Annotated in this window: 52 protein-coding genes, 2 tRNA genes and 1 riboswitch (2 of these 55 running past the window's edge); of the genes, 21 read left to right on the top strand and 33 right to left on the bottom strand. The window is 68.7% G+C overall.

Features of this window, described 5'->3' with window-relative positions:
* The 5 genes from efp to FBZ83_RS22480 all read left to right on the top strand — a co-directional run.
* Positions 1-459: the 3' portion of an elongation factor P gene (gene efp, locus FBZ83_RS22500; RefSeq protein ID WP_014240821.1), read on the top strand. It extends 108 nt beyond the left edge of the window; the window shows 459 of its 567 coding nt (coding positions 109-567); its start codon lies beyond the left edge, outside the window; it ends in the stop codon at positions 457-459.
* 91 nt (positions 460-550) lie between these two features.
* Entirely contained in the window at positions 551-1,405 is an 855-nt protein-coding gene (locus tag FBZ83_RS22495; RefSeq protein WP_014240822.1) for an inositol monophosphatase family protein, read from the top strand.
* A gap of 179 nt (positions 1,406-1,584) precedes the next feature.
* The gene (locus FBZ83_RS32390) at positions 1,585-2,355 is read left to right on the top strand and encodes an OmpA family protein (RefSeq protein WP_145688987.1); all 771 of its coding nucleotides are present in this window, start codon (positions 1,585-1,587) and stop codon (positions 2,353-2,355) included.
* Positions 2,356-2,455: 100 nt separating this feature from the next.
* On the top strand, positions 2,456-3,595 hold the full coding sequence (locus tag FBZ83_RS22485; RefSeq protein WP_432612498.1) for a flagellar motor protein MotA: 1,140 nt from the start codon (positions 2,456-2,458) through the stop codon (positions 3,593-3,595).
* Between the two features lie 59 nt (positions 3,596-3,654).
* Positions 3,655-4,974 (top strand): peptidoglycan -binding protein, encoded by a 1,320-nt coding sequence (locus FBZ83_RS22480; protein ID WP_145688985.1) that lies wholly within the window; start codon positions 3,655-3,657, stop codon positions 4,972-4,974.
* 125 nt (positions 4,975-5,099) lie between these two features.
* On the opposite strand, the gene gcvPB is transcribed toward FBZ83_RS22480, so the two are convergent.
* The 5 genes from gcvPB to FBZ83_RS22455 form a co-directional block, all read right to left on the bottom strand.
* Positions 5,100-6,665, bottom strand: coding sequence for an aminomethyl-transferring glycine dehydrogenase subunit GcvPB (gene gcvPB, locus FBZ83_RS22475; RefSeq protein ID WP_145688984.1), 1,566 nt, complete (start codon positions 6,663-6,665; stop codon positions 5,100-5,102).
* Entirely contained in the window at positions 6,665-8,005 is a 1,341-nt protein-coding gene (gene gcvPA / locus FBZ83_RS22470; protein WP_145688983.1) for an aminomethyl-transferring glycine dehydrogenase subunit GcvPA, read from the bottom strand. The genes gcvPB and gcvPA overlap by 1 nt, the downstream gene beginning before the upstream one ends.
* A 1-nt stretch (position 8,006) precedes the next feature.
* Positions 8,007-8,381, bottom strand: coding sequence for a glycine cleavage system protein GcvH (gene gcvH, locus FBZ83_RS22465; RefSeq protein ID WP_038527146.1), 375 nt, complete (start codon positions 8,379-8,381; stop codon positions 8,007-8,009).
* 33 nt (positions 8,382-8,414) lie between these two features.
* Positions 8,415-9,527: a glycine cleavage system aminomethyltransferase GcvT gene (gene gcvT / locus FBZ83_RS22460; RefSeq protein WP_145688982.1), complete on the bottom strand. Its 1,113-nt coding sequence runs from the start codon at positions 9,525-9,527 to the stop codon at positions 8,415-8,417.
* A 175-nt stretch (positions 9,528-9,702) separates the two neighbouring features.
* A riboswitch (glycine riboswitch) is annotated at positions 9,703-9,802 on the bottom strand.
* A gap of 72 nt (positions 9,803-9,874) precedes the next feature.
* Positions 9,875-10,120: a CDGSH iron-sulfur domain-containing protein gene (locus FBZ83_RS22455; protein WP_145688981.1), complete on the bottom strand. Its 246-nt coding sequence runs from the start codon at positions 10,118-10,120 to the stop codon at positions 9,875-9,877.
* A 301-nt stretch (positions 10,121-10,421) separates the two neighbouring features.
* Here FBZ83_RS22455 and FBZ83_RS22450 point away from each other — a divergent pair, with 301 nt between their 5' ends.
* Positions 10,422-11,249, top strand: coding sequence for a hypothetical protein (locus tag FBZ83_RS22450; protein WP_145688980.1), 828 nt, complete (start codon positions 10,422-10,424; stop codon positions 11,247-11,249).
* A gap of 135 nt (positions 11,250-11,384) precedes the next feature.
* Here the strand turns inward: FBZ83_RS22450 and FBZ83_RS22445 are convergent, their stop codons facing one another.
* Positions 11,385-11,831 (bottom strand): hypothetical protein, encoded by a 447-nt coding sequence (locus FBZ83_RS22445; RefSeq protein WP_236778097.1) that lies wholly within the window; start codon positions 11,829-11,831, stop codon positions 11,385-11,387.
* 274 nt (positions 11,832-12,105) lie between these two features.
* On the opposite strand from FBZ83_RS22445, the gene ispH reads away from it, so the two are divergent.
* From ispH to FBZ83_RS22420, 5 genes are all read left to right on the top strand, one after another.
* Complete coding sequence (ispH, locus tag FBZ83_RS22440; protein ID WP_145688978.1) at positions 12,106-13,086, top strand: 4-hydroxy-3-methylbut-2-enyl diphosphate reductase; 981 nt, start codon at positions 12,106-12,108, stop codon at positions 13,084-13,086.
* Between the two features lie 49 nt (positions 13,087-13,135).
* Complete coding sequence (locus FBZ83_RS22435) at positions 13,136-13,708, top strand: Uma2 family endonuclease (RefSeq protein WP_145688977.1); 573 nt, start codon at positions 13,136-13,138, stop codon at positions 13,706-13,708.
* Between the two features lie 65 nt (positions 13,709-13,773).
* Positions 13,774-14,757: a homoserine kinase gene (locus FBZ83_RS22430; RefSeq protein WP_145688976.1), complete on the top strand. Its 984-nt coding sequence runs from the start codon at positions 13,774-13,776 to the stop codon at positions 14,755-14,757.
* 4 nt (positions 14,758-14,761) lie between these two features.
* Complete coding sequence (rnhA, locus tag FBZ83_RS22425) at positions 14,762-15,253, top strand: ribonuclease HI (RefSeq protein ID WP_145688975.1); 492 nt, start codon at positions 14,762-14,764, stop codon at positions 15,251-15,253.
* A gap of 110 nt (positions 15,254-15,363) precedes the next feature.
* Entirely contained in the window at positions 15,364-16,962 is a 1,599-nt protein-coding gene (locus FBZ83_RS22420; RefSeq protein WP_145688974.1) for an AMP-binding protein, read from the top strand.
* A gap of 160 nt (positions 16,963-17,122) precedes the next feature.
* On the opposite strand, the gene FBZ83_RS22415 is transcribed toward FBZ83_RS22420, so the two are convergent.
* A complete protein-coding gene (locus FBZ83_RS22415; RefSeq protein WP_145688973.1) occupies positions 17,123-17,605 on the bottom strand; it encodes a peroxiredoxin in 483 nt (160 codons plus the stop codon).
* Positions 17,606-17,633: 28 nt separating this feature from the next.
* Positions 17,634-19,718, bottom strand: a complete 2,085-nt coding sequence (locus FBZ83_RS22410; RefSeq protein ID WP_145688972.1) for a protein-disulfide reductase DsbD family protein — start codon at positions 19,716-19,718, stop codon at positions 17,634-17,636.
* 158 nt (positions 19,719-19,876) lie between these two features.
* On the opposite strand from FBZ83_RS22410, the gene FBZ83_RS22405 reads away from it, so the two are divergent.
* Complete coding sequence (locus FBZ83_RS22405; protein ID WP_145678502.1) at positions 19,877-20,452, top strand: YqgE/AlgH family protein; 576 nt, start codon at positions 19,877-19,879, stop codon at positions 20,450-20,452.
* 72 nt (positions 20,453-20,524) lie between these two features.
* On the opposite strand, the gene FBZ83_RS22400 is transcribed toward FBZ83_RS22405, so the two are convergent.
* From FBZ83_RS22400 to FBZ83_RS22335, 15 genes are all read right to left on the bottom strand, one after another.
* Complete coding sequence (locus FBZ83_RS22400) at positions 20,525-20,743, bottom strand: hypothetical protein (protein ID WP_145688971.1); 219 nt, start codon at positions 20,741-20,743, stop codon at positions 20,525-20,527.
* A 119-nt stretch (positions 20,744-20,862) separates the two neighbouring features.
* Positions 20,863-21,453, bottom strand: coding sequence for a GNAT family N-acetyltransferase (locus tag FBZ83_RS22395; protein WP_145688970.1), 591 nt, complete (start codon positions 21,451-21,453; stop codon positions 20,863-20,865).
* A 27-nt stretch (positions 21,454-21,480) separates the two neighbouring features.
* Complete coding sequence (locus FBZ83_RS22390) at positions 21,481-22,737, bottom strand: M16 family metallopeptidase (RefSeq protein WP_145688969.1); 1,257 nt, start codon at positions 22,735-22,737, stop codon at positions 21,481-21,483.
* On the bottom strand, positions 22,734-24,146 hold the full coding sequence (gene thrC, locus FBZ83_RS22385) for a threonine synthase (protein ID WP_145688968.1): 1,413 nt from the start codon (positions 24,144-24,146) through the stop codon (positions 22,734-22,736). The genes FBZ83_RS22390 and thrC overlap by 4 nt, the downstream gene beginning before the upstream one ends.
* A 174-nt stretch (positions 24,147-24,320) precedes the next feature.
* Positions 24,321-25,646, bottom strand: coding sequence for a glycoside hydrolase family 5 protein (locus tag FBZ83_RS22380; protein WP_145688967.1), 1,326 nt, complete (start codon positions 25,644-25,646; stop codon positions 24,321-24,323).
* A gap of 413 nt (positions 25,647-26,059) precedes the next feature.
* The gene (locus tag FBZ83_RS22375) at positions 26,060-27,556 is read right to left on the bottom strand and encodes a carboxypeptidase M32 (protein WP_145688966.1); all 1,497 of its coding nucleotides are present in this window, start codon (positions 27,554-27,556) and stop codon (positions 26,060-26,062) included.
* An 11-nt stretch (positions 27,557-27,567) separates the two neighbouring features.
* The gene (locus tag FBZ83_RS22370; protein WP_145688965.1) at positions 27,568-28,320 is read right to left on the bottom strand and encodes an SURF1 family protein; all 753 of its coding nucleotides are present in this window, start codon (positions 28,318-28,320) and stop codon (positions 27,568-27,570) included.
* 2 nt (positions 28,321-28,322) lie between these two features.
* Positions 28,323-28,697, bottom strand: coding sequence for a DUF983 domain-containing protein (locus FBZ83_RS22365; protein WP_145688964.1), 375 nt, complete (start codon positions 28,695-28,697; stop codon positions 28,323-28,325).
* An 82-nt stretch (positions 28,698-28,779) separates the two neighbouring features.
* Positions 28,780-29,658, bottom strand: coding sequence for a cytochrome c oxidase subunit 3 (locus FBZ83_RS22360; RefSeq protein WP_236778098.1), 879 nt, complete (start codon positions 29,656-29,658; stop codon positions 28,780-28,782).
* A gap of 77 nt (positions 29,659-29,735) precedes the next feature.
* Positions 29,736-30,359, bottom strand: coding sequence for a cytochrome c oxidase assembly protein (locus tag FBZ83_RS22355; RefSeq protein ID WP_145688963.1), 624 nt, complete (start codon positions 30,357-30,359; stop codon positions 29,736-29,738).
* 45 nt (positions 30,360-30,404) lie between these two features.
* Positions 30,405-30,539: a hypothetical protein gene (locus FBZ83_RS32385; RefSeq protein ID WP_014240852.1), complete on the bottom strand. Its 135-nt coding sequence runs from the start codon at positions 30,537-30,539 to the stop codon at positions 30,405-30,407.
* A complete protein-coding gene (cyoE, locus tag FBZ83_RS22350; RefSeq protein WP_145688962.1) occupies positions 30,536-31,465 on the bottom strand; it encodes a heme o synthase in 930 nt (309 codons plus the stop codon). Before cyoE ends, FBZ83_RS32385 begins: the two co-directional genes overlap by 4 nt.
* Before the next feature lie 82 nt (positions 31,466-31,547).
* On the bottom strand, positions 31,548-33,161 hold the full coding sequence (gene ctaD / locus FBZ83_RS22345) for a cytochrome c oxidase subunit I (RefSeq protein WP_114860634.1): 1,614 nt from the start codon (positions 33,159-33,161) through the stop codon (positions 31,548-31,550).
* Between the two features lie 66 nt (positions 33,162-33,227).
* A complete protein-coding gene (gene coxB / locus FBZ83_RS22340) occupies positions 33,228-34,073 on the bottom strand; it encodes a cytochrome c oxidase subunit II (protein WP_145688961.1) in 846 nt (281 codons plus the stop codon).
* A gap of 483 nt (positions 34,074-34,556) precedes the next feature.
* Positions 34,557-35,915, bottom strand: a complete 1,359-nt coding sequence (locus tag FBZ83_RS22335) for a DUF3422 family protein (protein WP_145688960.1) — start codon at positions 35,913-35,915, stop codon at positions 34,557-34,559.
* Positions 35,916-36,085: 170 nt separating this feature from the next.
* On the opposite strand from FBZ83_RS22335, the gene tldD reads away from it, so the two are divergent.
* The 3 genes from tldD (at position 36,086) to FBZ83_RS22315 (ending at position 40,379) form a co-directional block, all read left to right on the top strand.
* Complete coding sequence (gene tldD, locus FBZ83_RS22330) at positions 36,086-37,519, top strand: metalloprotease TldD (protein ID WP_137103209.1); 1,434 nt, start codon at positions 36,086-36,088, stop codon at positions 37,517-37,519.
* A 42-nt stretch (positions 37,520-37,561) separates the two neighbouring features.
* Complete coding sequence (locus FBZ83_RS22325; protein WP_145688959.1) at positions 37,562-38,086, top strand: glycine cleavage system protein R; 525 nt, start codon at positions 37,562-37,564, stop codon at positions 38,084-38,086.
* A gap of 217 nt (positions 38,087-38,303) precedes the next feature.
* A complete protein-coding gene (locus tag FBZ83_RS22315) occupies positions 38,304-40,379 on the top strand; it encodes a YjbH domain-containing protein (RefSeq protein ID WP_145688957.1) in 2,076 nt (691 codons plus the stop codon).
* 34 nt (positions 40,380-40,413) lie between these two features.
* Here the strand turns inward: FBZ83_RS22315 and FBZ83_RS22310 are convergent, their stop codons facing one another.
* Positions 40,414-41,082, bottom strand: a complete 669-nt coding sequence (locus FBZ83_RS22310) for a hypothetical protein (RefSeq protein ID WP_145688956.1) — start codon at positions 41,080-41,082, stop codon at positions 40,414-40,416.
* 330 nt (positions 41,083-41,412) lie between these two features.
* Here FBZ83_RS22310 and FBZ83_RS22305 point away from each other — a divergent pair, with 330 nt between their 5' ends.
* Positions 41,413-41,577 (top strand): DUF1328 domain-containing protein, encoded by a 165-nt coding sequence (locus FBZ83_RS22305; RefSeq protein ID WP_035674837.1) that lies wholly within the window; start codon positions 41,413-41,415, stop codon positions 41,575-41,577.
* 227 nt (positions 41,578-41,804) lie between these two features.
* Here FBZ83_RS22305 and FBZ83_RS22300 read toward each other — a convergent pair whose 3' ends face one another.
* Positions 41,805-42,521 carry a sigma-70 family RNA polymerase sigma factor gene (locus FBZ83_RS22300; RefSeq protein ID WP_145688955.1) on the bottom strand — a complete coding sequence of 239 codons (717 nt, stop codon included), beginning with the start codon at positions 42,519-42,521 and terminating at the stop codon, positions 41,805-41,807.
* Between the two features lie 636 nt (positions 42,522-43,157).
* Here FBZ83_RS22300 and FBZ83_RS22295 point away from each other — a divergent pair.
* Positions 43,158-44,162, top strand: coding sequence for a transglycosylase SLT domain-containing protein (locus tag FBZ83_RS22295; protein ID WP_247888429.1), 1,005 nt, complete (start codon positions 43,158-43,160; stop codon positions 44,160-44,162).
* 84 nt (positions 44,163-44,246) lie between these two features.
* Positions 44,247-45,005, top strand: coding sequence for a class I SAM-dependent methyltransferase (locus FBZ83_RS22290; RefSeq protein WP_145688954.1), 759 nt, complete (start codon positions 44,247-44,249; stop codon positions 45,003-45,005).
* A gap of 76 nt (positions 45,006-45,081) precedes the next feature.
* Here FBZ83_RS22290 and FBZ83_RS22285 read toward each other — a convergent pair.
* The 4 genes from FBZ83_RS22285 to FBZ83_RS22270 form a co-directional block, all read right to left on the bottom strand.
* A tRNA-Glu gene (locus tag FBZ83_RS22285) sits at positions 45,082-45,157 on the bottom strand.
* Positions 45,158-45,195: 38 nt separating this feature from the next.
* A tRNA-Glu gene (locus FBZ83_RS22280) sits at positions 45,196-45,271 on the bottom strand.
* Between the two features lie 68 nt (positions 45,272-45,339).
* On the bottom strand, positions 45,340-46,389 hold the full coding sequence (locus FBZ83_RS22275) for a threonine aldolase family protein (RefSeq protein ID WP_145688953.1): 1,050 nt from the start codon (positions 46,387-46,389) through the stop codon (positions 45,340-45,342).
* The gene (locus tag FBZ83_RS22270) at positions 46,386-46,712 is read right to left on the bottom strand and encodes a hypothetical protein (RefSeq protein WP_145688952.1); all 327 of its coding nucleotides are present in this window, start codon (positions 46,710-46,712) and stop codon (positions 46,386-46,388) included. The genes FBZ83_RS22275 and FBZ83_RS22270 overlap by 4 nt, the downstream gene beginning before the upstream one ends.
* 46 nt (positions 46,713-46,758) lie before the next feature.
* On the opposite strand from FBZ83_RS22270, the gene FBZ83_RS22265 reads away from it, so the two are divergent.
* Both FBZ83_RS22265 and rpoH read left to right on the top strand, forming a co-directional pair.
* Positions 46,759-47,811 (top strand): RluA family pseudouridine synthase, encoded by a 1,053-nt coding sequence (locus FBZ83_RS22265; protein ID WP_145688951.1) that lies wholly within the window; start codon positions 46,759-46,761, stop codon positions 47,809-47,811.
* 183 nt (positions 47,812-47,994) lie between these two features.
* Positions 47,995-48,879, top strand: coding sequence for an RNA polymerase sigma factor RpoH (gene rpoH, locus FBZ83_RS22260; RefSeq protein ID WP_145688950.1), 885 nt, complete (start codon positions 47,995-47,997; stop codon positions 48,877-48,879).
* A 160-nt stretch (positions 48,880-49,039) separates the two neighbouring features.
* Here rpoH and FBZ83_RS22255 read toward each other — a convergent pair whose 3' ends face one another.
* From FBZ83_RS22255 to FBZ83_RS22240, 4 genes are all read right to left on the bottom strand, one after another.
* Complete coding sequence (locus tag FBZ83_RS22255) at positions 49,040-49,567, bottom strand: hypothetical protein (RefSeq protein WP_145688949.1); 528 nt, start codon at positions 49,565-49,567, stop codon at positions 49,040-49,042.
* Positions 49,568-49,601: 34 nt separating this feature from the next.
* Positions 49,602-51,644, bottom strand: coding sequence for a serine/threonine protein kinase (locus FBZ83_RS22250; RefSeq protein WP_145688948.1), 2,043 nt, complete (start codon positions 51,642-51,644; stop codon positions 49,602-49,604).
* A gap of 201 nt (positions 51,645-51,845) precedes the next feature.
* The gene (locus FBZ83_RS22245) at positions 51,846-53,138 is read right to left on the bottom strand and encodes an adenylosuccinate synthase (RefSeq protein WP_014240872.1); all 1,293 of its coding nucleotides are present in this window, start codon (positions 53,136-53,138) and stop codon (positions 51,846-51,848) included.
* Between the two features lie 87 nt (positions 53,139-53,225).
* Positions 53,226-54,389, bottom strand: coding sequence for an ATP phosphoribosyltransferase regulatory subunit (locus FBZ83_RS22240; protein ID WP_014240873.1), 1,164 nt, complete (start codon positions 54,387-54,389; stop codon positions 53,226-53,228).
* Positions 54,390-54,682: 293 nt separating this feature from the next.
* Between FBZ83_RS22240 and FBZ83_RS22235 the strand changes: the two genes are divergently transcribed.
* A protein-coding gene (locus FBZ83_RS22235) for a hypothetical protein (protein ID WP_145688947.1) crosses the window boundary here: on the top strand, positions 54,683-55,619 show its 5' portion. Its footprint extends 773 nt past the window's final position; the window shows 937 of its 1,710 coding nt (coding positions 1-937); its start codon is at positions 54,683-54,685; its stop codon lies beyond the right edge, outside the window.

Below are 55,619 nucleotides of genomic sequence, written 5' to 3'. Positions count from 1 at the left end.
TTCATCCAGCTTGAAATGAAGGATGTGCGCACCGGCAACAAGTCGATCGAGCGCTTCCGCACCCAGGAGACGGTCGAGCGCGCCCGCCTGGACGAGCACGAGATGACCTTCCTGTTCGCCGAAGGCGACAGCTACACCTTCATGGACAAGGAAAGCTACGAGCAGACCGCCATCCCCGGCGAGATCATCGGCGACCAGAAGGTGTTCCTGCAGGACGGCATGGAAGTCACCGTGCAGTCCTTCGAAGGCGCGCCGCTCGGCGTCGAAATTCCCGGCAAGGTCACGCTGCAGATCACCGAGGCCGACCCGGTGGTGAAGGGCCAGACGGCCTCCTCCTCCTACAAGCCGGCGAAGCTGGAGAACGGCGTGTCGATCCTGGTCCCGCCGCACATCGAGTCGGGCACCCGCGTCGTCGTCGACACCCAGACCGGCGAGTATGTCGAGCGCGCCAAGGACTGACCGTCCCGGCTGATTTTCTGCGCACCGGCTCTCGCTTAAGGCAGGGGCCGGTGTATTCTTTTTCCGGTTCCGCACGAGATAAAGCACGCCCATGGCCACCCGCTCCGCCCTTATCAACGTGATGGTCCGCGCCGCCGAAAAGGCGGCCCGCGGCCTTGTCCGCGACTTCGGCGAGGTCGAGCACCTCCAGGTGTCGCGCAAGGGCCCGGCGGACTTCGTGTCCGCCGCCGACATGAAGGCGGAAAAGCTGCTGCGCGAAGAGCTGCAGAAGGCCCGCCCGGATTTCGGCTTCCTGATGGAGGAGACGGGCGCCAGCAAGGGCAGCGACCCGACCGCCCGCTGGATCGTCGATCCGCTGGACGGCACCACCAACTTCCTGCACGGCATCCCGCATTGGGCGATCTCCATCGCCGCGGAGAAGAACGGCGAGATCGTCGCCGGCGTCGTGTACGAGCCGGTGCATGACCAGATGTTCTGGGCCGAGAAGGGCCAGGGCGCCTTCCTCAACCACCAGCGCCTGCGCGTGTCGGAGCGCCGCAATCTTGCCGACGCGGTGATCGCCACCGGCATCCCCTTCAAGGGCCGCGGCGACCATGCCGGCTTCCTGGTGGAGGCCGAGGCCCTGATGAAGGAAGTCGCGGGCATCCGCCGCTTCGGCGCCGCCTCGCTCGACCTCGCCTACGTCGCGGCGGGCCGCTACGACGGCTATTGGGAGCGCGGTCTCGCCCCCTGGGACGCCGCGGCCGGCCAGCTTCTGGTCACCGAGGCCGGTGGCTTCGTCGGCGAGATCGGCGGCGGGCGCAACCCGGTGTTCGGCGGCACGATCCTGGCGGCCAACGCCCACTTCCATCTGCCGATCGCCAAGATCCTGCGCGGTGCCACGGAACGCAAGGTGCGCTCAGCCCCCGCCGGCACGGCCGGTGCGGCGGACGCCGGTCAGGGCTGACCTCCGGCCGAGCCATAAGCCCTTCATGACGTTGGGGTAGCAAGGGCCGCGCTTTGGTGGGGAAACGCGCCGCGCGGTCCAAAGGGCGTTGTCCCTACGCCGATCGAAGGGCTATGGTACCAACGCTTTTCCGTGTCATTGGGAACAACGCGCTGGTCACCATGAGGATTGTCGGACGCATGAGCGGTTCTCCAAACGCCCCCGCCGGGCGGCCGGTACCCCTGCGCGTCCTCCCCACCGCCGCGGCCGTGGCGCTGTCGCTGACCGTGGCCGCCTGCTCCTCGCCCGGCGCCCCGCCGCCCCCGACCAGCGCCGCCCCGCCCCAGACCGCAACCGCCAACGCGGGCGGGCTGACGCTGGAGAACGCCCAGCCGCTGCCAATCCCGCCGCGGCCGGACATCTTCCCGCCGCCGGCCCCGCCGGCCCCGCCGGTCTTCCGGGCACCGACGCTGATGACCGCGCCGGACCTGCCGCAGATTTCGGTCGGACCCAGCCCGGCGGCGCCGGCCATGCCGGAAGGCGCGCCGCCGGTCCCGCCCTCCAACCGGCCGGCGGCTTTCCCGCCGCCCGACCGGACGCAGACCGCGGCCCTGCCGCCGCCGACTCCGAAGGCGCCCACGGCGCCCGCCCTGCCCCGGATGGAGCCGCTGACCGTCCTGTTCGACGGCGCGGCCACCACGCTGCCCGATCCGGCCCAGGCGCGGCTCGACGCCATCGCCGAGCGCATGACCGCCAACCCGCAGCTTCGCCTGCAGATCCGCTCCTACGCCAGCGGCACGCCCGATACGGCGCGCGAGGCGCGTCAGCTGTCGCTGGCCCGCGCGCTGGCCGTCCGTGAGCGACTGGGGACCGCCGGCATCGCCAGCACCCGCGTCGACATCCGCGCCATGGGCATGGAGGCGGCCAGCGGCGCGCCGGACCGGCTGGACGTGGAGTTCCTGAACCAGTGAGCCGCTCTCTGTAACCGGTACCGCCTGCCCCTTCCCCTGGACGAGAGTGCCCATGGCCGCCATCGCCCCGTCGTCCCACCCTCTTGAGGAGCCTTCCCCGATGACGCGCCCGGAGCGCTTCCTGACACGGATGATCCTCTTCCTGGTGGTCGTGGGAAGCGTGACGGCCTTGCTGTTCCCGGCCCTGCGCGCCGCCTTCATGAACAACCCGGCGCTGAACGGGCTGATCCTGGGCACGCTGCTCGCCGGCATCCTGTTCATCTTCCGCCAAGTGCTGATGCTGCGGCCCGAAGTGGCGTGGCTGGAGCATTTCCAGTCCGGCAACCCGGCCGTCGCCGCGCCGGAACCGGTGCTGCTCGCCCCGATGGCGCGTATGCTGCGGGAACGGCGCGGCCGGCTGACCCTGTCGGCGCTGTCGATGCGCTCGCTGCTCGACGGCATCGCGTCTCGGCTGGACGAGTCGCGGGAGCTGTCGCGCTACCTGATCGGCCTGCTGATCTTCCTCGGCCTGCTCGGCACCTTCTGGGGCCTGCTGCACACCGTGCAGTCGGTCGGCTCGGTCATCGGCGGGCTGTCGGTGCAGGGCGGCGACGTCGGGGCGATGTTCAGCAACCTCCAGCACGGGCTGGAGGCGCCGCTGACCGGCATGGGCACGGCCTTCAGCTCCTCGCTGTTCGGTCTCGCGGGCTCGCTGGTGCTGGGCTTCCTGGAGCTTCAGGCCAGCCAGGCGCACAACCGCTTCTTCCAGGACGTCGAGGACTGGCTGTCCGGCGCCACCCGCCTCTCCAGCGGGGCCGGCGGCAGCCTGGAGACCGGCGACCAGTCGATGCCGGCCTATCTGACGGCGCTTCTGGAGCAAACGGCGGAGAACCTCGACTCGCTCCAGCGCACCGTCGCCACCGCCGAGGAGGGCCGCCGCTCGGCCAACGCCAATCTGATGGCTTTGACCGAACGGCTGAGCACGCTGACCGACCAGATGCGCGCCGAACAGCAGCTCCTCCTGCGGCTGGGCGAGAGCCAGCTTGAGATGAAGGGGCTGCTCGACCGGCTGTCCGACGCGGCCATCGGCGGGTTCGACGACGCTTCGCGCCAGCATCTGCGCAACATGGACATCTACCTCGCCCGCTTGGTCGAGGAGTCGTCCACCGGCCGGGTCCAGGGGGTGCAGGAGATCCGCAGCGAGATCAAGCTGCTGGCCCGCACCATCGCCGCCCTGGCCGAGGAATCGGAACAGCGCTGACCTGTCTCCCCTCTTCCGCGGCGGGAGAGGGGTTTCAATCGCCGGAGGGACACCCCGCCATGCCCAGCATCAGCCGCCGCAACGGCCACCGCGAGGCCAGCGCATGGCCCGGATGGGTGGACGCGCTGTCGTCCCTCGTCATGGTGGTCATCTTCCTGCTGATGATCTTCGTCGTCGCCCAGTTCTACATGGCGACCGCCCTGACCGGGCGTGACGAGCAGCTCGGCAGCCTGAACCGCAAGGTGGCGGAGCTGAACGACCTGCTGGCGCTGGAGCGGGACGCCAACGCCGACCTGCGCATCAACGTCGCCCAGCTCTCGGCGGAGCTTCAGGGCTCCGTCGCGGCGCGGGACACCATGACCGACCGCATCGCCACGCTGCAGGGCGACCTCGACCACGCCGCCCGCGCGGCGGAGGAGTTGCAGCGCACGATCCGCGCCGACAAGGAGACCATCGAGCTGAAGCTGGCCGAGGCCGCAAGCCTCCAGGCCGACCTGAAGGCGCTGCGCGAGGCCCGGACCAAGCTGGAGGGCGAGCTGGCCGCCGCCGCCGCCCAGCAGCGCCTGACCGAGGAGCAGCGCCGGGCCCTGCTGACCGAGCTGGGCGGGGAGCGCGACCGCTCCAAGGCGCTGGAAACGCGGCTCGCCAGCGCCGACGAGAAGACGATGCTCGCGCAGAAGGACATCGAGAAGCGCGACATCCGAATCACCGAGTTGATGGCTTCCCTGTCCACCGAGCAGGGCGCGACCGGCAAGGCGAACGAGCAGGTCGACCTGCTGAACCGGCAGATGGCCGCCCTGCGCGAGCAACTCGCCCGCATCGGCGCCGCGCTGGAGATTTCGGAGAAGAAGGCGGAGGAGCAGCAGGTCCAGATCGCCGAACTCGGCTCACGGCTGAACCAGGCGCTGGCCGCCAAGGTGCAGGACCTCGCCCGCTACCGCTCGGAATTCTTCGGGCGGGTGCGCGAGGCGCTGGGCAACCGGCCCGACGTGCGCATCGTCGGCGACCGCTTCGTCTTCCAGTCGGAGCTGCTGTTCCCCTCCGGCTCGGCGACTCTGGAGGAAGCCGGCAAGCAGCGTTTGGCGGAGCTGGCGCGCACGCTGATCGACATCGGCCGGACGATTCCGCCGGACATCAATTGGGTGCTGCGGGTGGACGGCCACACCGACTCGCGCCCGGTGCGCATCCAGTTCGCCTCGAACTGGGAGCTGTCGGCGGCGCGCGCGATCTCGGTGGTGAAGTATTTGATCGACCAGGGGATTCCGGCGGACCGTCTGGCCGCCGCCGGCTTCGGCGAGTATCAGCCGCTCGACCTCGGCACCAGCGACGAGGCGCTGGCGCGGAACCGGCGGATCGAGGTGAAGCTGGATCAGCGGTGAGGGTCGCGTTGCCCCCACCCTTCCCACGGCTGTGCCGTGGGCCCCTTCCCTCCCCCGCTGCGCAGGAGAGGGAGCTTAATCCCCTCCCCTGCGGAGCGGGGGAGGGTTAGGGAGGGGGCAAAGCCCTACTCCGCCGCGACCGTCTCCGGCTCCACCGCCGGCGTCCACCGCAGCACCGGCTTGCGCGCCGCGGCGGTCTCGTCCAGGCGGCGGCGCGGGGTCAGGCGCGGAGCACCCTGGAAATAGGCCACGTCGCCGGACTTGGCCCGCTCCGCCAGGGCGCGCAACGCCGTAACGAACTGGTCCAGGCTGGCCTTCGACTCGGTCTCGGTCGGCTCGATCAGCAGGGCGCCGTGCACGACCAGCGGGAAGTACATGGTCATCGGGTGGAAGCCCTCGTCGATCAGCGCCTTGGCGATGTCGAGCGTGGTCACCCCCGTCCCCTTCAGGAAGCGGTCGTCGAACAGGCATTCGTGCATGCACGGCCCGTCGAAGGAGGGCGTCATCACGTCCTGCAGGCGGGCCAGCAGGTAGTTCGCGTTCAGCACCGCGTCGTTGGCCACCTGCCGCAGCCCGTCGGCACCGTGGCTCATCATGTAGGCGAGCGCGCGGACGAACATGCCCATCTGGCCGTGGAACGCCTTCATCCGCCCGAAGGCCGGGCCGTCGCCGGCCTGCTCCACCAGACGGAAGGCGCCGTCCTTGTCCTGCACCACGTAGGGCACCGGGACGAAGGGGGCCAGCGACTCCGCGAAGACCACCGGGCCGGAGCCCGGACCGCCGCCGCCATGCGGCGTGGAGAAGGTCTTGTGCAGGTTGATGTGCATCACGTCGATGCCGAGGTCGGCCGGACGCACCCGCCCGACGATGGCGTTGAAGTTGGCGCCGTCGCAGTAGAAATAGGCGCCCGCCGCGTGCACCGCCTCGGCGATGGTGATGATGTCGCGCTCGAACAGGCCGCAGGTGTTCGGGTTGGTCAGCATCAGACCGGCGACGTCGGGGCCGAGCTTGGCCTTCAACGCCTCCAGATCGACGCGCCCGTCCTCGGTCGCCGGGATCGCCTCGACGGCGTAGCCGCAGGCGGCGGCGGTCGCCGGGTTGGTGCCGTGGGCGCTTTCCGGGACGAGGATCTTGGTGCGGCCCTTATCGCCCTTGGCGTCGTGGGCGGAGCGGATCGCCATGATGCCGCACATCTCGCCGTGCGCGCCCGCCGCCGGGGCCAGCGTCACCGCTGCCATGCCGGTCAGCGTGGCGAGCCAGCGGCCTAGCTCCGCCATCAGTTCCAAGGCACCCTGCACCGTGCTTTCGGGCTGGAGCGGGTGCACGTCGGCGAAGCCCGGCAACCGTGCCATCTTCTCGTTCAGGCGCGGGTTGTGCTTCATTGTGCAGGAGCCGAGCGGGTACAGGCCGCTGTCGATGGCGTAGTTCTTCTGCGACAGGCGGGTGTAGTGGCGGACCACCTGCGGCTCGGCGAGGCCCGGCAGGCCGATCCGGCCGCGCGGCTTCACCGCCCCCAGGCGCGAGCCCACCGTGGGGACCTCCGGCAGGTCCACGCCGCAACGCCCGGCGCTGTCCTGTTCGAAGATCAGCGGCTCCTCGATCTGCAGGCCGCGGTTGCCGGTGACGGTCTCCGGGACGGCGCTGTCGGTGTTCTGGATGCCGGTCGGGCGACCCTGGTTGTTCATGCTCATCACAGAACCTCGGCGAGGGCGGTGGCGAAGGCGTCCATGTCGGACTCGGTGTTGGTCTCGGTGGCGGCCACGATCAGCAGGTCGTCGAGCCCGCCGCCAAACAGGCGGGAGACCGGAACGCCGCCCAGGATGCCGCGTTGCGCCAGCGCCTCCACGACCTCCGCGGCCGGCTTCGGCAGCTTCACCGTGAATTCGTTGAAGAAGCTGCCGTTGACGATCTCGACACCCTTCACCCCAGCCAGCTTGTCGGCCAGTTGAACGGCCTTGGCGTGGTTGATCTCGGCGAGCCGGGTGAAGCCCTCCTCCCCGAGCAGGCTGAGGTGGATGGAGAAGGCCAGCGCGCACAGGCCGGAGTTGGTGCAGATGTTCGAGGTCGCCTTCTCGCGACGGATGTGCTGCTCGCGGGTGGAGAGCGTCAGCACGAAGCCGCGCCGCCCGTCGGCGTCCACCGTCTGGCCGCAGAGGCGGCCCGGCATCTGGCGGACCAGCTTCTCCTTCACCGCGAACAGCCCGACATAGGGGCCGCCGAAATTCAGCGCGTTGCCCAGCGACTGGCCTTCCGCCGCCACGATGTCGGCGCCCATCTCGCCCGGCGGGGTCAGCAGGCCGAGCGACACGGCCTCCGTCACCACGACGATCAGTAGAGCGCCCTTGGCCTGGCAGGCCCTGCCCAGCTCCGTGTAGTCGCGAACATGGCCGAACACGTCCGGATTCTGCACGACGACGCAGGAGGTGTCGCCGTCGACCTCGGCCAGCAGGTCCTCGCCGCCCGTTGGGGCCGGCGGCATCACCACCGTCTCGAAGCCGATGAAGCGGGCGTCGGTCGTCGTCGTGTCGCGGTAATGCGGGTGCAGGCCGCCGGACAGCACGGCCCTCTTCCGGCGGGTGACGCGGTTGGCCATCATGACGGCTTCCGCGCAGGCGGTGGCGCCGTCGTACATGGAGGCGTTGGCGACGTCCATGCCGGTCAACAGCGAGACCTGGGTCTGGAACTCGAACAGGACCTGCAGCGTGCCCTGGCTCACCTCCGGCTGGTACGGGGTGTAGGCGGTCAGGAACTCGCCGCGCTGCACCAGATGGTCCACCGTCGCCGGAATGTGGTGACGGTAGGCACCGGCGCCGAGGAAGCTCGGCACGCTGCCGGCGGGCAGGTTCTTCCCCGCCATCGCCGACAGGGCGCGGTCGACCTCAAGCTCGCCCATATGGTTGGACAGCCCCTTGATCGGGCCGGAGAGGCGGGCCGCCTCGGGCACGTCGCGGAACAGCTCGTCCACCGACGGCACGCCGATGGCCTCCAGCATGGAGCGCCGGTCGGCCTCGGTCAGGGGCAGGTAACGCATCTCAGGCTTGCCCTTCCACGAAAGCCTTGTAGGCGGCTTCGTCCATCAGCCCGTCCAGCTCCGCCGGGTTGCTGAGGCGCAGCTTGAAGAACCAGCCGGTGGTCTCGGCCCCAGCGTTGACCAGCGACGGGTCGTTCTCCAGATCGGCGTTGGCCTCAATCACCTCGCCGGAGACCGGGGCGAACACGTCGCTGGCGGCCTTCACCGACTCCACGACGGCGGCCTCCTTGCCCTGGGCGAGCTGGCGGCCGACGTCCGGCAGCTCGACGAACACGACGTCGCCGAGCTGATGCTGGGCGTGATCGCTGACGCCGACGGTGCCGACATCGCCCTCGACGCGGACCCACTCATGGTCCTTGGTGTACTTGATGGTCATGGTTGTCCCCTGTTCGAAACGGTTTTCTAATTCTCAGCCGCGGTAGTAGCGCTGCGGCACGAAGGGCATGGCGGCGACCTTGGCGGCCAGCGGCTTGCCGCGGACCATGAGCTGGACCGGCGTGCCCACGGCGGCGTGCGCGCGGTCCACATAGCCCATGGCGACCGGGGCGGAGGCGGTGGGGCCGAAGCCGCCACTGGTCACCTCCCCGATCTTCTTCCCATCCGCGTCGCAGACGTCGGTGTGCTCGCGGGCCGGCTGGCGGCCATCCGGCTGAATGCCGACGCGGCGGCGCGGGGCGCCGTTGGCGAGCTGGTCCTTGATGATGGCGTAGCCGGGAAAGCCGCCCTCCTCCCGGCGGCGCTTGGACAGCGCCCATTCCAGCCCGGCTTCGACCGGCGTCGTCGTCTCGTCGATGTCGTGGCCATAGAGGCAGAGGCCGGCCTCCAGCCGCAGCGAGTCGCGGGCACCCAGCCCGATGGCCTCGACCTCGTCCTCGGCCAGCAGGGCGCGGGCAATGGTCTCGGCGTCGGATGTGTCGCAGGAGATCTCGTAGCCGTCCTCGCCCGTGTAGCCGGAGCGGGTGACGATGACCGGGATGCCGTCGAAGGTGGCCGGCAGGTAGCTCATGAATTTCATGGTGGCCGCTTCGGGGATGAAACGCCCGAGCACCGCCGCGGCCTCCGGCCCCTGCAGGGCCATCAAAGCGAGGTCGTCCAGCAGTTCCACCTCGGCCTTGCCCTTCAGCCGCTCGCGCATGTGGGCGACGTCATGGTCCTTGCGGGCGGCGTTGACGACCAGGAACAGGTGATCGCCGGCGTTGGTGACCATCAGGTCATCCAGGATGCCGCCCTGCTCGTTCAGAAACAGCGTGTAGCGCATGCGCCCACGGGCCAGCCCCTTGATGTCGCCGGGAACCAGCGACTCCAGGGCGGCGGCCGGGTCCTCGCCGGTCAGGCGCACCTGCCCCATGTGCGACACGTCGAACAGCCCGGCCTTGGCGCGGGTGTGCTGGTGTTCCTTGAGGATGCCGAGCGGGTACTGCACCGGCATGTCGTAGCCGGCGAAGGGCACCATCTTGCCCTTCAGCTCCAGATGGAGGCTGTGCAGCGGCGTTGTCTTGAGGGACTCAGAAGCCTCGGTCACGCGGGTCCTCCGACATAGGGTCGCACAACCCGCGCCGGGATTGGCGCGAGTCCTGCCCCCTCTGTCCTGGACCTGAGAGATTCACCGGCGGGGTCCAACCCTCGACAACCGGTTTACTCCTTCGGTGAGCCGTCATCCGCTGTGCGCGGACCGGGCTGCTTTCCAGAGTTGCCTTATCCCCCTTGCGGTCCTTTTGCCTGAGAGTTTCCGGGGCGGTTGCTCCTTCGGCGCCACTGTCCGGTGAACCGGCCAGTGATCTCTCCCGCGAGGGATCGTCGGCTTGTGCCGCTTAACCTACCGGGACCTTTGCGAATGTCAATCGGGGTTCGCTGGGGTCCCGGCGACGCTCACTTCAGGTCCAGATGGCTGCCGTCGCAGAAAGGCGGTTTCTTGGTCGCCTTGCAGCCGCAGAAGCGCGCCTTCATGGAGGTGGCGGGGGCGAACTTCATCGGCTCCAGCCCAGTGCCGGCGTGGCTGCCGTCGCACAGCGGCTGCTTGGCGCTGCGCCCGCAGCGGCACCACCAATAGGTCTTGCCGGCTTCCAGCTCGATGACGATGGGTTCCTTGGTCGCGGCGACCGGTGCGCTGGGCATGTGCCTTCCCCTTTTCTTCGACGGCTGATCCTCGTTCGCGTCATCGAAGGCTAACCGACCCGAGACACAACGCAAGCGTCCTTCGCTCCGCATCGCTTCCGCCATCTGCCAGCCACCTCTAAGCGAATCGGACAAGGGAGGAACCCGCCGCACGCGCGGCGCGTCAAGGAATTTAATCTGATACTTAGTGGATTATAGTCTTTATTATCAATTAATAGGATGATAGTCCTTCATTCGTCCGCAACGAGATCCCTGCCGAACCGCCCCTCGCCGCGCCACCAAATCCTCCAAGGAGCATTCCATGTCCGTCCAGACCTTCAACCCCACCGACCTGTCCCAGAGCGCCGCCAACTGGGCCGTCGCCCAGCGCATCGTGGGCCCCTTCGCCCCGCATGCCCAGGTATCGCCCAATCTGACCATCACGCTCGACCCCGGCCACCTGCTGAACGGCACCACCCTGACTGAGGTGAACGCGCAGGTCGTCGGTCCCTTCACGCCGCCGGGCTCGGGCTTCCGCATCGACCGCGTGGTGGTGGACCGAATGACGGGTGCGGCAGGCATCGTGGTCGGCACCGCCAACAGCCTGACGCCGCCGGCCATTCCGAGCGGCAAGCTTCCCGTCACGCGTGTGTTCCTGGACAGCACAACCGAAACCATCAGCAACGAAGCCATCGCGGATGAACGCGCCCTGTTCGACCAGATGCACGAGAACCCCAAGGTGTACTGCCGCGCGCATTTAGGCGGCACCGACCAGACCGGCGTCGCAGCCAACACTTGGACCAAAGTCAATCTTTCCACTATCGACTTCAATGTTGGCAATGAATTCGATACAGCCAACAAATGGTTTAAACCGTCTGTTTCCGGTTATTACTGTATCCGCGCACAAACAAATGTGGCGATTGCCTCCGGACACAATTATGGCGTCATGATTTATAAAAACGGATTAGGTGGGGCATATTGGGGCGCGTCCGCTTCCATGCAAACCGGTCATACAGCAGCGGTCGAAGACATTCTCTATCTGAATGGCAGCACCGATTACGTCGAAATGTATGCCGTCAACAGCAACGCCGCGACCACGTTCTATGGAAACAAGAACGCAACGTTTCTGGTCGCGTCCCTGTTGGGCTAAAAGTACAACGATACAGTAGCCAAGCCTTAGCCGGCAAAGCCGGATTCGTCAACCGCACAAGGCAGAATACATTTGAATTGAGTAAGACAGGCAACGCCCGACTCGGCGCGGGCGTTGCCTATCATCCTTCCGGCGTTACTGCTTCATCTGCGCCCGATTGAAGGCCAACTGCTCCGGCGTCAACTGGAATCCTAGGAAAATCTTCCAATCCTTGCCGTTGGCGTCCTTGGGCAGCGGAATCTTCGGGGCCAGTTCCTCGCGGCTGCCGGAGCGGAGCTTGCCGGCATCAAAGGTCACGGAGGTGTCGAACTCCGTCTTGGTGGTCGGCGCCTCCTCGCCCGGCTTGGCGACGGCGACGAAATAGCGGTAATTCGCCGTGTTGCCCTGCATGGCCGGCCCGCGCTCCGCGATCAGGAAGACGTTCACGTTCACCGTGACGCCGTCGCTGGTGTAGTCGCAGTTGCCGGAATAGTCGGCCAGAGCCGCGCGGGAGGTCACGTCCGTCAGGTCGCGCCCGCCGCCGTTGCGGAACTGGGTGACCTCCGCCAGATCGCGGACGATGGACACCTTCGGGCAGGCCAAGGCCGCATCCGCCGGCGCGTTGGTGCCGCCCCCGAGTCCGGAGCAGCCGGTGAGCGCCAGAACACCCAGACTCGCAAATGCAAGCGCCCGCGGGCTTTTCCGGGCGGGGGTTCCTATATTACGGTCGCGGCGGCGGTCCATCGGTCTGGCCTAACGGTTGGAAGGGTGTGTTCTGCCACGACTTTAGAGAAGCGGTGGGGCCGGCACAAGGCCACGCCGCCGCTGCGACGAACGAACCCCTACACCCCTTTTTCGAGACACCGGAACGACGCGCATGACCCAGACGCCCCTGACCATCCTGCTCGCGGCCCCCCGTGGCTTCTGCGCCGGCGTGGACCGCGCGATCCAGATCGTGGAGGTGGCGCTGGAGCGGTTCGGCGCCCCCGTCTATGTCCGGCACGAGATCGTCCACAACCGATTCGTGGTGCAGAGCCTGGAGGCCAAGGGCGCCATCTTCGTCGACGAGCTGGATCAGGTGCCCGACGGCGTGCCGGTGGTCTTCTCCGCCCACGGCGTGCCGAAGTCGGTCCCGGCGGCGGCGGAGCAGCGCGGCCTGTTCTATCTCGACGCCACCTGCCCGCTGGTCAGCAAGGTGCACCGCGAGGCCGAGCGCCACTTCAACGAGGGGCGCCAGATCGTGCTGATCGGCCACGCCGGCCATCCGGAGGTGATCGGCACCATGGGCCAGTTGCCCCAGGGCGCCGTGGTGCTGGTTGAGACGGTGGAGGACGTGGCGATGGTCCAGGTGGACGACCCGGAGAACCTCGCCTACGCCACCCAGACCACCCTGTCGGTGGACGAGACGGCGAGCATCGTCGCCGCCCTCCAGGCCCGCTTCCCGTCCATCGGCGGGCCGAAGAAGGAGGACATCTGCTATGCCACCACCAACCGCCAGCAGGCGGTGAAGGCCATCGCGCCGAAGGTGGACGCCCTGCTGGTGCTGGGCGCCCCGAACTCCTCCAACTCCAAGCGGCTGGTCGAGGTGGCGAAGATTCACGGCTGCCAGCGCGCCCAGCTGGTCCAGCGCGCAGCGGACATCGACTGGTCGGCGCTGGACGGAGTCGCCACGCTGGGCATCACCGCCGGAGCGTCGGCCCCCGAAGTGCTGGTGGAGGAGGTCATGGAGGCCGCCCGCGCCCGCTATGCCGTGACGGTGGAAGAGCTGCGCACCGCCTTCGAGGACATCACCTTCAAGCTGCCGAAGCCGCTTCTGGACGGCGGCGCCCCTTCCCGTCCGGTCCCGGCAGACGCATAATGCAAAGACCCGCATAATCCAGGGACCGGCCAGCGCGAAGGAGACGTTCATGGGCGCGCCCGCCATCCAGAAGCCGGCCATCCAGAAGATGGACATCGACGAGTTTCTCGCCTGGGCCGACCGGCAGGAGCCGGACACGCGCTACGAGCTGGTCGGCGGGCAGCCGAGGGCGATGAACGCGTGCTCCCAGGCGCACAGCCGGCTGACGGCGGCGATCATCATCGCTATCGGCATGCGCCTCCGCCCACCCTGTCGAGTCTTGACGGAAACGACCATCGAACGCGACGACCGCGCCGACCGCTTTTACGAGGCCGACATCGCCGTCACCTGCTCGCCCCACCAGCCCGGCCAGCGCTCGACACCGAATCCGGTGCTGGTGGTCGAGATCCTGTCCGACAGCACGGCCAGCCACGACCGCGGCACCAAGGTGCCCGACTACATGCAGATCCCTTCGCTGCAGGAGGTGCTGCTGCTGGACAGCCGCGCCGTCCGGGCGCAGCTCTGGCGCCGCGACGGACGGCGCTGGATCGTCGAGGATTTCACCGAGGACGCCACGCTGCCGCTGGCCTCCATCGGGGCGGAGCTTCCCCTGGCGGCGCTTTACGACGGCATAGCGCTGTGAGCGGCCCAGGGGTGAACGGTTGCGGCAGCATTGACCGGCGCCCCGAATCCCGGTAAGGCGCTGGCATGGCCGTATACACCGAAGTCACCGACGACGAGCTGAACGCTTTCATCGCCCAGTACGATCTGGGCGCCGTCCTGTCCTGCAAGGGCATTGCGGAGGGGGTGGAGAATTCCAACTTCCTCCTGGTGACGGAGCGCGGCCCCTACATCCTGACGCTCTACGAGAAGCGCACCCGGCGGGAGGACCTCCCCTTCTTCCTGGGCCTGATGGAGCATCTCGCCGACAAGGGCATTGCCTGCCCGCTGCCGGTCCAGGGCATGGATGGGCAGTCCCTGCGCGAGCTGGCCGGGCGTCCGGCGGTGATCGTCACCTTCCTGGCCGGCATGTGGCCGCGCCGCATCACGCCGCACCATTGCGCGGAGCTCGGGACGGCGCTGGCCCGCCTGCATCTGGCCGTCGCCGATTTCCGGATGGAGCGCCCCAACGCCCTCTCGCTGGACGGCTGGAAGGATTTGGCCGGAAAATGCGCGCCGCGCGCCGACGAGGTCGCCCGCGACCTGCGCGCGACGCTGGAGGCGGAACTGGCCGCGCTGGAGGCCAACTGGCCCGCCGGCCTGCCGTCCGGGGTCATCCACGCCGACCTGTTCCCCGACAACGTGTTCTTCCGCGGCGACGGGCTGTCCGGCCTGATCGACTTCTACTTCGCCTGCAACGACTTCCTGGCCTACGACATCGCGATCTGCATGAACGCCTGGTGCTTCGAGGTCGATGGATCGTTCAACGCCACCAAGGCGCGGATGCTGCTGACCAGCTACCAGAAGGTCCGCCCCCTGTCGCCGGCGGAGCTGGCCGCCCTGCCCTGGCTGTGCCGCGGCAGCGCCCTGCGCTTCCTGTTGACGCGCCTCTACGACTGGCTGAACCATCCGCCGGGTGCCTTCGTGCGCCCGAAGGACCCGCTGGAATATCTGCGCAAACTGCGCTTCCACCAGACCGTCCGCGGGCTCGGCGACTACGCGCTCGACGACGGCGGCAGCTATCAGGTCTGACGCCATGACGGATACCGGAACCGGCACCGACGGTGACAAGAGCGCGCCGAAGGTCGTCGACATCTTCACCGACGGCGCCTGCAGCGGCAACCCCGGCCCCGGCGGCTGGGGCGCCATCCTGCGCTACAACGGGGTGGAGAAGGAGCTGTACGGCGGCGAGCCGGCCACCACCAACAACCGCATGGAGCTGATGGCCGCCATCCAGGCGCTGGAAGCGCTGAAGCGGCCCATGGAGGTGCGGCTCTACACCGACAGCGAGTATGTGAAGAACGGCATCACCCAGTGGATTCACGGCTGGAAGGCCCGTGGCTGGAAGACCGCCGACAAGAAGCCGGTGAAGAACGAGGATTTGTGGCGGCGCCTGGACGAGGCGAAGCGGCAGCACCGGATCGAGTTCCACTGGGTCCGCGGCCACGCCGGCCATCCGGAGAACGAGCGGGCCGACGCGCTGGCCCGCCAGGGCGTCGCCGACGTCCGGCAGGCCGGGCGGGGCTGACCCGTCCAGCGAACGGTGACCATCCTCAAGGGTTTGTGGACGGCGGCCCCGCCGTCCCGCTAGGCTCCCTCCGATAACGAACGACGAAAGATCGTTGGGAGGAGACCGAGATGTATCCGCATTTGCGGAACGAAGCCCGCTGGGTGCTGCCCGAGGTGCTGGCCCATCAGGCCGCCGAACGCGGCGGCAAGACCTTCGTCACGATGATCGCCGGCAAGGAGAACAACGGCGGCTCCCTCACCTACGCCGAGGCGCAGGAGCAGGCGGGCCGCGTGGCCGGCTTCTTCACCGGGCTGGGTGTGAAGCCGGGCGACACGGTGGCGGTGATGCTGCCGAACGGGCTGGACTTCGTGCGCGTGTGGCTGGGGCTGGGGCGGCTGGGCGCCGTCATGGTCGCGCTGAACACCGAGCTGAAGGGCGGCTTCCTGGAGCACCAGCTTGAGAACGCCGGGGCCGCCCTGGCGGTGGTCGACGCCGCTCTGGCCGACCGCATCACCGACATCGCCCCGCGCCTGACCGCCCTGCGCGGACTGGTGGTGCCCGGTGCGGCGGCGGGATCGCCGCACACCGCGCTGGAGGGCTGGCGCGACGCCGCCCCCTACGACGGCCCCCTGCCCCGCGCCGGTGACGACGCCTGCATCATGTACACGTCGGGCACCACCGGCCTGTCAAAGGGCGTGCTGATGCCGCACGGCCACGGCTTCCTGTTCGGGCTGGGCTCCATCGACAACTTCGCGCTGACCGACGAGGACCGCTTCTACATCTGCCTGCCGCTGTTCCACGCCAACGGGCTCTACATGCAGCTCTACGCCGCGATGATCTCCGGCGGGTCGGCGGTGCTGCGCGAGCGGTTCAGCGCGTCGTCCTGGCTGGACGACATCCGGCGCCACGGCTGCACGGTGACCAACTCGCTGGGCGCCGTCACCGCCTTCGTGGTCGCCCAGCCGCCGCGCCCCGACGACCGCGACCACCCCTTGCGCCTCGTCGGCGCCGCCCCCAACCCGGCGGACACCGAACGGGTGCTGCGCGAGCGGTTCGGCGTCCGCGACGTCATCAGCCTCTACGGCATGACCGAGGTGAACATCCCACTCTACGCCGAGATGGGCAAGCCGCGCCCCGGCACCTGCGGCAAGGTCTACGACCGTTACTTCGAGGTGGAGATCCGCGACCCGCAGACCGACATCCCCGTGCCGCGCGGTCAGGTCGGCGAGGTCATGGTGCGCCCGAAGGCCGCCTTCGGCTTCCTCTCCGGCTATCACCGGATGCCCGACAAGACGGTGGAGGCATGGCGGAACCTGTGGTTCCACACCGGCGACGCCGCGGTGATGGACGCGGAGGGCTACGTCACCTTCGTCGACCGCATCAAGGACTGCATCCGCCGCCGCGGCGAGAACGTCTCGTCCTACGAGGTGGAGACGGTGCTGTCGCGGCTGGAGGGGGTGGCGGAGGTCGCCGCCTACGCCGTGCCGGCGGGCATTCCGGGCGCCGAGGACGAGATCATGGTCGCGCTGGTCGCCGCACCGGGCGCCGCCCTGACGCCGGAGTCCGTGGCGGCCTACGCCGAGCGCGAACTGCCGCGCTACGCCCAGCCCCGCTACATCGACATCGTGGACGCCTTCCCCAAGACGCCGACCGCCAAAGTACAGAAGGCGAAGCTGCGGGAACGCGGCGTGGCCGACACCACCTGGGACCGCACGAAGGCGGGGTGAGGCCTCAAATCCCCTCTCCCCTCTGGGGAGAGGGTCAGGGTGAGGGGGTTGCGCGTGGCGGACCGTCCGGCACAAGCGCAACCCCCTCACCGGCCCTTCGGGCCACCCTCTCCCCAGAGGGGAGAGGGTTTGTAATGGCGCCCTGGGTTGCTCTGCCCCCTTACAGGGCGCCCAGCACCGCTTCGGCCGAGGACACCTCGAACTGGCCGGGCTTCTCCACGGCGAGGTGGGTGACCTTGCCGTCCTTGGCGACCAGGGCGAAGCGCTGGCCGCGCAGGCCGAGGCCGTAGCCCGTGCCGTCCATCGTCAGGCCCAGCGCCTGGGTCAGAGCGGCGTTGCCGTCCGGCAGCATGGTGACCTTGCCACCGACTCCGCTCTTCTCGCCCCAGGCGCGCATCACGAAGGGATCGTTGACGGCGAGGCAGACGATGTCGTCCACCCCCTTGGCCTTCAGGTCTTCGGCCTTCTGGACGAAGCCCGGCAGGTGCTTGGCGGAGCAGGTCGGGGTGAAGGCGCCCGGCACGGAGAACAGCACAACCGTCTTGCCCTTGAACAGCGCGTCGGTGGTGATGTCCTGCATCCCGTTGTCGGTCAGATGCTTCAGCGTGACGGACGGGATGGCGTCGCCCACTTGAATGGTCATGTCTCCTGAACTCCCAATTTTTTGTGTTTCAGCTTTTGATCCTGCCGGACGCCCGGTCGAGCGCGTCGAGGACGGCCCCTTCGGTCAGCAGTTCCGGAAGCGCGATGCCCTCCGGAGCCCCCGGACCATAGACGATGTTGAAGGGAATGCCATAGCGGCCGTGTCGGGCAAGGTAGCGGGCGATGGCCTCGTCCGGGCGGGTCCAGTCGGCGCGCATGGCGGTCACCGCCCCGGCGTCCTCCAGTCGCTGCGCGACGGCGCCGCGGTTCAGCACCAGCTTCTTGTTCGCCTGACAGGTGATGCACCAGTCGGCGGTGACGTCCACGAAGACGGTGCGCCCGGCGGCCACCTGCTCGCGGATCGCGGCCTCGTCGAAGACGGTCCAGCGCGCCGCCGTGCTTTCGGCCACCGGAGCCGCCCCGGCGGAGGGGCCGAAGACGGCGGGAACGGCGAAGGCCACCAGGGCCAGCAGCCCGGCCAGCGCCGCCCCGGCCCAGCGCGCCGTCTCCGCCAGCCGGCGGCCCAGCCACAGCGCGGCGACCAGACCGCCCATCAGCACGGCGACGGCCAGCGCCGGCACCTCGCCGACCTGGACGACCAGCACCGACAGCAGCCACAGCGCGGTCAGGGCCAGCGCCCCGCCCAGCACCCGGCGCAACGCCACCATCCAGCGCCCCGGGCGCGGCAGCAGCCGCGCGGCCCGCGGGAAGGCGGCGATCAACAGATAGGGCAGCGCCAGCCCGACGCCGAGCGCGGCGAAGATGGCGAACACCTCCGGCGCCCCGCGCGACAGCGCGAAGCCCACCGCCGTCCCAAGGAATGGCGCGGAGCAGGGCGTGGCGAGCAGCGTGGCGAAGGCACCCGTCGCGAACTGCCCTCCCAGCCCCTGCCCCTCCGGCCCGCCCAGCCGGTCGGCCACGGCGCGCGGCAGCGGAAGCTCGAACAGACCCCACAGGTTGGCGGCGAACAGCGTCACCAGCACGACCATAAAGACGAGGAACAGCGGCTGCTGGAATTGGATGCCCCAGCCCACCGCACCGCCCGCCGCCTTCACCGCGACCAGCGCCCCGGCAAGGATCAGGAAGGAGGTCAGGATGCCCGCCGCCGAGGCGAGGAAGCCGGCGCGCACCGCCGCGGGCGCCCGTCCACCGTGCTGGACGATGGACAGCAGCTTCAACGACAGCACCGGCAGCACGCAGGGCATCAGATTCAGGATCAGCCCGCCCAGCAGGGCAACGCCCAGCATGGCCAGCAGCCCTGTCGGAGCCGCCCCCGTCGCGCCGTCAAGACCGGAAGCGGCGGTCGCCGGAGCCTCCACCGACCGGTTGCCGTCCACCACCGTCAGCGTCATCACCCGTCCGGCGAGGTCCAGGCCGGGCGTCGGGTCAGTCGCGTCCATCCGCAGGATCGCGCGCCGGTCGCCGTCGAGGAACTGGCTCTTGGGCGCGGAGAAGGTCACCGGCGGGTCGGTCTCCACGAACACGTCGGGGGCGACCATCGGCTCGCGGGCGGTGACCTCGATCTCCAGCACGGCGCCCCGGCCGCGCACCGCCGTGACCGTCAGGCCGGACGCCCGCCCATCACCGGGCACCAGGGATTGGGCGCGGGCGATGTCGTTGGCCGACGGCCCCGGCGTCGCCGGACCCTCGGGGATGGACAGGGACAGCGCCACCATCTCCGGCACGCAGATGGTCGAGCAGACCAGCAACTCCGCCTTCAACGCGAGATCGAGCGGCTTGCCGGGCTCCGCCGGTGTGGCGGCGATGGGGAACAGCACCTCCGCGTCGTAGCCCGCCGTCTCGAAGCCAAGCACGGTGAAGCGGTGCGGGGCCGGGTAGATCAGCTCCGTCGCCGTGAGGTTCCGCGACTCCGACCAGTCCAGACGCGGCGCGAATCCGGCGTCGCCCGGGGTGCGCCAGTAGGTCTTCCAGCCCGGCTCCAGCCGGACCTCCAGCCCCAGGGGGATTTTGGCGAGGTCGCCCACCCCCTGGACCGATGCGATAAGCCGCGCCTCCACCGGGCCGGACTTGACCCAGGAGCCGGTCTCCGCCCTCCCCATTCCGGGTGCGGCCAAGGCCAGGATGGCGAGCAGGAACGGAACAAACCTTTTCATCGCACCGACTGTTCTCATATCAAGACGCAGCGGGCCGCCCATCGGCCGCGGCTGTATATGGATGACAAAGCTTGGCCCGTGCTGTCACACTCGGGCGAAGACGGCTTCGGGCGGCCGCCAAACGGTCCGCCCGTCCCCCGACACTAAGGATAGCGCCCATGCCGCACCTGACCAAGTCCTCGGACTATCTGACCGGCCAGTTGCTGATCGCCATGCCGGGCATGACGGACCCGCGTTTCCAGCGGACCGTGATCTATATGTGCGCCCACAACGAAGACGGCGCCATGGGCCTCGTTGTCAATCGCCTGTTCGGGTCGGTCACCTTCGAGGATTTGCTGGAGCAGCTGGAGATCGAAATCCAGGAGCCGGTCGCCAACATGCCTGTCCATTATGGCGGTCCCGTGGAGTCCGGGCGCGGATTCGTCCTGCATTCGACCGATTACGTGCGGGACGGCACGCTGGTGGTGGACGACGAGGTGGCGCTGACCGCGACCATCGACATCCTGCGCGCGATTTCCGAGGACCGTGGACCGCGCCGCAACATCCTGCTGCTCGGCTACGCCGGCTGGGGGCCGGGACAATTGGACGCGGAAATCCAGGCGAACGGCTGGCTGAACGTGCCCTGCGACGAGACCCTGCTGTTCGATCCCGAACTGGACACCAAGTGGGAGCGCTCGATCGCCAAGCTCGGCGTCAGCCTGTCCATGCTGTCGGCGGAGGCCGGGCACGCCTGACGGCGTCCGCTCCGCACCAGGGGGAACAAACCCGCCGCGCAACAAGCGGCGGGACCTCACGTCAAAACGCGGTTACGGGGCCTTGCTGGCGATCGCCAGGGCGAGGCCGCGGGCCTGCATGAGCTCGCTGCACCGCTCGACCAGCTCGTCACCGGCGTAGACCGCCCAGCCGCTCTGGAAACCCGACGCCTCATAGCGCAGATCGACGCGGCGCCCGTCCAGTTCGACGGCGTAGGTGAGGGAATCCTCTTTCGTCCAAGTGGCGTTCGGATAGGTGGGGTTCGACGACATATCCGCCTCATGCGATGCGAAGGACATGCCGTCAGCCTGCGCCCGCTCCCTTAACCATGGGTTAAGCCGCCCGGGACAAACCCTTGGGATTCCGGAGTCGGGCACCCCGACCGGAGGGGTTATCCCTGCCACTCCTCGCGCAGGATGGCGTAGAGGACATGATCCCGCCACACCCCGTCGATGCGCAGATAGCCGCGCGCGTAGCCTTCGTGGGTGAAGCCGACCTTTTCCAGCAGGCCGCGGCTTGGCGCGTTGGTCGGCAGGCAGGCCGCCTCGACCCGGTGCAGCCCCAATTGCCCGAAGGCGAAATCCAGCACCAGCCGGGTCGCGCCGGACATGTAGCCGTTGCGCGCGTAGGGCTGCCCGACCCAGTAGCCGAGCGTCGCCATCTGGGCCACGCCACGCCGCAGGTTGGTCAGCCCCAGCCCGCCGACCAGCCGGTCGGTCGCGCGGTCGTAGACGAGGAAGCTGTAGCCCTGGTCGTCGCGCCACTCCTGGGCCTGCCGCCGCAGCCGCCGCCCGAAGGCGGCGCGGGTCAGCGCGTCCGCCGGCCAGGTCGGCTCCCAGGGGGTCAGGAAAGCGCGGGAGTCCGCCCGCAGGTCGGCCCATTCCCGCCAGTCCCGCGGCAGCGGCGGGCGGATGTAGCAGACCGGCCCGTCGAGCCGGACCGCCGGCGGGCTGATGAGACCACCGCCGAGCAGGCGGATCATGCTGCCCCTCCCACCCTGGCGCGTCCCTTACCGGAACCGCGCGGCGATGCGGTCATACTCCTCAAGCCGTCCGATCGGGCCGAGTGCCGCCACGGTGGGGCGGCTTTCGCGCAGGCGCCGGGCGACGCGGACGATGGACTCGCGGTCGACCGCCCCGATCTTCTCGACGATCTCCTCCACCGGCACGGGACGCCCATAGACCAGAAGCTGCTGGCCGAGCTGCTCGCAGCGCGACATGGAGCTTTCCAGGGCCATCAGCGTCCCGGCGCGGAGCTGGGCGGCGGCGCGCGCCACCTCCTCCTCGGTCACGTCCTCGGTCACCCGCATCAGCTCGTCGCAGACGACCGGGACCAGCTCTGCCACCTCGTCCTCGCCGGTGCCGGCGTAGACGCCGAACAGCCCGCCGTCGCGGTAGGCGCCGGAGAAGGTGTAGATGGAATAGACCAGCCCGCGCTTCTCCCGCACCTCCTGGAAGAGGCGGGAGGACATGCCGCCGCCGAGCAGCGTCGACATCACCGAATGGGCGTAATAGTCCGGGTCGTGCACCCCCACCCCGTCGAAGCCCAGCACGAGGTGCATCTGCTCCAGGTCCCGCGCCTCGCGGAAGTCGCCCCCGGCGTAGCGCGCGTCCTCGGATTCCGGCGCCGGGCGGGAGGACAGCCCGTCGAAGGCCGACAGGGCCATGTCGACCAGCCGGTCGTGCTCCAGCCGCCCGGCGGCGGCCAGGACGATGCCCGGCGCGCCGTAATGGCCGTCGATGTAATCGACCAGCGCCGGCCGCGACAGGGCGCCGACGATTTCCGACGACCCCAGGACGGGACGCCCCAGCGCCTGCCCCGGATAGGCGGTCGACTGGAAATGGTCGAAGATGATGTCGTCGGGAGTGTCGGCGGACTGGCCGATCTCCTGAAGCACCACCGTGCGCTCCCGCACCAGCTCCTCGCTGTCGAGGACGGAGTTCTGGAGCATGTCGGCGATGAGGTCGAGCGCCAGCGCCGTGTCCTCGTGCAGGACCTTGGCGTAATAGGCCGTCTGCTCGCGCGTCGTGTAGGCGTTGAGCTGGCCGCCGACATTCTCGATCTCCTCGGAGATGCGGAAGGCGGAGCGCCGCTCGGTGCCCTTGAACAGCATGTGCTCGACGAGATGCGCCACGCCGTTGACGTTCGCGGACTCGTTGCGCGTGCCGACCCCGACCCAGCAGCCGAGCGAGACCGACTGCACGCCGGGCATCGTGTCGGTGGCGACGCGCAGCCCGTTCGGCAGCGTGGTCACGCGGATGCTCATGCGGCCTCCTTGGCGGCGCGGGCGCGGGCGACGACGAACTCCTGGACCGCCGCCACGTCGTTGGGCAGCTCCGACAGCCGCTCCTCCCGCTCGTAGAGGTCGGCGAGGCGCGGCGGCAGGACCGGGCGCCGGCCCGTGGCCGTCTCCACGGCGTCGGGGAACTTGGCGGGATGCGCGGTCGCCATCACGACCACCGGCACCGACGGATCGACCGGCGCCACCATGGCGGAATGGATGCCGACGGCGGTGTGCGGATCGACCTGATAGCCGCCGGTCTTTTTCCAGACGTCCTTGATGATGTCCATGGTCAGCGCATCATCCGCGCGATTGGCCGTGAAGATGCCGTGCGCCTCGGCCAGTTGCTCGTCGGTGACGGCGAATTTGCCCTCCGCACGGAACCGCTCCATGGCGGCCTGCACGGCGGCGCCGTCGCGGCCCAGCAGGTCGAACAGCAGCCGCTCGAAGTTGGAGGAGATCTGGATGTCCATGCTGGGACTCAATGTGGGCACGACCGGAGCCGCCGACATGGTGCCGCTGGCAAAAAAGCGGGCCAGGATGTCGTTGGTGTTGGAGCCCACGACCAGCCGCTCCACCGGCAGGCCCATCGCCCGCGCGCCGTAGGCGGCGTAGACGTTGCCGAAATTGCCGGTGGGCACGGTGAAGGCCACCTTGCGGTCGGGCGCGCCCAGCGCCACCGCGGCGGCGAAGTAATAGACGATCTGGGCCATGATGCGCGCCCAGTTGATCGAGTTCACCGCCGACAGGCCCATCTTGTCGCGGAAGGCCATGTCGTTGAACAGCGCCTTCACCAGATCCTGGCAGTCGTCGAAGGTGCCGTGCAGCGCGATGTTGTGCACGTTGTCCGACAGGACGCTGGTCATCTGGCGGCGCTGCACCTCCGACGTGCGGCCCTTCGGGTGCAGGATGAAGATGTCCACGTTCTGGCGATCGCGGCACGCCTCGATGGCGGCGGAACCGGTGTCTCCCGAGGTGGCGCCGACGATGGTCACCCGCTCGCCGCGCTTGGCCAGCACATGGTCGAACAGGCGGCCGAGCAGTTGCAGCGCCACATCCTTGAAGGCCAGCGTGGGGCCGTGGAACAGCTCCATCACCCAGATGCGCTGGTCGAGCTGCACCAGCGGCACCACCGCGGCGTGGTCGAAGCTGGCGTAGGCGTCCTTCACGATGGCGCGGAAGTCGTCCTCGGCGATGGCGCCGCCCAGGAAGGGCAGCATGACGCGCACGGCGATCTCGCTGTAGGGAAGGCCGCGCATCGCGCGGATCTCGTCGGCCGAGAACTGCGGCCAGCTTTCCGGGACATAGAGGCCGCCGTCACGCGCGAGACCGGCCAGAAGGACTTCCTCGAAACCCAGGACCGGGGCCTGGCCCCGCGTGCTGACGTACTTCAACGCACACTCTCCGACGCCTGAAGGTGGCCGACGCTGTGGCGGGCCGGCGACTCTTGTGGAACGGGCATAGTTAGCGCCCTCCCACACGCGGCGCAAGCGGCGGGTTCCGGGTGCGTTGCATTCCACCGTCCCTCTCCCACCCCGGGAGAGGGACGGTGGAATGCTGCCCGCCGATCAGGCGCCGGTGTGGACGTCCAGCGGGTCGTGATGCAGCGCCGACGGATCGTGCGCAGCGTCGACCGGCGGAAGCGCCACCGTCTGGGCGGCGAGCGCGGCGTCCACCAGGGCGGCGGTGCTGTGGTCCGCCGCCTGCGGCTGGGCCACCGTGTGGGACAGGACGTTGATGTCGCCCTCCCCCAGCGCCTGGGCCTTCGCCGGAGCCCAGGCGGCCTTGGCCGGGCTGACGCCGTCGAACAGGCCTTCCTTGATGGCGTTGTACTTGGTCTGGTCGACCGTCTGCCAATCGTCCTTCAGGATGCCGCCGGTGTCGCCCGAGTTCGGGTTCCACGACCAGTAGGTCCAGCTCGCCCCTTCTTTGCCGGCGCCGAGGTCGTTGGTGCCGTTGCCGTCCAGGTCGCCGTTCATGTAGTCGATCAGCTTAGCCATGTAGGCCTTGTCCTGGTCGGTCTCCAGCTTGCCGCCGAACTCGCCGACCAGCACGGGCGCCTTGTCTTCCTTCAGCAGCCAGCCCCAATTGTCGGTGTACTGGCCCGGCAGGTTGTTCGGGTAGTCGCTGGCCTTGAACCACTCCATCTCATGGATGGACGGGCCGTAGGAGTGGACCGAGTAGACCAGCTTGCCCGGATTGTCGAACTCGATCGGGCGGTCCTTGGCGCCGCGCAGGTTGCCGCCCCACCACTCCCACTGGTTCTCGTGGATTTCGACGCCCTCGACCAGCAGCAGCCAATCCTTGTTCACGGACTGGATTTCGTTGCCGATGCGCTCCGCGGCCCAGGCCCAGTCGGTGGCCTTGTCGCCGCCACCCCAGGTCGCCTGCCCGTGCGGCTCGTTGTGCAGGTCGGCGCCGACGACGGTGTCGTTGCCCTTGTAGCGCTCGGCCAGCATCTTCCAGTTTTCGATCATCTTCGACTCCGGGTACTTGTCGTCGTACCACAGGCCGTTCTCGTTGGCCGACGCACCGTCGCTGGAGCGATGGTGGTCGAGGATGACCTTCATGCCGATGCGCCCGGCGTAGTCGATCACCTTGTCCATGACCTCAAGCGGGGACTTGTTCGCGAGGTCGGGATTCTTGGAGGTGTCGATGCCCGTCGCCCGGTCGGCGTCCAGAGCCGCGTCGCTCCACGGCAGGCGGATGGTGTTGAAGCCCATCTCCTTCATCTGCTCCATCATCCCCCAGTACCCGCGCATGTCCATGCCGTTGGGGTTGAAGACGAAGCCCTCGCCGCCGAACCAGTTGACGCCCGTCAGCTTGACGTTCTGACCCGACGAATCGACGATCTGGTTGCCGTCCGTGTGTAGGAAGCCCTTGGCGATGCCCATTGTGCTCAGCCCTCGTTGCCATTCGCGTTGGGCCGGAAGCTGGCGGCTTATGGTTAACGAAATATTGCCGGGAATGTCGCTCAATTCCGGCAATCCAAGGCATGTGTGACCATGTCCGGAAGAGCGGATTTTGAAGACATTTGAGACAAGGAAGACACGTCGAGTGCTTGCGCTGTCTTGAGGCTGTTTTTCGGATTGATTGCTTGATGGCGCGAAGCGGCGCACGGGAACGAAGGAGGGTTACGGGTCAGCCTTTTGCGTTCGGTGGATTATGCGGATTCTTCCGCATCAGCGAACATGTTTCGGCGCCCCCTTGCCCCCACCCCGGCCCTCCCCCGCTTCGCGGGAGAGGGAGAATAAGTCCCCTTCCCTGCGTCAGCGGGGGAGGGTTAGGGAGGGGGCAAAGGCTCCACTCAGGCGCCCAGATACCGGCTCTCCAGATGCCGTCGGAACACCGCCGCATCCAACGGCCGCCCGGTGGCCGCCGTCAGCAGTTCATCGCCGGACGCGTAGAGACAGCCCTTGCCGTGCACATTCGCTCCCAGCCACGCCACCAACGGCCCGAGGTCGCCGCGCGCCAGCGCCGGGCGGATGTCCGGATCGGCCTTCGCCGCGGCCTCGAACAGCTGGGCGGCGGTCATGGCGCCCAGCGTGTAGCTGGGGAAGTAGCCCCAGGCGCCGGACGGCCAGTGGATGTCCTGAAGGCAGCCCAACCGGTCGTTCGGCGGCGCCACCCCGACCAGGTCCTTCATGCCGTCGTTCCAGGCGCCCGGCAGGTCGGCCAAGGCCAAGTCCCCGGCGATCAGCGCCTTCTCCAGCCGGTAGCGCAGGATGATGTGCGCCGGATAGGTCACCTCGTCGGCGTCCACCCGGATGAAGCCGCGCTCCACTCGGCTGTAGAGGCGGCGCAGGTTGTCCGGCTCCCAGGCCGGGCCGGAACCGCCGAACGCCTCCTGCGCGACCGGGGCCAGCCAGCACAGGAACTCCGGCGAGCGGCAGGCCTGCATCTCGACGATCAGCGACTGGCTCTCATGCACCGCCATGCCGCGGGCCAGCCCGACCGGCTGGTTCAGCCAGTCGCGCGGACGCCCCTGTTCATAGAGCGCGTGCCCCGTCTCGTGCATCACCCCCATCAGAGCCTTGGTGAAGTCGTCCTCGTCGTAGCGGGTGGTGATGCGCACGTCGCCGGTGGCGCCGCCGCAGAAGGGATGCAACGACACGTCCAGCCGCCCGCGGGTGAAGTCGAAGCCCGCCGCCCGCATCAGCCGCTCGCCCAGCGCCTTCTGGTTGGCGACGGCGAAGGGCCCCACGGGCCGCAGCGGCGCCGGCTCGGCGGCCTGCCGGTCGAGGACGCGCCCGATCAGCTCCGGCAGGAAGCCGGCCAGACCGGCGAACAGGGCGTCGATCCGCTCGGAGCGGGCGCCGGGATCGTGCTCGTCCAGCATGGCGTCGTAGGGCGACAGGCCCATGGTCGCCGCCTTGGCCTCGCCGCACTCCCGCACGCGGCGCAGCACCTCCGACAGGCTGGGCAGCAGCTTGGCGAAATCGCTTTCCGCCCGCGCGCTGCGCCACGTCATCTCGCAGGCCGAGATCGCCTTGCTGGTCGCCTCGATCAGATCGCCGGGGACGGCGGTGGCGTGGCGGTGGGTGCGCCGCATCTCCCGCAGGTTGGCCGCCTGCCAATCGTTCAGCCCTCCCGCCGCCTCGGCCTCCGCCAGCCAGTCGGCCACGCGGGGGTCGGTTTGCAGCTCGTGGGCGAGCACGGTCAGGGTGGCGGTCTGCTCGGCCCGCCCGTCGCTGGCGCCGTCGGGCATCATGGTCTGGCTGTCCCAGCTCAGGATGCCCAGGGCGTCGCCGATGGCGGCGATGCGGGCGAAACGGCGTTCCAGCTCCCGATAGGCGGCTGTCATGGACGCAACTCCTAGGATGCCGGACCGGTTCTCCGGCGTTGGGACAGCACATAGACGACGACCAGCGTCGCGGCGAGGCTATACCAGGTGAACGCGTATTGCCTATGGTTGTTGGGAAGCTCGACGAGCGGCTGAATCCCGTTCAGCATCCCGGTCTGGGGCGCGTTGCCGCGCGCCGGGTCGGGAGTTATCTCGACCACCAGCGGGGCGACGGTCTCCAGGCCGGCGGAGGCCGCCATGGCCGGCGGGTCCAGCCGCATCCAGGATTCCGCTCCGGGCCGGTTGCCCGGCTGGAACCAGCCGGCGGGCTGCGGCAGGCGGACCAGACCGGTGACCGTCACCGGCCCCTCCACCCGGCTCTCCAGACGGCTGGCGGGGGTGCGCTTGTCCATGGGCAGGAAGCCGCGGTTGACCAGCACCACGCCGCCGCCGTCCTCGACCGGGCGCTGCAGCGGGGTCAGCAGCTCGTAGCCCGCCTGCCCCTGCCGGGGCCGGGCCACCAGCAGCAATTCCTTGTCGTTCAGGAAGCGCCCGGTGACGGTCACCGGGCGGAACTCCAACGCCTCCGGATCGGCGATCGTGGGGGGCAGCGGGATGGGGGCGGCGTGCAGCCGCTGCTCCACCCGGCGGACCAGATCCTCCTTCCACGCCAGCCGCTGCATCTGCCACGTGCCCAGCCCCAGCATGACCAGCACGGCGGGCACGGTGATCAGCGTCGCCCACAGCGAAGGGCGGAAGCGGCGGGGTTCGGCGGCGGCGCTCATGGTCACTCGTCCGGGTCCTCCAGCTCGTTGCGGCGGTGGCGGTACTGGAGCGCTACCACATAGGCCTTGGCCGGGCGCAGCATGCCGAGCGCCAGCCCGAGCACGACGATGCTCCAGACGACGGCGTGCAGCCACAGCGGCCAGTCCACCGACATCGACACCCACAACGCCACCGGCACGACCAGGAAACCCAGGATGAAGATCAGGAAGACCGCCGGCCCGTCGCCGCTGTCCTGCCGGGCGAGGTTCAGGTTGCACACCGAACAGCGCTCGTTGACCGTCAGGTAGCCGTTGAACAGCTTGCCCCGTCCGCAGCGCGGGCAGGCGCAGCGCAGGCCGGCGGTCAGGGGCGATGGGCTGGAGTAGTACGTGCTCAAATCATTCGCCTCCTTCCAGGAACGGGAAGCCCCTCTCCCCCGGTGGAGGAGAAGGGCTTCGCAAGGCGACAAGGGGGATTGATCAGTGGCCGCTGGCGGCGCCCAACGACCCCCACCAGTAGATCGACACGAACAGGAACAGCCAGACCACATCCACGAAGTGCCAGTACCAGGCCGCCGCCTCGAAGCCGAAATGGCTCCGCGGGGTGAAGTGGCCCTTCATGGTGCGGAACCAGCAGACCGCCAGGAAGATGGTGCCGATGATGACGTGGAAGCCGTGGAAGCCGGTCGCCATGTAGAAGGTCGACGGGTAGATGCCCTGCTTGAAGCCAAAGGCGGCGTGGGCGTATTCCCAGCCCTGGAAGAAGGTGAACATCACCCCCAGCAGGACGGTCAGCCCCAGCGCGCGCGACGCCTCCTTGTTGCGGCCCTCGAGGATGGCGTGGTGCGCCCAGGTGACGGTAACGCCCGACAGCAGCAGGATCAGCGTCATCATCAGCGGCAGGTGGAAGGTCTCCAGCACCGTGATGTTCGGCGGTGGCCAGACGCCCTGCGGGTTCTCGGCGAACACCTTGGGGTAGAGCGCCGCGTCGTAGAAGGCCCAGAAGAAGGCGGCGAAGAACATCACCTCCGAGGCGATGAACAGCGCCATGCCGTAGCGCAGGCCGATCTTCACCACCGGGGTGTGCGCCTTCTCGCGCACCGCCTCCTTAATGACGTCGCGCCACCAGCCGAACATCACGCCCAGGATGGACACGAAGCCGAGGGCGGCCAGCAGCCAGCCGCCGCCGTGCATGTAGATGACCATGCCCGTCGCGAACAGACCGGCGGCGAAGGCGCCCAGAAGAGGCCAGGGGCTCGGCTTCACCAGATGGTAGGGATGCGGGATGCCGGCGCCCTCGCCCGCGCCGTGCGCGGAGGCTGGGGGATGCGGCATTTGCGCGTGCGTGATGTCGGCCATCGTCTCTTTCCAACCCCGGTTTGTTTCGCCCGATTTCTTCGTTCAGCCCTAATTTGCTGTTCAGACTGTCTCTTTTTTCAGTTCGCCGCGGTCCCGGTGCCTTTCGCACCCGCGGCCTGCGTCGCGTGCTGCGCCAGCACCTGGGTCTCGTCCTTGGCGCGGAAGAAGGTGTAGGACAGGGTGATGGTGGTCACGTCCTCCATCGCCGGATCGTCGGCCAGGGCCGGATCGACGAAGAAGGCCACCGGCATGTCCACCGACTGACCGGGCTCCAGCACCTGCTCGGTGAAGCAGAAGCACTCGATCTTGTTGAAGTACTTGCCGACCTTGTCCGGCGTGACGTTGTAGAGCGCGGTGCCCACGGTGGGCCGGTCGACCCGGTTGGCGGCCTGATAGGCGGCCAGCCCCATCTCGCCCAGCTTCACCGTCAGCTCCTTCTGCTCCGGCTTGAAGCGCCAGGGCAGCGACTGGTTCACGTCGGCGTTGAAGCGGACCTTGATGACGCGGTCGACCTGCCGCGCGGGCGCGGCGTCGGCCCGCTGGGTGGTGCCGCCGAAGCCGGTCACCTGACAGAACAGCGCGTAGAGCGGCACCGAGGCGTAGGCCAGCCCGACCATCCCGAAGACGAGGCCGAACAGCCCGGCCATGAACAGACGGTTCTTCCGCCGGAGCCCCTTGTCGTTTTCAGGCCGGTCGCTCATGGCGCCGTTTCCTCCCCTGCCGTTTGTCCGCTCAACGTCCCGTGGTCAGTGCCCGCCCATCCGCACCAGCGTGATGACGTAGAACATCACCACCAGACCGATCAGCGCGGCCAGGACCGCGTAGTTGCGCCCGCGCAGCCGCTTGCGGCGTTCCTCGTAGGATTCATCCATGATCGTCATGCCCCGCCTCCGGTCGTCAGGATTCCGGTCACCAGATGCTCGCCCATCAGCAGGGCGAACAGCAGGAACAGGTAGAGGATCGAGAAGCCGAACATCTGCTTGGCCGGCTTGTCGTCAGTGGCGCGCAGCACGCGGACCGCGCACAGCACGAAGAAGGCGCCCAGCAGGCTCGACCCGATCAGATAGGCAAGTCCGCCGGTGCCCAGGAAGTACGGCGCCACGGCGACCGGCAGCAGGACCAGCGTGTAGGCCAGCATCTGCCGCTTGGTGGCATCCGGACCGGCGACCACCGGCATCATCGGCACCCCGGCGCGCGTGTAATCGCCGTTGCGGAACAGGGCCAGCGCCCAGAAGTGCGGCGGCGTCCACAGGAAGATCAGCAGGAACAGCAGGATGGAGGGCAGTTCGACCCCGCCCGTCACCGCCGCCCAGCCGATCATCGGCGGGAAGGCGCCGGCCGCCCCGCCGATCACGATGTTCTGCGGCGTCCGCCGCTTCAGCCACATGGTGTAGATGAAGACGTAGAAGCCGATGGTCATCGCCAGCAGCGCCGAGGCCGCCCAGTTGACCGCCAGCCCCATCACCACGACCGACGCCGCGGCCAGGATCACCCCGAAGGCCAGCGCGTTCTCCGGCTCCACCCGCCCCGACGGGATCGGGCGGCGGATGGTGCGCGACATCACCGCGTCGATGTCGCGGTCGTACCACATGTTGATGGCGCCCGAGGCTCCGGCCCCGACCGCGATGCACAGCACCGCCACCGCCGCCAGCACGGGGTGGATGTGGCCGGGCGCCAGCACGATGCCGGCCAGCCCGGTGAACACCACGAGCGACATCACCCGCGGCTTGAGCAGTTCGATGTAGTCACCCGGCGTCGATCCGGAGACCGGACCTGTCGAGACCCGTTCAATGCTCAGGTCCGTCATACTTCACTATCCTCTGGCTTTTCGGCTCTCTGGCCGGAGGGAGCTTCCCGGCTCCCCCGGCGTCATGGTCACGAACGAACGTTCACTTCACCTGCGGCAGCGTCTCGAAGGCGTGGAACGGCGGGGGCGAACTCACGGTCCACTCCAGCGTGCCGGCCTGCGGGCCCCAGTAGGCGGCCTCGACCTTTTCGCCGCTGCGCAGGGTCTTGTACGCGATCCACACGAACAGAAGCGTGGACGCAAAGGAGAGATAGGCGCCGAAGGACGAGATCATGTTCCAGCCGGCGTAGGCGTCCGGGTAATCCGGAATGCGGCGCGGCATGCCGGCCAGACCCAGGAAATGCTGCGGGAAGAAGACCAGGTTCACGCCGATGAAGGTCGTCCAGAAGTGGACCTTGCCCCAGAACTCCGGATACTGCCGCCCCGACATCTTGCCGATCCAGTAGTACCAGCCGGCGAAGATCGAGAAGACCGCGCCCAGCGACAGCACATAGTGGAAGTGCGCGACGACGTAGTAGGTGTCGTGAAGCACGATGTCCATGCCGCCGTTGGCCAGCACCACGCCGGTCACGCCGCCGACGGTGAACAGGAAGATGAAGCCGAGCGCCCACAGCATCGGCACCTTGAACTCGATCGACCCGCCCCACATGGTGGCGATCCAGGAGAAGATCTTCACGCCCGTCGGCACCGCGATGATCATCGTGGCGGCGGTGAAGTAAGCCTTGGTGTCGACGTCCAGGCCGACCGTGTACATGTGGTGCGCCCACACCACGAAGCCGACCACGCCGATGGCGACCATCGCGTAGGCCATGCCCAGATAGCCGAAGACCGGCTTGTGCGAGAAGGTCGAGACGATGTGGCTGATGATGCCGAAGGCCGGCAGGATCATGATGTAGACTTCGGGGTGGCCGAAGAACCAGAACAGGTGCTGGAACAGGATCGGGTCGCCGCCGCCCTCCGGATTGAAGAAGCTGGTGCCGAAGTTGCGGTCGGTCAGCAGCATGGTGATGGCGCCGCCCAGCACCGGCACGGCCAGCAGCAGCAGGAAGGCGGTCACCAGCATCGCCCAGACGAACAGCGGCATCTTGTGCAGCGTCATGCCCGGCGCGCGCATGTTGAAGATGGTGGTGATGAAGTTCACCGCACCCAGGATCGACGAGGCGCCGGCGAGGTGAAGGGCGAAGATCGCCATGTCCACCGACGGCCCGCTGTGGCCCAGCGGCGAGGACAGCGGCGGGTAGATCGTCCAGCCGGTGCCGGCCCCCTGCCCCACGAAGGCGGAGCCCAGCAGCAGCAGGAAGGCCGGGACGATCAGCCAGAAGCTGATGTTGTTCAGCCGCGGGAAGGCCATGTCGGGCGCGCCGATCATCAGCGGCACGAACCAGTTGCCGAAGCCGCCGATCAGCGCCGGCATCACCACGAAGAACACCATGATCAGGCCGTGCGCGGTGATCAGCACGTTCCAGACCTGCCCGTCGCTGACGAACTGCAGGCCCGGCGACTGAAGCTCCAGCCGCATGATGACCGAGAACAAGCCGCCGATCAGCCCGGCGATCACCGAGAAGATCAGGTAGAGCGTCCCGATGTCCTTGTGGTTCGTGGAGAAGAACCAACGCTCGACGAAGCCCGGCATGTGGTGGTCATGGTCATGCCCGTGGCCGTGTCCCTGCGCTTCCCCCGGATTGGCGTTTGCCATGTCTCTAACCCTCGCGTCGGCGGAATGATTTTTCTTTGAGGTGCCGCTGCATCCAAAGCATGAGGCTTACTGGACGGCCCCGGCGGACGGCATCTGGGCCACGTCGCGCTTGGTGTCGGGGGTTCCGTAAGCGGTCTTGGCCTTCTCGACCCACTGGTTGAAGGCCTCCTTCGAGACGGCCTCGACCGCGATCGGCATGAAGGCGTGGTTCACGCCGCAGATCTCGGAACACTGGCCGTAATAGACGCCTTCCTTCTCGATCCGCACCCAGGTCTCGTTGGCCCGGCCCGGCACGGCGTCCTTCTTCACGCCGAAGCTCGGCACCGCCCAGGAATGGATGACGTCGCCCGCGGTGACCAGCACGCGCACGGTCGTGCCGACCGGCAGGATCACGCGGTTGTCGACCTCCAGCAGGCGCTTCTGGCCGGGCTTCAGCTCCGACTCCTGGATCATGTAGCTGGAAAAGGCGATGTTGCCGTGGTCGGGATACTCGTAGTCCCAGTACCACTGCCGCCCGGTGACCTTGATGGTCATCTCCGACTCCGGCACCCGCTCCGCCTGGTAGAGCAGCTTGAAGGACGGAACCGCGATGACGATCAGGATGATGACCGGAATGACCGTCCAGGCGATCTCCAGCACCGTGTGGTGCGAGGTGGTGGACGGCACGGTGTTCTTCTTGGCGTTGAAGCGCAGCGCCACCCAGCCCAGCAGCCCCGCCACGAAAATGACGATGGCGACGATGATCACCGTCAGCAGGTCGTGGAAGGAATCCATGGCGTGCTTGACCGGGGTGGCCGCCTCCTGAAGCCCCAGTTGCCAGGGGTGGGGTTCGGCGGCGGAACCGGTCGCGGCAAATCCACACAAAGATGTCAGCGCCGCCAGAACGGCAGCGTTCAGGGTCTGCGTCTTCATCCCCACCCTCTTCGTTGCCCGCCGCCCGCGGTCGCGGACGGCGGTCGTCCCTTCCCGCCGGACCCGCCTTCGCCCCTGTTTCCCTGGTGCGCTCCGTCTCTGTCAGACGGTTGCGCGGCCGGGCGTTGCGGCGGTGCCGGTCTATGCAGGGAGCGTGCCGTTTGAGGGCGACACGGTCCCCGCAGCGCGAGCTTAACCCTCCATTGCGCTTGGGTACAAGTCAGGCGTCCCTACACGAAGGACATAGGCGCAATGCCGGTTTCAAGCCCACATAAGAACAGAAGTTGAGTTTCCGTATCGGCTTCGCACTGCGACAAGCTGTCGCAGTTTGATGGTACAGCGAATTGTCTCGGAAAATCAAGTTTTTAGGCTTGCACGTCCCTGGTGTGGGACGCAAGCGACCGTGCGCGGACGGCGCCATCCGGCCACCGTTTGCGCTGCGGTACCCCACCACCGTGTTAGAACGGAAAAGCTCCGCGGCCGTCAGTGACCGCTGGTGATCACTTTGCGGATTCGGCGCACGCCGGACCAGACGAAGGCGATGACGATGGGAATCATCAGCCCGACCAGCAGGTCGGGATCGACCTTCATCCCGAGTCCCTTCACGCCCTTGGCGGCGTAGCCGACGATGCCGACGAGGTAGTAGCTGATCGCCACCACCGACAGCCCTTCCACCGTCTCCTGCAGGCGGAGCTGGAGCTGCGCCCGCTTGTCCATGGACAGGAGAAGCTCGGCGTTCTGCCCCTCCACGGCGATCTCCACGCGGGTGCGCAGCAGGTCGCTGGCGCGGGCCACGCGCTGGGACAGCGCCTGCAGGCGCGATTCCACCGCCTCGCAGGTGCGGATCGCCGGGGCAAGGCGGCGGTCCATGAACTCGCCCACCGTGGGCAGCCCCTCGATGCGGATCTCGCGCAGCTCGACGATGCGCTTTTCCACAAGGTTGTAGTAGGCCCGCGCCGCGCCGAAGCGGTAGGCGGTCTCCGCCGCGATCTGCTCGGTCTGGGCGGCCAGCAGGGTCAGCCGGTCGAGCAGCTCGCGCTCGTCGTCCAGGCCGCGCAGGGTGGCGATGCGGGTGGTCAGGTCGGCCAGATCGGCCTCGATCGGGCCGATGCGCGGCAGCACGCCGCGCGCCACCGGCAGCGCCAGCAGCGCCATCACCCGGTAGGTCTCGATCTCCAGCAGGCGCTGCACGACGCGGCCCGCCTGGTTGGCGGTCATCGCGTGGTCGGCGATCAAAATGCGCGAGAAGCCGTCGCCATGAATGCGGAAGTCGGTCCAGGCCGTCGCCGCCCGCCCGGAGATGCGCGTCCCGATGTAGCTCGGCGAGCCGAACATCGCCGCCAGCATGTTGGCCGAGGGCTCCGGCGATTCCGCGTCGAGCACGGCGACATGAACGCCGACCATCAGCTCGCCCGGCAGCCCGGCCAGCCATTCCTTGGGCACCGCGTTCAGCGCCGGTTCCAGGAAGGGATCGACCAGCACGTTCGCCGGGGACACGGCGTTGGGACGGAAGACGGTCCAGGTGGAGAATTCGGTGTGGCGCTCCCACTTCAGGCGGAAGCTGCCGAAGGAGCCGCTGTAATGGGTGGCCCCGGCGGGCGGACGCGGCACGCCGGCCCAGTCGCACAGCTTCTCCAGATGCAGCCGGTCTGCCTCCGACGCGCCCTCCCCCGACAGCATCGCCAGCATGGTGGCGCGGACCGGGGTCGTCAGCACCTCCGGCGGTCGGGTGTGCACCTCGTTGGTCAGCGTCACGCGCAGGGCGTGGTTTTTCAGGGGGTGGGCCAGGGAGCGCGCGTCTCCGTTGCCGGTGCGGCCCATCGCCAGCGCATCGTCGGTCATCGCGGCCATTCCCCTTCCAAGCCCCTTCCGCCCATGGACGACGAGCCTTGCCGGATGGTCCGCCCGTCGCCACACTATAAGTCTGATCTTTAGACCACATCGCGCGTGCGGGTGCGAGAGCGCCGGTGCCGCATCGTTGTCCTACGATAGACCGATACCCCGGAGTTCCCATGAGCGCGCTTGCCGTCACCGACGATCTGTTCTTCAACCGCGCCGGCCTGGACCGTTCCCGTGTCGAGGGGGTGGTGGCCGACGCGCTGCGGGGGGCGGACGATGGCGAACTGTATCTGGAATATTCGCAGAGCGAATCGCTGGGCTGGGACGACGGTAAGCTCAAGGCGGCCAGCTTCGACACCACCCAGGGCTTCGGCCTGCGCGCCATCGCCGACGAGGCGACCGGCTTCGCCCACGCCTCCAGCCTGTCCGAGGACGCCATCCGCCGCGCCGCCGCGACGGTGCGCGCCGTCCAGGCCGGGCACGCCGGCACCTTCGCCGAGCCGCCCGCCGGCACCAACCGCGCGCTCTACATCCCGGACAACCCCCTGCCTCTGGTCCCCTTCGAGGCCAAGGTGAAGCTGCTGGCGGAGATCGACGCCTACGCCCGCGCCAAGGACCCGCGGGTGCGGCAGGTCTCCTGCTCGATCAGCGGCGAATGGCAGGCGGTGCAGATCATCCGCGCCGATGGCGTGCGCGTCGCCGACCTGCGCCCGCTGGTCCGGCTGAACGTCTCCGTCGTGGTGGCCGAGGGAGACCGCATGGAGACGGGCGGCTACGGCGGCGGCGGACGCGTCACCTACGAGCACTACATGCAGCCGGAGACGTGGCGGGCCTTCGTGGACGAGGCGCTGCGCTCCGCGCTCGTCAACCTGTCCTCGGTCCCGGCCCCGGCGGGCGAGATGACCGTCGTTCTCGGCAACGGCTGGCCGGGCATCCTGCTGCACGAGGCCATCGGCCACGGGCTGGAGGGCGACTTCAACCGCAAGAAGACCTCGGCCTTCGCCGGGCTGATGGGCCAGCGCATCGCCGCCCCCGGTGTGACCATCGTGGACGACGGCACCATCGAGAACAGCCGCGGCTCGATCACCGTGGACGACGAGGGCACCCCCGGCCAGTGCACGACGCTGATCGAGGACGGCATCCTGGTCGGCTACATGCAGGACCGCATGAACGCCCGGCTGATGGGGATGCGCCCGACCGGCAACGGGCGGCGCCAGAGCTTCGCCTGCCACCCCATGCCGCGCATGACCAACACCGTGATGCGCCCCGGCGCCTATGAGCCGGAGGAGATCATCAAGTCGGTGAAGAAGGGCCTCTACGCCAAGAACTTCGGCGGCGGGCAGGTGGACATCACCAGCGGCAAGTTCGTCTTCTCCGCCAACGAGGCCTACCTGATCGAGGACGGCAAGCTCGGACCGGCGGTGAAGGGCGCGACCCTGATCGGCAACGGCCCGGACAGCCTGACCCGCGTGTCGATGATTGGCAACGATACGAAGCTCGACCCCGGCGTCGGCACCTGCGGCAAGGATGGACAGGGCGTTCCCGTGGGCGTCGGCCAGCCGACCCTGCGCCTGGACGGCCTGACCGTGGGCGGCACGGCGGCCTAACCGCCGCCACAGCTTCTCTTTCCTGCATCGGAGGTTTTGCCCGTGTCGTCCCTCGCGCTGGTTTCGACCTTCTGCCCCGACCGCGTCGGCCTCGTCTCGGCGGTCACCGGCCATCTGTTCGGGCTGGGGGCCAACCTGCGCGACGCGACCTTCGCGGTGATGGGGTCCGGGGCGGAGTTCTCGGCGGTTTGTGAACTGCCGGACGGCGTCCCCGTCGCGGAGGTGCAGGAGGGGCTGGCGAGCCTGCCCGAGTTGGCCGGCGCGCAGATCAAGGTCACGCCCTTCGACTTCGACCCCAACCCCGGCCCGCTCGCCCGCATCACCCACCGCGTGGAGGTGTCGGGCGGTGACCAGCCCGGTCTGATCGCCCGTTTGTCGGAAATCTTCACGCAGTTCGAGGCGAACATTGTCCGGCTCGACGCCCAGACCCTGCCGGAGCGGGAGGGCGGGCGCTACGTCATCCGCTTCGCCGTCTCGATCCCGCCGGAGCGCGCCGGCACCTGCCTGTCCGCCGTCGCCAACACCGCCGAGACGATGGGCCTGATTTGCACCACCGAGGCGCTGTAACGCTTCTCGTGCATCAGCCCGCTTGCCCCCTCTCCCCTCCGGGGAGAGGGTTGGGGTGAGGGGGTTGAGCTTTTGCCGACCCCTCCGCCACGCGCATCCCCCTCACCCACCCGCTTCGCGGGCACCCTCTCCCCAGAGGGGAGAGGGATAAAGGTTGCATTCATACGCATGAAAATGCCATGGATCGGGAAATCCTCCCGACAAGCTCTACCATGGCGTGAACCGCGTTCTCCTCGTCCTGGCGCTAACCATCGTTTCCCTGCCCGCGCGGGCGGAGGGGCTTGAGGCGACCCTGTCCGACTGGGGAACCGTCGGGCTGCTTCAGACACCGACGGCGCGCGGCATGCCGGACGGCACCGTCACCGCCGGCCTGACCGCCCTAGGCGGTCTGCACCGCCATCTCTTCGCCGGGGCGCATCTTCTTCCCAGCCTGGACATCGCCCTGCGCAACAGCACCTACCCGAGCTGGCACGGCCTCAGCGAACCGGGCGTGGACGCGAAGCTGCGCCTGCTGCGCGAAGGGCCGTGGTGGCCGGCGCTGGCGGTCGGCGGGCGGGACGTCACCGGTACCGGACTGGACCTGCCGGGCAAGGGCCGCTTCGCGGGAGAGTATCTGGTCGCCTCGCGGCGCTGGTGGGATGTCGATCTCAGCCTGGGCATCGGCTGGGGCGGGCTCGGCGACTATGGGCACGTCCGCAACCCGCTGCGCGCTCTCGGCGGACGCTTCAAGCGCGACCGCGATCCCGCCAACGCCTCGTCCCGCGGGCCGGAGGCGTGGTTCACCGGGGAGCGCGCGGCTCTGTTCAGCGGCGTCGAGTGGCACACGCCGCTGGAAGGGCTCAGCGTCAAGCTGGAGTACAGCGCCGACAGCTTCCGCGCCCAACAGCAGGACGACCCGGATTTCCGGCCCGGTATCCCAATGAACGCGGGTTTGGCCTATCGGCCCTGGCGCTGGCTGGAGGTCGGAGCCGGCGTCGAGCAGGGATCGCGGGCCATGCTGCGCCTCGCCGCCCGCTTCGACCCGCGGGAGGACACCGACACCCCCCCGCGCGCCCCGCCGCCCATGGTCGGTGCCCGCCCCGCCGCGCCGGAGGCCGCCCTGCCCGCCACGGACATCGCAGCCCTGGCCCGGCTGCACCGGCTGCCCGCCCGTGCCGCGCGGATCGACAAGCACAACGCCACGCTGTGGCTGGACCCGGCGGGCGGCGGAACCGCCCCTCTGGCACGGGAGGTGGGACGCGCCGCCCGCCTGCTGGCCGATGGCGCCCCGCCGGAGGTCGAATGGCTGACCGTCGCCACCGGCAGCGCCGGGCTGGACGGCACCGCCCTCACCCTGTCGCGCCGCGCCGTCGAGCAGGCGGCCGCCAAGCGCGGCAGCCCCGAGGAGATTTGGCGCACCGCCCGCGTCGAGCGCTCGGCCGCCCCCCCGCCGGACTGGCCGGCGCGGCTCGCCCTGACCATCATCCCAACGGTGGAAGCCAGTCTGTTCGAGCAGAGCGCGCCGCTGGTGCAGCGGACCTACGGCGACTCCGTGCTGACGATGGAACCGCTGCGCGGGCTGGTGCTCAGCGGAGGGCTGCGGATCAACGTCAGCCACAACCTCCATCTTCTCGACACCAACGCCCTTCCGGCGGCGGAGCCGGTGCGCAGCGACCTGCCGCTCTACGCCGACCGCGGCGCCGCGGTCGAGCGGCTGTACGCGGCGTGGCTGGCCGTGCCTTCCGAGCGCTGGGGCACGCGCCTGTCCCTCGGCCATTTCGAGGAGATGTTCGGCGGCGTGGGGGGCGAGGCGCTGTACCGCCCCCTGACGGCGCGCTGGGCGCTCGGGCTCGACCTCAACCGCGTCTGGAAGCGCCCGCCCGATGACGCCCTGCGCCTTGCCCCGGAAAGCGGACGCAACACCGGCCACGCCAGCTTTTATTGGGAAGCGCCGGGGGCTGCTACGACGGGCGTGCTGCGGCTGGGCCGCTATCTCGGCGGGGATTGGGGCGGCACGCTCGAACTGATGCGCGCCTTCGACGGCGGCGTCCGCCTCTCCGCCCAAGTCACCTGGACCGAGGGTCCGGAGGGCGCGCAGAGCCGGTACGGCGGGCGGCTGGAACAGGGAATCGCGCTGACAGTGCCGTTCAGCCCCGGCGGGTCCTGGCCGCCGGCCGGGCGGCTGGCGACCGCGGTGCGCACCCTTGGACGCGACGCGGGGCAACAGCTGCGCCAGCCATTGCCCCTGTACGATGCGTCGGTGTCGGCGGGTTACGGCCGTCTGACCGGGTCATGGCCGCGGCTGATGGACTGAGCCGCGGCAAGCTGAGATCCGTATAATCCGGAGATCAGCGCATTTCGGAGATCGTCCCGGTCTTGGCGTCGAGGAGCACGGTGCTCCAGGTGCCGTTGGCCGACTGGGCCTCCGCCACGTAGTTCTCGCCCTGCTTGCGGAAGTCACGGACCGAGGTGAAGCCGGCGGCGCTGAAATAGTTCAGCAGCGAGGTCTGCATCAGCTCCTTGCGGTTCTGGCCGCGTTCGGCGCGCTGGGCGGTGTTCGGGTCGACGTTCATGATAACCTGGCGGTTGCCCTGCATGGTGTTGGGCATGGTGCCGGTGGCCGAACCGGTGGTCCCCATGGCGCCGCTGTTGGGCATGCCGTTGTTCATGGTGCCGGTCGAACCGTAGGTGCCGGGCGCCCCATAGCTGCCGGTGCTGCCGTAGGTGCCCGCGGTGCCGGCGCCGACGGTGGATTCGGCGCTGCCGCTGGTCACGCGGTCGGGCATGCGGCCGTCCGGCATCCGATTCTGGGTCTGGCGGTTCTGGGTCTGATCGCTCCACGGCTCCGCCCGCTCGTTGGGCAGACTTTCCACCTGCGGGCTGGTGGTCGGCAGGCCCGACGGGCTGGAGCGCTCGTACGGCACCTGCGGCGCGTTGTTCTGGTAGGTCTGGGCCATCGCGGCGGGGGCGGCGGCCAGGGTCGCGGCGAGAACGGCGAGGGACAGTTTGGCGTTCATGGCATCCTCTTCTCTCGATAGGGCGTCTCGCACCGGCAAGGCGGTGCTGCGCCTTTTCGCCCGCCCGGCCGGAACCAAGCAGGCTGGCGACCCCGACAACAGCGCTCATCGGCGGTTGTTGCGGTCAAGCCAGCGTTATCGGGATGCGCCTCCCCCTTTTGGAACCGACCCTACCCAAAAAAAGCTCTTTGCGGCGGCCGGGTCCGGGAACCTTTCCAAGCTGAGCCGTGTTCTGCACAATACTGACACGCTCTTCACAGAGTACGACGTTCAACAGACTGCGCGCCGGACGAGCCTTGACGCGCTTCGGACCGAGCGAGGGAGGTTAGGATGCTCTATTGGGCACTTGTTTTCTTCGTGATCGCGCTGATCGCCGGCGCACTCGGCTTCGGTGGGATTGCCTCGGCCTCTTCGGGCATTGCGCAAATCCTGTTCTTCCTTTTCCTGATCCTGTTCGCGGCGAGTTTGATTCTGGGCCTGGTCAGGCGCCGCTAGACCCAGCACCCGCCCGGAACCGTCCGGGCGGGCGTTTCCCGCAGCGCGCCCTTGCCCGGCCTTTCACGTCTCGGAAGACCGGGCTCGCGAGTACCCCGAAAGCCTCTCGATGTTAGCCTCGCACCTGACCGGCAACGCCCCATCCGGAGCGTTGCCGGTTTCTCTGTGCGCTCGCAGAGGATAACGCAGAAGCGGTTTTGAGACGCGAGACCGGGCGAGCGGACGGATCAGTCCTCGTCGGTCGGGCTGTGCCCTTCCATGAGCTGGCGCAGGGCCCGCCGTCCGCGCGACAGGCGCGACTTCACGGTGCCGATGGAAATGCCGAGGATATCGGCGGCCTCGCCGTAAGAAATGCCTTCCAGCCCGATCAGCAGGACCACCTCGCGCTGCTCGGTCGGCAGCAGGCCGAGCGCGCGCTTCAGGTCGCGCAGCTCCAGCCGGACGAACTGCCCGCCATGGGCGGCGCCGATCGCCGCCTGCCCTTCCCCGTCGATGTCGACGACGGCCTGCCGGCGGCGGATGCCATTGATGTGCAGGTTGCGCAGAATGGTGAAGAGCCAGGCGCGCAGGTTGCTGCCGGGCCGCCAGAGATGCAGGCGCGACAAGGCGCGCTCCAGACACTCTTGGACGAGGTCGTCGGCCAGCGTGGCGTCACGCACCATGGCGCGGGCAAAACGGCGCAGGCGTGGGATCTCCGCCTCGATCTGAGCGATGATCGCCGGATCGGGGGGCGCCAGCGGTGCCGGAGCCGCGTCCGCCGCCCCTTCCACCGCCTCGTCGACGGCCGGATCGTCGGCTTCGATGCCATCCTCGGCTTCGACCGCAACGTTCAACTCGTCCTCGTCCGCACGGCGGCTTCCCATCACCGGCTTGAGGGCGACGGGGTCAAGCGGCGCGGGGCTGCTTGCCGGACGGCGCAAGGAACTCGCGACGTGGTTCGCCATCGGTGGAACGCTGCCTCCCTGTGTACCGAAAGATGTCCCGATCATTCCGGGCGCGTGTCGAAACGCCCGAACCATCGCTCCGGCCCCCGCGTTGCGCCGAATGCGCGCGGGGCATAACCGGATTCTCCAACGACAATCGTCGGTCCATCAGTACGTAATGGCGCACCACAGAGGCTGCCAGTTGGGAAAAAGGCTAAGCCCCTTAACAATTTGGCGAGATTACCCCTAAATGCCGTGGATTGCCCGATTGCTCCCGTAGCGTTCGATCGGAGATGAGGTATCGTCTCCGGACATACGGGAGGCTTCATGACTTTGCTCAAAAGGAAAAGGCCGGCTGGCTTTCACCAACCGACCTCAAATCTCCTTTGCGGGATAGCCATGTCTATGGCCAACGATGAATTCGCTCATTCATCCTTCCGCAGGTCCGCTGCCAGCGGTTCTTCTTCTCTGTATAGGCGGCGTTTCCGTCCCTTTGCGGAAGTCTTATCTCGTTGTGTTCCGCTTCCTCTCTTGGCCGGAACCATATCGCATTACGTCTTTAGCGGACAGCCGGACGTTGGCTCTAGGGCAGCGATCTTCCCGCATACGCCGAAAGACCGGTCCGCTTCACCAATCGGGGAAAGGCGCGCCAAGGCGGTGAAAAGCGCGGTGGCGCTGGCCGCCGGCGGGCTGATCGCGTCCTTTCTGACGGCGTCGCCGGCCATGGCCCAGGACGCACCGGACCGGACGGCGATCCAGACGGCGGCGGCCCAACCACCCGCCTTTCAAAGCTCGGGCGAACGCACGATCCGCGCGCTGGAGGCGCTCGCCGGCAAGGGCAGCGCCCGCGCCCAATACGAGCTGGCCATGCGCTACGAGGTCGGCAAAGGCGTGAACCGCGACGAGCGGATGGCTCTCTCCCTCTACTGTCGGGCGGCCCGCCAGGACTACGCCGAGGCCGCCTACCGCGCCGGGCGGATGCATCTGGCCGGGCGCGGCCCGGTATCGAAGGACGAGGACCTGGGCCGCTCCTGGCTGCGTCGCGCCGCCCTGCTGGGCAACGAGGACGCCGCGCAGATGGTCAAGCTCGCCAGCACCGGCAAGGGCGCAGCGGGCAAGGCCCCCGACCGCTGCGAGCCGCCGAGCGTGCGCTGGGGCGTGATTCGCATGCCGCCCAAGGAAATCCGCGCCATGGTCACCAAGATGGCCCCCACCTATGGGCTCGACCCCGATCTGGTGCTGGCGGTGATCGCCGTGGAGTCCGGCTACCGCGTGGATGTGGTGTCGGAAAAGAACGCCATGGGGCTGATGCAGCTCATCCCCGAGACGGCGGAACGCTTCGGCGTCACCAAGCCCTTCGACCCCGAGCAGAACCTGCGCGGCGGCATGAAGTATCTGCGCTGGCTGCTGGCCTATTTCGACGGCAACGTCACGCTGGCGCTGGCCGGCTACAACGCCGGCGAAGGGGCGGTGGTCCAGTACAAGGGCGTTCCACCCTACCGCGAGACGCAGGACTATGTGGTGAAGGTCCACAGCGTCTACCCGCGCCGCGTCCACCCCCACGATTCCAGCGTGGCGCGCTCGGCCGGCCTGCCCGCCGCCAAGCAGGAGGAGGTCGCCGAGCTGAGCGTCTCCCGCTCAGGCGCCGCCTCGAAACGCTGACACCACTGGATTGCGCGCTCAATTCGGCGGACCCGCCCGGCGATTTCCCGTAGGATCGGGCATCGCCGACAGCGGGGACCACCGATGAGCAGCGCGGACGGGGCAAACTCCGACAAGCATTACTGGCACCAGTACGTCGACACCTACCGTCAGGCCTTCCAGACGCTGGGTCCGGTGCGGATCATCCTGGAATACGGGGTGTTCCACGGCGATTCGATCCGCTGGCTGCGCTCCCAGTTCCCGGACGCCTTCATCATCGGCGCCGACATCCTGGAGCCGCAGCCGGACTGGCCGCAGGATGAGCGCATCCAGTATGTGCGGTTCGACCAGAACGACCCCGACCACATCGGGCGCAGCCTGCGGGCCAACAACATCCAGTTCGACCTCATCATCGAGGACGGCAGCCACATCCCCCAGCATCAGGCTTGGTGCCTGACCCAGTCCCTGCCCCATCTGCGCAGCGGCGGCCTGTACATCCTGGAGGACATCCACACCTCCCACCCGGAGCACAGCCTGTACCGGGCCTACTGCGCCGACTACCCGCGTCCGCCGGCCACCAGCCTGCAGGTGCTGCTCGCCCTCCAGCACATCCGGGCGACGGGGATGCCGCTGAGCGACGCCATGGCGGCCGATCTGGCCTCCCAGGATTTCTTCACGGCGGCGGAGGTGAAGGCGCTGCACGCGGACATCGCCGGGATCGAGCTGTACCGGCGCACCCGGCTGCCGTTGCGCTGCTACAAATGCGGCAGCAGCGATTACGACTACGCGGCGCTGCGCTGCCGCTGCGGCGTTCCGCTCTACGAGACGGCGGACTCCATGTCCTTCCTGATCCGCAAGACCTGACGGGGGCGCCGAAACGGCGCTGAAACGACGACGGCCCGCCGAAGGGCGGGCCGTGGATCGTTGATGCCGGAAAGGATGGCGTCCCCTAGGGGATTCGAACCCCTGTTACCGCCGTGAGAGGGCGGTGTCCTAGGCCTCTAGACGAAGGGGACCTTCATCGGGCGATGCTCGGTTGCCAGCCGAACGAAAGTGGCGTCCCCTAGGGGATTCGAACCCCTGTTACCGCCGTGAGAGGGCGGTGTCCTAGGCCTCTAGACGAAGGGGACAGTCTTTCGTCGTCTGACGACGTGGCGTCGTCGGCGTGGCGGGTTTTTAGCGAACCCACCCGGCCCGATCAAGCCTTTTCTGACAGATCTTTGGCGATTTTCAGAAAAGAATTCACGACGGCCTGCGGCGTGTCGAAGGCGGTGACCAGGCGCAGCAGATCGCCCTCCCAGCGATAGAAACGGTAGCCCGCCGCCTCCAGCCCGTCGGCCAGCGCGGCGGGCAGGCGCACGAAGACCTCGTTGGCCTCCACCGGATGGGCCAGTTCCGCCCCCGGCAGGGCGGCGAGGCCCTGCGACAGCCGGTCGGCCATGGCGTTGGCGTGGCGGGCCAGCCGCAGCCACAGGTCGTCGGCCAGCCAAGCGTCGAGCTGCGCCGACAGGAAGCGGCCCTTGGACACCAGATGCCCGGCCCGCTTGCGCAGGAAGCCGAAATCCTCGGCCAGCGCCGGGTTGAAGAACACCACGGCCTCCGCGGCGAGGCAGCCGCCCTTGGTGCCGCCGAGCGACAGCACGTCCACCCCGGCCTTCCAGGTCAACTCCGCCGGGGCGCAGCCCAGCCGGGCCACCGCGTTGGCGAAGCGGGCGCCGTCCATGTGCACCGCCATGCCGTGGGCGTGGGCGACATCGGTCAGGGCCGCCACCTCCTGCGGGCGGTAGACCGTGCCGGCCTCCGTCGCCTGGGTCAGGCTGAGGGCGGCCGGTTGCACCCGGTGCACCACGCCGATGCCGGCCCCGGCCAGCGCCGTGGTCAGGGCGGCGGGAGTCAGCTTCCCGCCCTCCCCCGCCAGCGGCACCAGCTTGGCCCCGCCGGTGGCCATCTCGGGCGCGCCGCACTCGTCAACGTGGATGTGGCTTTCCTGGTGGCAGTAGACCGCACCGTAGGGCGGGACCAGAGCCGACAGGGCCAGCGCGTTGGCCGCCGTCCCGGTGGCGACCGGGAACACCGTCACCTCCGCCTCGAAGAGGGCCGACAGGCGGCGGGTGACGCTGGCGGTCAGCGGGTCCTGCCCATAGGGGTCGGCGGACCCGATCGCGGCCCCGGCCAGCGCGTTCACCACCTCCGGCGCGGCGCCGGCCACATTGTCGCTGCGGAAGTCGTACAGGAAGGCATCGGTCATGGCGCGGCGGCTCCGGCGGTGACGGTCACGGCGATGGCGCCGGTGCGCGGGTCCATCACATAAAGGCGGTCCGCGGCGTCCGGTATGGTGACACGGAAGACGACGCGGTTGCCCACGGCAACCGGCTCGCCCAGACGCGCGCCGGCCGGCAGGCCCAGCGTGACCTCCTCCGTCCGGCCGGCGGCGACGGTTGCCCGCTCGGCGTCCATGGCGGCCCGGCGCTCCGGATCGTTGATGCGCTTGTAGAGTTCGACGCCGAGGAACGCGAAGCCGGCGATGATCATCACGCCCATGATGACGATGAGTGCCTTGAGGAACTGCACGGTTTGGGGTCCACTCTCGCGCGAATGTGAGGAGTTTTGCCGAACGATGCCCGAACGCACCGAATTCGACGATGATGAGGACGAATACACCGGAACGCAGGACGGCGAAACCGGCGAAGGCAAGCGGCAGCGCTGGACCGTTCCGGACGACGCCGGCGGCCAGCGGCTCGACAAGGCCCTGGCCACCGGCCTTCCCGGCCTGTCGCGGTCGCGCGTGCAGGCGCTGCTGGAGAAGGGCTGCGTGCAGGACGGCACCGGGCGGACGGTCACCGACCCGTCCATCAAGGTCAAGCCCGGACAAACTTTCGACGTTTTCATCCCCGAAGCTGAACCTGCACAGCCCGAGGCCCAGGACATACCCCTGGACGTGGTCTACGAGGATGAGGACGTGTTGGTGATCGACAAGCCCGCGGGCATGGTGGTCCACCCCGCCGCCGGCAATCCGGACGGCACGCTGGTCAACGCCCTGCTCGCCCATTGCGGCGACAGCCTGTCGGGGATCGGCGGCGTGCGGCGTCCGGGCATCGTCCACCGCCTCGACAAGGACACCAGCGGCCTGATGGTCGTCGCCAAGAACGACCGCGCGCACCACGCGCTGACGGAGCAGTTCTCCGGCCGCACGCTCAGCCGCACCTACCAGGCGCTGGTCTGGGGGGTCCCCTCCCCGCGCGAGGGCCGGATCGAGGGCAACATCGGGCGCAGCAGCACCGACCGCAAGAAGATGGCCGTGGTCGCCGGCGGCGGAAAGCACGCGGCGACCCGCTACCGCGTCGTCCGCTCCTTCGGCACGGCGCTGGCGCTGGTCGAATGCACGCTGGAGACCGGGCGCACCCACCAGATCCGCGTCCACATGGCGCACATCGGCCACCCCATCGTGGGCGACCCGCTCTACGGCAAGGGGCGTGCCGGCCGCGCCGGCGGCAAGCACGCCTCTGCCCTGCCGGAACCCGATCGCGAGCGGTTTGTTGGCTTTCCACGGCAGGCGTTGCACGCCGTGGGATTGATCTTCCGCCATCCCGCAACAGGGGAGACGGTGCGCTTCCAGGCGCCTCTACCCACGGATATTAAAGATTTGTCAGATTTCTTAGAATCCCTGTAATCCACTATACCCGCGCGCAGAAGTCGGTTATTCTTCGCGTCAACAGCCACCAGCGCTCACGCTTGCATCCGGGACCATCCCCGGCGGATCGAACGGGCAAGCGGACGGCGAGGCGGCGCAGAACAGTGAACGGCCGTGTGCCCGTGAGAAGGCACGAACAACAGCCGTCGGAGAGGGTCCAACATGGCGACGATATCCAGCGTTCCGGTCATCAGTTCCGAAAGCAACCTCTCGCGCTACCTCCAGGAAATCCGCAAGTTCCCCATGCTCGCGGCGGAGGAGGAGTACATGCTGGCCAAGCGCTGGCAGGAGATCGAGGATTCGGACGCCGCGCACAAGCTGGTGACCAGCCATCTGCGGCTCGTGGCGAAGATCGCCATGGGCTACCGCGGCTACGGCCTGCCGCTGTCGGAGCTGATCTCCGAGGGCAACGTGGGCATGATGCAGGCGGTGAAGCGGTTCGACCCCGACCGCGGCTTCCGGCTGGCGACCTACGCCATGTGGTGGATTCGCGCCGCCATCCAGGAATACATCCTGCACAGCTGGTCGCTGGTGAAGATGGGCACCACGGCGGCCCAGAAGAAGCTGTTCTTCAACCTGCGCCGCCTGAAGGGCCAGATGCAGGCCATCGAGGAAGGCGACATGTCGCCCGAGCAGGTGCGCCACATCGCCACGACGCTGGACGTGCCGGAGCAGGACGTCGTCAACATGAACCGCCGCCTCGGCGCGCCCGACCATTCGCTGAACGCGCCGTTGCGCGCCGACAGCGAGGGCGAGTGGCAGGACTGGCTGGTCGACGAGACGGCGAACCAGGAAATCTCGCTCGCCGAGAACGAGGAGCTGGGCAAGCGGCGCAAGCTGCTGACCGCGGCCATGGAGAATCTGAACGAGCGCGAGCGCGACATCCTGGAGGAGCGCCGCCTGCGCGACAACCCGACCACGCTGGAAGACCTGTCGCAGAAGTACGGCATCAGCCGCGAGCGTGTCCGCCAGATCGAGGTGCGCGCCTTCGAGAAGCTCCAGAAGGCCATCCGCAACGCCGCGGTGGAGCAGAAGCTGGCCGGGTGACGGTCTCATCTTAACCCTCTCCCCTCCGGGGAGAGGGTGCCCGCGAAGCGGGCGGTGAGGGGGTTGCGCTTTTGCCGAACGTCCCGCCACGCGCACGCCCCTCACCCTAACCCTCTCCCCAGAGGGGAGAGGGAATATCGGAAGCGATCGGGTGGTACCCTCACGCCCCCGCGGGTTCGGCCAGTTGGTCGTGCTCGTCCGGCGACAGGCCGCCGGCCTCGTCGAACAGGTCGCCGGCGACCTCCGGCCCCCACTCCTGGACCAGCCCGACCTTCACGTCCTTCAGCGCGCCGACCCGCTTCTCGGCGCGCATCACCTCGAAATTCGCCACCATCGGCGGGATGCCGAAATAGAGCGCCCAGCCGATCGCCGCGGCGCCGTACATCACCAGCCAGGACAGCGGGTCCATGAAGATCTTCCCCGCGGCGCCGATGGTGTGGTTGTGCTTCCACAGCTCGATGGCGTAGGGCATGCAGCCGCAGAAGTTCAGCCCGCCGACGGTGATCGGCGCCGACTTCTCGGGGTCGCGGTCGGTGACGTAGGCGACGATGGTCGGGATCATGCCGATGCCGAACAGGATCGAGGTGGGCAGCACCACCAGACCCGCCGGGATGATCAGCAGGATCAGCGTCAGCATGCTGCCCTTGCGCTTCTTCTTCTTCCCGCCGCTCTTGCCGCCGCGCGCCATTAGGGGTCCCCGATTCTTGGTTTGAAGGCCGCCGTCAGAAGGCGAAGAAGAGGATGATGCCGCCGACCAGGAGGGTCGACAGCAGGCTCGACACGATGGCCGCAACCTGCCGGCCGGAGGATTCGATGATGCTGTTCCGGTCGCCGATGCTCTGCCGCAGCTTGTTGATCTCGGCGTCGGCCTCGCGGTAGGCGATCTGGGCGGCCTCGAACTCCAACTTGTCGCGGCGCAGCGCGTCCGGATCGTCGACGATCTTCAGCAGGTCGCCGAGCCTTCCGTTGTGGGCCGCGGAATCAGCCAGCTTGCGCACGTTGTCCTGGTGCGGCCGGCTGTGGAAGCGGCGGAAGGCCGGATCGAGCAGCGACACCACCCAGGCGGCGAGGTGCGACAGCCCGTCGGTGCCGGTGCGCGCCTGCACGTCGGCCAGGATGGTCAGCATGGCGATCACCCGGCGCATCGGCTCGATGCTGGAACCGAGCTGGGTGTAGAGCATCTCGTCGGTCCGCCGGTGCCGCACCGCCAGGAAGGCGGCGATGTGGCGGTCGATTGGGTCCTTGTGCCGCTCGCTCCCCGCCCCGGTCCAGTCGAGCGCGCGCAACAGCTCCGCCGGGTTGGTCGGCATCTGCTTGGCGACCAGCGGGCTGATGCAGGGCATGGTCGGGTTCATCTCATACAGGACGCGCTCCACCCCCAGCCCGTGGCCCGTGCGGTCCAGCAGGCCGCGGACCTGGTCGAAGTTCTGCACCATCGGCACGAACTCCGGCTTGAAGTCGCTCTGCACGCTCACCCAGAACATGGGGAGCTGGTTGGCCAGCACCTCGGCCGAGGGCTGGGGCGACTCGCCGCGCAGGAAGGCGTCGGCCAGCATGGTGCCGATGCCGTCGGGCATCATCGCCTTGCCGCGGTACCGGATGGGCGCCGCCGGGTCGAGCGCCATGCAGACGCGCGAGACCAGCCGTTCGGCCATGCTGCCGCCCTTGCCGGTGGTCGAGGCGGTCTGCACCGCGTTCGCCACCGCCTCCGCCCGCGCGTCGTCGCCCATGGAGCGGCGCAGCCACTTGTCCAGCTCGCCGCCCTCGATGACCGTAGCCGCCGGCGCCACATGGCGGGCGAAGGCGCGGGCCAGCGTGCGGCAATGCCAGTAATCCTGCCCCTGGAACTCCAGCGGCCGCGCGGCGCGGCGCGGCACCTGCGGCTGCTTCGGGCTGAGACGCCGCCCGGCGACCCACAGGTCGAGGTCCTGGAGCGTCCAGCGCTGCTTGGGATCGTCGACCAGCAGGCCGCGGATCACCTCGCTGATGGCCAGCGGAAGGCGCATCTGCCCGACCAGCGCCGGATAGGATCCGCGCTCGATCTTCGCCTGGAGGATCGCCTCGTCCTCCGCCGCCCCCACCGGGTTGCGCCCCAGCAGCAGGAGCAGCAGCGTGACGCCCAGCGAATAGAGGTCGTCGGCCATGGTGCCGGTGCCGCGCCCGGCCGGCGAGGCCATGCCGCGCTCCACCGTCTCCAGCAGAACGGTCTGTCCGTAGCCCGGCGGGGTGGACAGGCATTCGCCCAGCATCAGGCTGCTGGAGGCCAGATCGCGGTAGTAGAGGTTGGTCGGGCGGATCGCGCCATGGACCACGCCGCGGCTCGACAGCTCCTTCAGCGCCGCGACCAGCGGATGGATGATCTGCCGGGTCAGATGGTCTTCGGGGATCGGGTCCGTGGCTTCGGTCAGGCTGCCCATCAGCCGCTTGCCCGCCGGACGCTCGAAGATCATGCAGAGGCGCCGCCCCTGGCTCGCCGGCCAGTCCACCATGCCCCAGTCGAGGAGGCGCATGTGGGCCGGGTTGTCGAGGCTGGCGACGGTGGCGGCGATGTCGGTGCGCGCCAGCGTGGCGCCGTGGGCGATCAGGGCGAAGGCTTCGGAGCGCTTGTCACGCAGCGGCTTGGCCGTGAAGGCGCTGCCGCCGATGGTGTTGAGGGCGGCGAGCGGCGCGCTGGGAAGGATCTCGTACCGCTCGGCCAGCTTGACCGGGTCGGCGTTCGCCATCATCCGATCCGCGGCGGCTGCGGTCATGGCATCGGATGGCATGGCGTTCGAATCCCCGGAGCCTGCGAGCGTGTGCCAGCCTTAGTCGCTCGAAAAGGGCAAACAAATTGTTAACGCGGGGAAAGTGGTCGCGACGGGCCCCCTCCCCGGCCCTCCCCCGCTTCGCGGGAGAGGGCGATCGTCCCCTCCCTCACCGAAGGTGGGGGAGGGTTAGGGAGGGGGCCCGAAGCCTACACCTTCACATCAATCCTGGAACGGGTCGTTCATCAGGATGGTGTCGTCGCGCTCCGGGCTGGTGGACAGCAGGGCCACCGGAGCCTGGATCAACTCCTCCACATGACGGACGTACTTCACCGCCTGGGCCGGCAGCTCCGCCCAGGAGCGGGCGCCCTGGGTGCTGTCCTTCCAGCCTTCGAAGGTCTCGTAGATCGGCTCGACGCGGGCCTGGGCGCCGGCGTTGGCCGGGAAGTAATCCAGCTCCTGCCCGTCCAGGCGGTAGCCGACGCAGACCTTGATCTCGTCGAAGCCGTCCAGCACGTCCAGCTTGGTCATGGCGATGCCGTCGATGCCGCCGGTCTTCACCGCCTGGCGGACCATCACGGCGTCGAACCAGCCGCAGCGGCGCTTGCGCCCGGTGACCACGCCGAACTCCTTGCCGCGCTGGCCGATCAGCTCGCCAACGTCGTCGAACAGCTCGGTCGGGAACGGGCCGGAACCGACGCGGGTGGTGTACGCCTTGCAGATGCCCAGCACATAGCCGACGGCGCGCGGGCCCATGCCGCTGCCGGCGGCGGCGTTGCCGGCCACCGTGTTGGAGGAGGTGACGTACGGATAGGTGCCGTGGTCGATGTCGAGCATCTGGCCCTGCGCGCCTTCGAACAGGATGCGCTTGCCGGCGCGGCGCAGCTCGTCCAGCGTCTTCCAGACGACCGAGGCGTAGGGCAGCACCTGCGGGGTGATCTCGCGCAGCGGGTCCAGGATGTCGGCCGGGGTCATCTCCGGCGCGCCCAGGCCGCGGAGCAGCAGGTTGTGGTGGGCCAGCAGGGCGTCCACCTTCTCCTTCAGCACCGCCTCGTCGCCGAGGTCGCACAGGCGGATGGCCCGGCGGGCCACCTTGTCCTCATAGGCCGGGCCAATGCCGCGGCCGGTCGTGCCGATCTTGCCGGCGCCGCGGGCCTCCTCGCGCGCCTTGTCGAGCGCGCTGTGGACCGGGAGGATCAGCGGAACGTTCTCGGCGACCTGGAGCGTGGCGGGGGACACGTCCACGCCCTGGCTCTTGATCGCCGTCACTTCGCGGATGAAGGCCCAGGGGTCGAAGACGACGCCGTTGCCGATGATCGACAGCTTGTTGGAGCGAACCACGCCCGAAGGCAGCAGGCTCAGCTTGTACGTCACGCCGTTGATCACCAGCGTGTGGCCGGCGTTGTGACCGCCCTGGAAGCGCACCACCACGTCGGCCCGGCTGGACAGCCAGTCGACGATCTTGCCCTTGCCCTCGTCGCCCCACTGGGCGCCGACCACCGCCACGTTGGCCATGTGTGTCTCCGCAAAAAAAGAAGGCAGAAAGAAACGTTGCCCATGCAAAGGCGCCCCCGCGGCGCGGGGGTCGCCACTCGTGAAGTCTCAGGTCAGCGGCGTGACCGTGCCGCCGTCCAGCCGATGGCCGCAGTCCAGCCGCCGGGCCTCCGCCGCCGCGTCCGCCACGGGGGCCAGCCCCGCCACGGTGATCCAGCCCTCGGCGCGCAGCTTGCCCGCCGCGGCCCAGGAGGTGCCATGCGGCACATAAACGCGCTTGGCCGGCTCCGGCGCCGGAACGGCGCGCAGGAGCGTGTCCATGTAGAGGGTGAAGCCGGTCCCCGGCTCGCCCTCCTCCTCCACGCCGGGACGCACCCCGGCGCGGTAGCGGCCCCCCGCCCCCAGTTCGCCGCGCACGTCGCGCGCGAACAGGGTGAAGCTGAGACCGGTCTGGTATTCGAAGCCGCGATGCTCCACCAGATCGACGGTGATCGTCAGATCGGGGCGCGCGGCGCGCAACAGGCGCAGGGCATCGGTCAGGCGGCGCCGGTCCTTCTCCGCCGTTTCCGGCAGCGGCAGCGCCGACAGCACCTCCATGGCGCGCTCCGCCGGGCCGGAGGCGGCCATCAGCGTTTGCAGCAGCGAGGCGGCCGGACCGCCGACCGCGCTCACCGCCGCGGCGTCCTTCTTGTCCAACGCCTCGCGCAGACGGGCGGTCTCCTCCTCGCCGAGCCCGAGGCCGCGGCAGACGCGCGCCACCATGGTCGGAACGCAGAGGTCGACGGACAGGTGCCGCACCCCCACCCCTTCCAGGGCGTGGGCGGCGAGCAGGATCACTTCGGCGTCCGCCTCGGCCTCCAGCGGGCCGATCAGCTCGACGCCGACCTGGGTGATCTGCCGCTCCGGACGGAGCTGCGAGCCCTTCACGCGCAGCACCGGCCCGGCGTAGCACAGCCGCACCGGGCGGGCGCCATTCTTCAGCCGGGTGGTGGCGATGCGCACGATCTGCGGGGTGATGTCTGCGCGCACGGCCATCATGCGCTGTGACAGCGGGTCCATCAGCCGGAAGGTCTGCTTCGCCATGGCGGCGCCGGAGCCGGACAGCAGATTGTCCTCGAACTCGACCAGCGGCGGCTCGACGCGCTCATAGCCGTGGGCCGTGAAGTCCGCCAGCAGGCGCGCCACCGCCGCCGCTTCGTGCGCCGCTTCGGGCGGCAGCACGTCGTGCAGGCCGGCGGGCAACAGGGCGGAACTCAGGGAATCAGCGGGCATGGCCTGCGTCGTCTCGTCGAATGGGTGGCAAACCGTCGGCATGGCGAGAGCCCGCAAGTCCGATGGGCATGCGGTGCTCGGGCATACGGAGCGGGTCAATACCCCACCCCGCCTTCCTCATGCAAACGGAAAAGCCCCGCAGCCCGTGCCCGTCTCCCCTGCGCCGGCCACAGGCGCCGGTTCGGGGTGGTTCGAAACATGAATGCATTCCAATCGAATCTTTGTTGAGTTTGATGCGAAATCTCCGGCATCCTGTGTACGAACCGTGCCAGCAGCAGCGGGGCAATGGCACCATGGCACGCCCGTCCGCCAGCTACGAAGTGCAGATCTATCAGCAGGACCACTGGGTCCTCGAAGGCCGCTTCGACACCGAGGCGGAGGCGCTGGTCTTCGGCCGCAAGGCGCTGTCCGGCGGCCGGATCGAGGGCATCCGGGTGGTGCGCGACTGGCGCCGCCCGGACGGCCGCCACGTTGAGACGGAAGTCCACGTGGAGTTCCGTCAGGTCTCCCGCACGGTGTCCGCCTCCCCGATCGACGAGGCGCCGGCGCTCTGCCTCACGCTCGACCATTGCTACGGCGTGCAGAGCCGGATGACGATGAACCGCGTCCTGCGCAATTACGTGGAGCGCGCCGTCGTCACCCCGACCGAGGTGCTGCACAATCACGCGGAGCTGGCGCGGCTTCTCAACACCGACAACCTCGTGCCGACGGCCGTCGGGCGGGTCGCCACCCTGCAGGCGGAGAAGGCCGGGACGGACGGGCGCGGGCGGCGCGACGCGCTGAACCTGCTGATGCACGAGCTGACCGACCGGGCGCGGGTCGCCGCCGCGCGCAAGGACCTGCCGGCCATCGCCGCCACCGGCTTCCGCCCCATGTTCGACCGGCTGGATTCCAGCCTGCCGGCGGCGGAACGCGACTTCCTCGCCCGCGTGGTCCTGTCGCGCGAGCTGGTGCAGATGCGCAACTGGCTGGCCAAGCTGGATTTCCTGGGGGAATTGGCGCGGGAGGACGGGGCGGCGGCCGACCGCCCGCTGGGGCTGCTCGACGGGGTGATCGCCGATGTTCTGGGCGCCCCGTCCGTCGCGCAGGAGCTTCTGGGCGTCCAGGGCAGCCTCGCGGAGGCGCTGTGCAACCTGATCGATCTGTCGCGGGGCCGCCTGTCACCGGCCAAGCGGGCGGAGGGCGACCGCGCCATCCAGTTGAACGAGCTTCTCGCCTTCCACGACCTCG

The sequence above is a fragment of the Azospirillum brasilense genome, from assembly GCF_007827815.1.
Lineage (GTDB): Bacteria > Pseudomonadota > Alphaproteobacteria > Azospirillales > Azospirillaceae > Azospirillum > Azospirillum brasilense_C.
Note: the sequence above shows the minus strand (reverse complement) of the source record. Positions and strands in the feature narration are given on the sequence as shown.

Bases quoted from the DNA above. Each gene is read 5' to 3' on its own strand.
- FBZ83_RS22435 (WP_145688977.1), top strand. From the start codon at position 13,136: ATGGGCGCGCCCGCCATCCAGAAGCCGGCCATCCAGAAGATGGACATC.
- FBZ83_RS22370 (WP_145688965.1), bottom strand. From the start codon at position 28,320: ATGAGCGCCGCCGCCGAACCCCGCCGCTTCCGCCCTTCGCTGTGGGCG.
- FBZ83_RS22310 (WP_145688956.1), bottom strand. From the start codon at position 41,082: ATGAACGCCAAACTGTCCCTCGCCGTTCTCGCCGCGACCCTGGCCGCC.
- FBZ83_RS22375 (WP_145688966.1), bottom strand. From the start codon at position 27,556: ATGACAGCCGCCTATCGGGAGCTGGAACGCCGTTTCGCCCGCATCGCC.
- FBZ83_RS22450 (WP_145688980.1), top strand. From the start codon at position 10,422: ATGTCCGTCCAGACCTTCAACCCCACCGACCTGTCCCAGAGCGCCGCC.
- FBZ83_RS32385 (WP_014240852.1), bottom strand. From the start codon at position 30,539: ATGACGATCATGGATGAATCCTACGAGGAACGCCGCAAGCGGCTGCGC.
- FBZ83_RS22250 (WP_145688948.1), bottom strand. From the start codon at position 51,644: ATGCCATCCGATGCCATGACCGCAGCCGCCGCGGATCGGATGATGGCG.
- FBZ83_RS22390 (WP_145688969.1), bottom strand. From the start codon at position 22,737: ATGAGCATCCGCGTGACCACGCTGCCGAACGGGCTGCGCGTCGCCACC.
- FBZ83_RS32390 (WP_145688987.1), top strand. From the start codon at position 1,585: ATGAGCGGTTCTCCAAACGCCCCCGCCGGGCGGCCGGTACCCCTGCGC.
- FBZ83_RS22380 (WP_145688967.1), bottom strand. From the start codon at position 25,646: ATGGGCATCGCCAAGGGCTTCCTACACACGGACGGCAACCAGATCGTC.
- FBZ83_RS22410 (WP_145688972.1), bottom strand. From the start codon at position 19,718: ATGAAAAGGTTTGTTCCGTTCCTGCTCGCCATCCTGGCCTTGGCCGCA.
- coxB (WP_145688961.1), bottom strand. From the start codon at position 34,073: ATGAAGACGCAGACCCTGAACGCTGCCGTTCTGGCGGCGCTGACATCT.
- FBZ83_RS22430 (WP_145688976.1), top strand. From the start codon at position 13,774: ATGGCCGTATACACCGAAGTCACCGACGACGAGCTGAACGCTTTCATC.
- cyoE (WP_145688962.1), bottom strand. From the start codon at position 31,465: ATGACGGACCTGAGCATTGAACGGGTCTCGACAGGTCCGGTCTCCGGA.
- FBZ83_RS22405 (WP_145678502.1), top strand. From the start codon at position 19,877: ATGCCGCACCTGACCAAGTCCTCGGACTATCTGACCGGCCAGTTGCTG.
- FBZ83_RS22305 (WP_035674837.1), top strand. From the start codon at position 41,413: ATGCTCTATTGGGCACTTGTTTTCTTCGTGATCGCGCTGATCGCCGGC.
- FBZ83_RS22255 (WP_145688949.1), bottom strand. From the start codon at position 49,567: ATGGCGCGCGGCGGCAAGAGCGGCGGGAAGAAGAAGAAGCGCAAGGGC.
- FBZ83_RS22240 (WP_014240873.1), bottom strand. From the start codon at position 54,389: ATGCCCGCTGATTCCCTGAGTTCCGCCCTGTTGCCCGCCGGCCTGCAC.
- FBZ83_RS22495 (WP_014240822.1), top strand. From the start codon at position 551: ATGGCCACCCGCTCCGCCCTTATCAACGTGATGGTCCGCGCCGCCGAA.
- FBZ83_RS22455 (WP_145688981.1), bottom strand. From the start codon at position 10,120: ATGCCCAGCGCACCGGTCGCCGCGACCAAGGAACCCATCGTCATCGAG.
- tldD (WP_137103209.1), top strand. From the start codon at position 36,086: ATGAGCGCGCTTGCCGTCACCGACGATCTGTTCTTCAACCGCGCCGGC.
- ispH (WP_145688978.1), top strand. From the start codon at position 12,106: ATGACCCAGACGCCCCTGACCATCCTGCTCGCGGCCCCCCGTGGCTTC.
- rnhA (WP_145688975.1), top strand. From the start codon at position 14,762: ATGACGGATACCGGAACCGGCACCGACGGTGACAAGAGCGCGCCGAAG.
- FBZ83_RS22355 (WP_145688963.1), bottom strand. From the start codon at position 30,359: ATGAGCGACCGGCCTGAAAACGACAAGGGGCTCCGGCGGAAGAACCGT.
- FBZ83_RS22335 (WP_145688960.1), bottom strand. From the start codon at position 35,915: ATGACCGACGATGCGCTGGCGATGGGCCGCACCGGCAACGGAGACGCG.
- FBZ83_RS22290 (WP_145688954.1), top strand. From the start codon at position 44,247: ATGAGCAGCGCGGACGGGGCAAACTCCGACAAGCATTACTGGCACCAG.
- FBZ83_RS22265 (WP_145688951.1), top strand. From the start codon at position 46,759: ATGCCCGAACGCACCGAATTCGACGATGATGAGGACGAATACACCGGA.
- FBZ83_RS22485 (WP_432612498.1), top strand. From the start codon at position 2,456: ATGACGCGCCCGGAGCGCTTCCTGACACGGATGATCCTCTTCCTGGTG.
- FBZ83_RS22395 (WP_145688970.1), bottom strand. From the start codon at position 21,453: ATGATCCGCCTGCTCGGCGGTGGTCTCATCAGCCCGCCGGCGGTCCGG.
- FBZ83_RS22360 (WP_236778098.1), bottom strand. From the start codon at position 29,658: ATGGCCGACATCACGCACGCGCAAATGCCGCATCCCCCAGCCTCCGCG.
- rpoH (WP_145688950.1), top strand. From the start codon at position 47,995: ATGGCGACGATATCCAGCGTTCCGGTCATCAGTTCCGAAAGCAACCTC.
- ctaD (WP_114860634.1), bottom strand. From the start codon at position 33,161: ATGGCAAACGCCAATCCGGGGGAAGCGCAGGGACACGGCCACGGGCAT.
- FBZ83_RS22245 (WP_014240872.1), bottom strand. From the start codon at position 53,138: ATGGCCAACGTGGCGGTGGTCGGCGCCCAGTGGGGCGACGAGGGCAAG.
- FBZ83_RS22415 (WP_145688973.1), bottom strand. From the start codon at position 17,605: ATGACCATTCAAGTGGGCGACGCCATCCCGTCCGTCACGCTGAAGCAT.
- FBZ83_RS22300 (WP_145688955.1), bottom strand. From the start codon at position 42,521: ATGGCGAACCACGTCGCGAGTTCCTTGCGCCGTCCGGCAAGCAGCCCC.
- gcvH (WP_038527146.1), bottom strand. From the start codon at position 8,381: ATGACCATCAAGTACACCAAGGACCATGAGTGGGTCCGCGTCGAGGGC.
- gcvPB (WP_145688984.1), bottom strand. From the start codon at position 6,665: ATGAGCATGAACAACCAGGGTCGCCCGACCGGCATCCAGAACACCGAC.
- FBZ83_RS22275 (WP_145688953.1), bottom strand. From the start codon at position 46,389: ATGACCGATGCCTTCCTGTACGACTTCCGCAGCGACAATGTGGCCGGC.
- FBZ83_RS22400 (WP_145688971.1), bottom strand. From the start codon at position 20,743: ATGTCGTCGAACCCCACCTATCCGAACGCCACTTGGACGAAAGAGGAT.
- FBZ83_RS22420 (WP_145688974.1), top strand. From the start codon at position 15,364: ATGTATCCGCATTTGCGGAACGAAGCCCGCTGGGTGCTGCCCGAGGTG.
- gcvPA (WP_145688983.1), bottom strand. From the start codon at position 8,005: ATGCGTTACCTGCCCCTGACCGAGGCCGACCGGCGCTCCATGCTGGAG.
- FBZ83_RS22480 (WP_145688985.1), top strand. From the start codon at position 3,655: ATGCCCAGCATCAGCCGCCGCAACGGCCACCGCGAGGCCAGCGCATGG.